The sequence below is a fragment of the Richelia sinica FACHB-800 genome (assembly GCF_014698825.1).
GTDB lineage: Bacteria > Cyanobacteriota > Cyanobacteriia > Cyanobacteriales > Nostocaceae > FACHB-800.
Window position 1 is genome coordinate 1 of the sequence record NZ_JACJTT010000023.1, and the last position, 57,671, is coordinate 57,671.

Consider the following 57,671-nt stretch of genomic DNA (forward strand, 5'->3'; position numbering starts at 1 on the left):
ACTGTTATTCAAATGTCTTTTTACACTCAATATGTCTGTTTTTATTCTCAATTAGATGTTTTCTCTCCGTAATTTCCCTCTGTGACAGTTAGGGGGCGGAAGGTGGGTTATAATCGATTTGGCTTTGAGCCATCTGTGAACTATGAAATTGCATCTCCCTTTCCAGTACCAGAAGATGTGTTTATGGTTAAACCTCTATCAGGTTATAGCAAACATCATAGAGGTAAAGTTATTTATCCAGCAGCCTTTAACAACGTTTGACGGTTATGAAAATTCCGATGAATTCTGAATCGTCAACATCACTAATTATGCGTAAGTAAAGGTATTTGAGTTAGGTAATTTCTGGGTAAGTCCTGATTTATTTAATAAAAACTGAGTTTAGTTTAAGGATATTTTTGAAGTCAATCAACGAAAGAACAGGCTTTCTAGTCTAGACAAGAATAAGAGTTTCAGCTTATCCAGAAATGACGTTAATAAAGATATTTACCCTGAGTTCAAAAATCTTCAATGATTACAAAAATGAAATTTTGAGAGATGTTATTACCTAGAATATATAGGGTGTAAATTTACCATGGGTGGTGATATATGATTATTTATCTCACCTTGATCAGGAGCAAATTCTAATTGAATTTCTTCAATGTGTTCTTGAGCAAATACAATACAAATTGTAATTTTTAGTTGGCCTTTTTGCCAACCTTGGCTACCTACCTTTAATAATTGACAAGAATTGATGGTTTCAAACCGGAATTCTTTTGTGTATAAATAAGTCTCTCCAACAGAAAAGATACCTAAAGTATTAGCCATGATTCCTTGGCTTTGATTTTCAGCATTATATATTTGCTGGTTTAACTTATCTTTAATTTGCCGCTTTAATATTTCCTTTAATCTACTGATGATAAATGTATCTTTGCCAATAAGTAAAACATCATTATCTGAGTCTAATGGTATAAATAGGTGGTTCATATCAGTATCAATGAATGTTAATTCTTAGGTTTCAGTGCAATTGACCTGAATAATTGCCTTAGTTAAAAGAGTATAAGATTTTGACGTGATGAAATATAGTGCAAATACGCAATATAAGTAATTTATTTTACAAATGTCTTTTTGTGAATACATAAAAAGAGGAATTATCTCGAATATTTAATTAAAATGCCTCAAAAATAGAAAATGTTGTTGAGGTTGAATCTATTAAACTGGGGACATTAAAATGACTGTATTGCGACAAAGATTATTTTGCGAAACTAGTGATCATCAATATCAAAATTAAGTATTTTCATGCTAAAATACTAATAAATTTATACTTCATAACGCAATTATATTGGTATTGGCGAGATTAAAAACATTAAATGCGGAGCATTTACAACGCTGGGTACAAGAGGCGAAAATTCAATCTGTAACAGGAAATGTTCTAGATAGGATTCCACCTTTAGCTATGGTGAATCCTCGCTTATTTGGAGTATATATCTGCTGTCAAGGTGAAAAAACTTACAGTGCAGGAGATACAGGTTGTATATTTCCCTTGATGAGTACCATTAAGCCATTTGCATTACTTTATCTATTGGAGCATTTTGGAACAGAAAAAGTGTTGCGATGGGTTGGAGTGGAACCGTCAGCAGCACCTTTTAATTCTTTGGAACAGCTAGTTAGTGATGGTGGATACCCTCGTAACCCAATGATTAATAGTGGTGCTATTACCCTAGCTGATAAATTTCCTGGAGAAGATGGGTATTCTCGCTCTAGCCTTTTCTATACATGGTTAAATAATTTATCTGGCTCCGAACTACGATTAGACGCATATATACTAGATTCGGTTCGCTGTAATACTTCTAATAAAAATCAGGCGATCGCTCATTATCTACATCAAGTTGGACGCATTAATGATGTGCATCTATCTATTGATACATATGAGCAAATATGTTGTCTAGTAGGAAAAGTGAAGGACTTAGCGAAACTGGGAAAATTACTAGCTTGTGAAAGCGATGCAATCAGTTCTCAGCATCGAAGAATTGTTAATGCTGTGATGTTGACTTGTGGGTTATATGAGGCTTCTGCTGAATTTGCAGTCAAAGTTGGTTTACCAATGAAATCAGGGATAGGTGGTGGATTAGTAGCGATCGCACCAAATCAAGGAGCGATCGCCTGTTATAGTCCTGCATTAGATAGTGTGGGTAATCCTGTAGCTGGACTAGCATTTATGGAAACTCTATCTCAACAACTACAGTTAACTATCTTTACTTAATCACAACCAGACACAAGAATTTAGTCATTTCTTGAAAGCGCTACGATGTTGAAAGTATCTTCCTAATTCTTTCAATTCCGTTAATCCTGTTTTCTTCTGTTCCACCTCTGGAGTACGTAATGGAGTAGGTTCTACCTCTACTTCTGGAGTAGGTGAGGGAGTGGGTTCTACCTCTACTTCTGGAGTAGGTGAGGGAGTAGGTTCTATCTCTACCTCTGGAGTAGGTGATGGGGTAGGTTCTATCTCTACTTCTGGAGTAGGTGATGGGGTAGGTTCTATCTCTACCTCTGGAGTTGGTGACGGGGTTAGAGGTTCAGTAGCTTCTTTTTCAGGTAATTGTGGAACTTCCGTTTTTGGAATTGGCTTTTCTTCAATTGTAGGTAAAGATTCTACAGGAGGAGTCTGGGTTCTGTAATCTGGGTCTACAATACCTCTGACTTGATCAACAGTTAGTTCTCCTCTGACAATTTTTGATAGGGTATCTTTCCCTTGCGGATTGTAAGTTATTAATCTGACTGTTGTATTAAAGGCATTTTTGACAGGGATACCTTGATTGTCAAGAAACTCCAGTTTTACCCAGTTTTTACCAGGTTTAAAGCCTTTAAGATAAATGGGTTGCCAACGGTCTAAAACAAAGTTTTCACCATTAATTGTGCAACGAATCCGCCAATCACTAAATTGATCCCCTGCCTGATTTGGCGATTTTATATGTAAAGGTGCATTAGTTAAGTAAAAATCTAACAGAATGGGTTCTGCACCGTAACTTTCCTGAGGGCGACTGTAGGTCAGTAAAGGTAAAGTGCTATCAGGGTGGTTGTCATCCGTTTGAGTAAAAATGTGAAATGTGCTTTGGGCATAAGCACCCTCATTTTTAAAGCTTTCATGCCAAGGACGAACAGCGAAGACACGTATAGTATGTGTACCAGGTGTTAAGTCTGATATTGTTAATTCTTCATTAACATCATATACATTTTTAAATGGCTCATTATCTAACATTACGTGTAGATAAGAGCCTAATTGCCATTGGAAATCCTTATAGAGAGGTAAGTCTTGAACTTTTAACCTTATCGCTACAGTATTATCTTGGATAATTTCATCATGATGAGGTGTAACTATTGTTACTTGTGGCTGATAAGACTCTAAGAAAGAACGAAGTTCTTGAATAACTTCTGGGGGTGCTGTTTCCGAAAAATTACCAGCAATTTGAGAGTTTTGGGGTGCTGTTACTTGATTACTAAATATTAATTCTTGGCTTCCCGGCTTGTCGACACAACTACTTAAACTCAAGACCAGCAAAAACGTCATTACCCATTTCAAAAGCGGGAAACCTCCACTGAGAAGTTTCTCGAAAGCTGTTTTGCGCTCAGAGGCCATGCTTTCCACCCTGTCTAGATTTAAGTCAACTTTCTGATAACTGAAAGAATATTGTGGCTTAAACATTAGCTGACGAACCATAGCCCAAATGAGAAATTTTCATTGAGAATGGGACAGGTAAATTTTTTAGCTAAAGACTTGACAAAAAGTCACTTATTCCCCGCATTAAGGACTACAAACCTAAGGTTCTCCTTTGTAAAAAAGTAACTAGTCACGAATATCTAGTTCATGACCATAAATTTTACGAATTGTTATTCTTTGTAAATTAAATGAAGAATCTATTGACTTTTTTGCAATTGCTTTCAAGTTAAAAGGCAGATTAGACAACAAATTTGGGGATTTTGAATTATTGTTAAAATGTCTCCAACAAAGTACAAGTACAGACTCTATAATTCAACAGAAACAACTATCCAAACAGTCTCTTTCCCCAGACTCTAAAAAATACCTAGAGACGCGGAGCAAGATTAACTGTATGGTAATCATGATTCCTCATTCCTGATTAAGAGAGGAGGTCGAATGACAATCAGTCCTCCGGAGCGAGAGGAAAAAAAGGCAAGAGTGATTGTTGACAATGATCCAGTTCCCACCTCCTTTGAGCGTTGGGCACAGCCAGGACATTTCGACAGAACCTTAGCTAGAGGTCCAAAAACCACAACCTGGATTTGGAACCTGCACGCCCTCGCCCACGATTTCGATACACATACAAGCGATTTAGAAGATATCTCCCGTAAAATCTTCGCCGCGCACTTTGGCCACCTGGCTGTAGTGTCTATCTGGTTAAGCGGGATGATATTCCATGGCGCTAAGTTCTCCAACTACGAGGCTTGGTTAAGCGATCCTTTAAACGTTAAACCTAGTGCTCAAGTAGTTTGGCCAATCGTAGGACAAGACATTTTAAATGGTGATGTTGGTGGTGGCTTCCACGGCATTCAAATCACCTCTGGCTTGTTCCAAGTATGGCGTGGCTGGGGTATTACCAACTCCTTCCAACTTTATTGCACTGCGATTGGTGGCTTGGTATTAGCAGGCTTATTCCTATTCGCTGGTTGGTTCCATTACCACAAACGCGCTCCCAAACTGGAGTGGTTCCAGAATGTGGAGTCGATGTTGAATCACCACCTGCAAGTATTGCTAGGTTGCGGTTCTTTGGGATGGGCTGGTCACTTAATCCACGTATCTGCACCAATCAACAAGTTGCTGGATGCAGGTGTTGCGATTAAGGACATCCCCTTGCCCCATGAGTTCATCTTGAATAAGGACTTGTTAACAGAGCTATATCCCAGCTTTGCTAACGGTTTGACTCCTTTCTTCACCTTGAACTGGGGACAATATGCTGACTTCCTGACCTTCAAAGGCGGTTTAAACCCAGTAACAGGCGGTCTGTGGTTGACTGATATTTCTCACCACCACCTAGCGATCGCTGTTCTGTTCATCATCGCCGGTCACCAATACCGTACTAACTGGGGTATTGGTCACAGCATCAAGGAAATTCTCGAAAACCACAAGGGCCCATTCACCGGTGAAGGTCACAAAGGTCTCTACGAAAACCTGACCACATCTTGGCACGCTCAATTGGCTACTAACCTGGCCTTCTTGGGTTCCTTGACCATCATCATCGCGCACCACATGTACGCGATGCCTCCATACCCCTATTTGGCAACTGATTACGCTACTCAGTTGTGTATCTTCACTCACCATATTTGGATCGGTGGATTCTTAATTGTGGGTGGTGCTGCTCACGCAGCAATCTTCATGGTGCGTGATTATGATCCCGTCGTTAACCAAAACAACGTGTTGGATCGCGTCATCCGCCATCGTGATGCTATTATTTCTCACCTGAACTGGGTTAGTATTTTCCTTGGCTTCCACAGCTTCGGACTATACATCCACAACGACACCATGCGTGCCTTGGGCCGTCCCCAAGACATGTTCTCTGATACTGCGATTCAATTGCAACCAGTGTTTGCTCAATGGGTACAAAACCTGCACACACTGGCTCCCGGTGGCACAGCCCCCAACGCTTTAGAACCCGTTAGCTACGTATTTGGCGGCGGTGTTCTGGCTGTAGGCGGAAAAGTGGCAGCAGCAGCTATTCCTTTAGGTACAGCTGACTTCCTGATTCACCATATCCACGCCTTCACCATTCACGTCACCGTTCTCATCCTGCTGAAAGGTGTACTGTTTGCCCGTAGTTCTCGTCTGATTCCAGACAAAGCTAACTTGGGCTTCCGCTTCCCCTGCGACGGTCCAGGCCGTGGTGGTACCTGCCAAGTTTCTGGTTGGGACCATGTATTCTTAGGTCTGTTCTGGATGTACAACTCTCTGTCAATTGTAATTTTCCACTTCAGCTGGAAAATGCAGTCTGATGTCTGGGGTACAGTAGATGCAGATGGTGTGGTATCTCACATCACTGGTGGTAACTTCGCTCAAAGCGCAATTACCATCAACGGCTGGTTGCGTGACTTCCTGTGGGCGCAAGCTTCACAAGTAATCAACTCCTACGGAAGTGCGCTGTCTGCTTACGGACTCATGTTCTTAGGCGCTCACTTCGTATGGGCATTCAGCTTGATGTTCCTGTTCAGTGGTCGCGGCTACTGGCAAGAACTGATTGAGTCCATCGTTTGGGCACATAATAAACTGAAAGTAGCACCAGCAATTCAGCCTCGCGCTTTAAGTATTACTCAAGGTCGGGCTGTAGGTGTAGCTCACTACCTATTAGGCGGAATTGCCACAACCTGGGCATTCTTCCACGCACATATTCTTTCAGTAGGGTAACAATTCAGCTGAGTTTTGGATTTTGGATGGACGCAAAAATCCAAAATCCAAAATCTAAAATTTTCGCTGATAGCTGATGGCTAAAGGTCAGAGGAATCATCAAACCTATGGCAACAAAATTTCCAAAATTTAGCCAGGATCTCGCACAGGACCCGACTACTCGTCGGATTTGGTATGCGATCGCTACAGGCAATGATTTTGAAAGCCACGATGGCATGACGGAAGAAAGTCTTTACCAAAAGATTTTCGCCACCCACTTCGGTCACTTGGCAATTATCTTCCTGTGGGCATCCAGCCTCCTGTTCCACGTAGCCTGGCAAGGTAACTTTGAACAGTGGATTAAAGATCCCCTCCATGTCCGTCCTATCGCCCATGCGATTTGGGACCCCCACTTCGGTAAACCAGCAATCGAAGCGTTTACCCAAGCTGGTGCAAGTAATCCTGTAAACATTGCTTACTCTGGTGTTTACCACTGGTGGTACACCATTGGGATGCGGACAAACCAAGAACTTTACATCGGTTCCTTAGGTCTACTCCTATTCGCCGCTCTGTTATTGTTCGCTGGCTGGTTGCACTTACAACCCAAATTCCGCCCCAGTCTTGCTTGGTTCAAGAGTGCTGAATCCCGCCTGAACCACCACTTAGCTGGTTTGTTCGGTGTTAGCTCTCTAGCTTGGGCAGGTCACTTGATCCACGTTGCTATCCCCGAAGCTCGCGGACAGCACGTAGGTTGGGATAACTTCTTAACCACCGCGCCCCACCCAGCAGGTTTAACCCCCTTCTTCACTGGTAACTGGAACGTTTACGCTCAGAACCCTGATACCGCTGGTCACATCTTCGGTACATCCCAAGGTGCTGGTACAGCTATTCTCACCTTCTTGGGCGGCTTCCATCCTCAAACAGAAGCTCTGTGGTTGACTGACATCGCTCACCACCACCTAGCGATCGCTGTACTCTTCATTGTTGCTGGTCACATGTACCGTACCAACTTCGGTATCGGTCACAGCATCAAAGAAATGATGAATGCCAAAACTTTCTTTGGCAAACCCGTTGAAGGCCCCTTCAACCTGCCTCACCAAGGCATTTATGACACCTACAACAACTCTCTGCACTTCCAACTAGGTTGGCACTTGGCTTGCTTAGGTGTTGTTACCTCCTTGGTAGCACAGCACATGTACTCCCTGCCATCCTATGCGTTCATCGCTAAGGATTACACTACACAGGCAGCGTTGTACACCCACCACCAATACATCGCCATCTTCTTGATGGTTGGTGCTTTCGCTCACGGCGCTATCTTCCTAGTTCGTGACTACGACCCTGAACAAAACAAGGGCAACGTACTCGACCGGATGCTACAGCACAAAGAAGCATTGATTTCTCACCTCAGCTGGGTATCTCTCTTCTTAGGCTTCCACACCTTAGGCTTGTACGTTCACAACGACGTAGTAGTTGCTTTCGGTACTCCTGAAAAGCAAATCTTGATTGAACCTGTATTCGCTCAGTTCATTCAAGCTGCTCACGGTAAGGTACTCTACGGCTTAGACACCTTGTTGTCTAACCCCGACAGCGTAGCTTACACCGCCTACCCCAACTACGCTAACGTTTGGTTGTCTGGCTGGTTGGATGCTATTAACTCTGGCACCAACTCCCTCTTCTTAACAATTGGCCCTGGCGACTTCTTGGTACACCATGCGATCGCTCTAGGTCTACACACCACCACCCTCATCCTAGTCAAAGGTGCTTTGGATGCTCGTGGTTCTAAGCTGATGCCCGATAAAAAGGACTTCGGCTATGCCTTCCCCTGCGACGGTCCTGGTCGTGGCGGTACTTGCGATATCTCCGCTTGGGACGCTTTCTACCTGGCTCTGTTCTGGGCATTGAACACAGTAGGTTGGTTAACCTTCTACTGGCACTGGAAACACCTGGGTATTTGGCAAGGTAACGTTGCTCAGTTCAACGAAAACTCCACTTACCTGATGGGCTGGTTCCGTGATTACCTCTGGGCTAACTCTGCTCAGTTAATCAACGGTTACAACCCCTACGGCATGAACAACCTGTCTGTCTGGGCTTGGATGTTCCTCTTCGGACACCTAGTTTGGGCTACTGGTTTCATGTTCCTCATCTCTTGGCGCGGTTACTGGCAAGAGTTGATCGAAACCTTGGTTTGGGCACATGAACGTACTCCTCTAGCGAACCTGGTTCGTTGGAAAGACAAGCCTGTTGCTCTCTCCATCGTTCAAGCTCGTTTGGTTGGTCTAGCTCACTTCACCGTTGGCTACTTCGTAACCTACGCAGCGTTCCTCATTGCTTCTACTGCTGGTAAGTTCGGTTGATCCTAACTGCTAGTTTTAGGTAAGTAACAAAAAAATCCCCTACCGCAAGGTGGGGGGTTTTTTTATGGGCGGGCAAGATGCCCACACCACAAAAGTTATATCAATTACAAGAAATATACAAATGGAATTTTCTGTTTGGAGAATGGGAAATATGGATTATGGGCGGGCAAGATGCCCACCCCACAATAAACATAGAACAATAAAGAACTATCAATATAGTTATGGAAGAAGCAAGGTTAAAAATTTACCAGAGGACATTACCTCATTGGGAGTTGGATGGATCAACTTATTTTATTACTTTTAATACTTGGGAAAAGTTAGAACTTACTCCAGAGGCTAGGAGGGTAGTTTTTAATTCTTGTCTATTTTTTAATAATAAAAGATATAAGATATTTGTTTTTGTTGTGATGAGAGATCATGTCCATCTACTGATGCAGCCTTTACTAAAGTCTGAAAATGAGTATTGGCCACTCAGTAGTATTATGAATAGTATCAAAAGTTATAGTGCTAAACAAATTCCCAAGGTGATGAAACATATAGGAACTGTTTGGCAAGATGAGCGATATGACAGAATTGTCAGAAATGAAGATGAGTTTCAAGCATATTGGCAATATATCAGACAAAATCCTGTAGAAGCAGGTCTGTCAACAATTCCAGAAGATTACCCTTATTTTTGGCAAAGTTAAGAATAACCTCAATAATTACACATCCTCTCTTGTGGGGTGGGCATCTTGCCCGCCCTTGGCCATAAATGACAAGATTAGGCTAATTTAAGTGTTAGCACAATTTATACTGTAATAATTGGGAGTGAGAGGCGGTTATGACTGAAAGCACAAATCAAGCAAATGCTGGAGTTAATAGAGAAGAAGCTAAAAGTATTCTCAAGAGATTTTTTGAGAATGAAAATTATAGGGTTTTAGCTGTTAACGGAAAATGGGGTATTGGAAAAACCCATCTAGTACAAACTTTTTTAGAGGAACATCACAAAAACTATTATTTGTATGCTTCTGTTTTTGGTATTTCTTCAATTGAACAATTAAAAGCAAGGTTAATAGCTAATAATCAATCTTCTCAAGGAAAAACTGAGTCAATTGTTAGTTCTGCTAATAAATCTATTAATAAATTTATATTTAATATTTTTGAGTGGTTCAAGCGTATTTCGCAAAAATTAGAGAAAACTCCAAAACTAGACTTAAAATTATCAGAAAAATTCTCAATTCCAATAACAGGATCATTAATGTCTATCGCTGGTGATTTAGCACTTGAGATACTTTTTAATTTAAACGTTAGAGAAAATTCAATTATATGTATTGATGACCTTGAAAGAAAATCTAAACTACCACTAGATGAAATACTTGGGTTTGTTGAGTATTTAGCCCAGGAGTTAAAATGCAAAGTTGTTCTAATTTATAATGAAGATAATTTAGCAGAAATAGATAAAAAGGCATTACAGGATTATCGAGAAAAGGTAATTGATAGAGAATTTAAGCTTGATCCAACAGTAGAAGAAAATTTAGTTGTAGGACTGAAAGACATTCATAATTTAGAACATCGTGATTTAGAAGTATTTAACGAAGTATTTATAAAGGCTGGTACAAATAATATTCGGGTTATCAAAAAAACTGGATGGCTTATTAAGGAACTTATTCCCTTAATGAAGAATTGGGAGGATAGTTTACGTCATCAAATTATAAGAAATTGTATTATTATAAATCTGGCAAAAATTGACACAGATTTTTGTAAGCATTTTTCTATTACAATAGATACTATATTATCTTTAATAGACTCTAGATATGCAGATAAAAATAATGACAATTCTGAAAATAGAACAGTAGCTATTAATTTACTCTCTTGGCTGGGTTATAATATTATAAGTCTTGATAAAGAAATAATTCAGTTAGTAGAAACATCATTATACATCTCTGATACTTTTATTAAAAAAGGTGAGTTTCTCAATCAAAGAGAACTGAAAGATCAAATTATTCAAAAACTTTATAATATTGAAGGACTATTTTATATTTCATTTGCAGATAATGAACAAGAAATAGTTCATAAAATTGAAGGTTTCATTAAAGAGCATCATCTAGATTTGAGTATTTCCGAATTTGAACGAATTGAGAAATTGGCAGCAATGATAATGATGAAGTTGGATATCTCTTCTTATGAACGTTCGTTGTTAGAAAAATTGCTAAAAGAACATTTAGAAAGATATTATTATGATGATTTTAATTCTTTGAGAGTTAAGTTACATAAATATCCTGATTTGGAAATATGTTTGCAAGAAAAAAAGAATCATTATCAGCAAACTCTAAATATTAGTACAGCTTTAAGTGAAATAATTAGAGTTAATAACCAGCTATCATCCCTTAAATTGGAAGCAGCTAATGAATTTATCAATAATTGCACTGTTGATGAATTCTCTAAATGGCTTCAGAACGGTGATTCTGATTTATACTTAATGGTTAAAAAATTGCTGAGGATGGATTTACCTGCATCCAAAAATTTAGAACAAGCTATTCGTAGATTAGCTGCCAAAAGTGACCTAAATAAAAATAGAGCTAAGTATCTTTACAATATAGATATATATATAGATATAGATATAGATAATCCTTCTAATAGTGATGATGCAAATTAATTATTGATAAATCTATTTATTCAGCTTGTAGAATAGGGGCGGGCAAGATGCCCGCACCACAAGAGTTTCATTATTCAAGCCTGTACACCATTAGGACGAAATCTGCTGTAATTACACTGCCTGGGCTGCTGAAGATTCAGATCATATCAAGGCTTTTCACAAAGTGTAGGTGAAATCCTTTACCAACATACCAGGAACAAAACTACCACCTAATTGCCGACTATCGTATGTACCAACTTCCGGGATGAATTCTTGAAAGTTGGTCAAATCAACTAAATTATCTTCACCCCAGAAGCGATAGAGGCTTTCATCGAACCGTAGGTTTTCGATGGGAGCAACTATTTCACCGTTTTCTACCCAAAAGCAAGCGTAGCGGGTCATACCTGTGATTCTACCACTGGGGCGATCGCTCCAATTTAAATAATGTAAATTCGAGACGTATAACCCTGTATCTAAATTCGGTAAAATCTGCTCAAAGGCTAAATTTCCTGAGGCGATTTCTGGCGCACGTAAGCTTTCATAACTATTAGCACCATTGGCGATTTTTCCATATTCTTTGGCTGTGCGAGAATTGATGAGAGTGTTAACTAAATTGCCTTGGTCAATTAAGATTAGTTCTGGTGCGGCAATTTCCCCTAATTCGTTAAATCTTGGCACTAAACCTTTAGTGAAATTCTCTTTTAAATTAAATTTAGGTGAAAGATTTTTTTCTTGCCGTGATAATACAGCTAAAGCACTATTGCCTTGTTGAATATCAGCTTCACTAATTGCACCCCAAGACAGCATTGCCAATAAATCAGCGACCGCAGCAGGTGCAAAATAAGTTTTGTATTGTCCCCTGGGTATTTTTTTGGGTGGGAGAGACAGCATTTCTAATTGTTTTTTCCCATCTTTAATTTTGCCAAGATAAGCTGATTCATCCCACTCGTTACCCGCAAAAGTACCTTTTACTGCTTGTCCTGAAGGAATAAATAATGAATAATCTAAATTAAAGGAATCAGTAGCAAACCAATGTAGCTGGCCATTGGAATCTCCATAGGCTCTAACGACAACTCCACCTGCGTAAATACCAGTGAAATCTAAATCAGCTACTGATTCTAAAATTCGCTCAACTACGGTTTCTGTAGTTAATAAGTTGCCTGTATTAATTTCTCGACTGGTATGATTGCCTGAAGGTAAAACTAGATAGGGGTCTATGGGTAATAAAGGTATTTCGGCGCGTAATTCTTGTAAAGCTGTATATGCTAAATTTCCATCAACTTCCCAGTTACCTGTAAAAGGAAACTGACTGAAAATCCGGCGTTGTTCCGCCATTAAAGTTAATTCAATCCATCCATCTGCGACAAAACCAGTTTGTCTAACTTTGGCATGATTAAAGCGAGTAAATTGACTCCGCTCGCTTTTAAGTCTCACGGTGAATTGTTCATCTTCTGCTTTTTTCATCAGCAGAGTTTCTACTAGTTGATTAAAACTGGTTTCTAAAGCAGAGATTTCGTCAATCATCATAATTTTTATTGCCAAAGTTGATTTTATCAATTGACTTTAAGCACCACCGCCAAAAACTTCTACATTCGCAAATACACAAACTGGTGAACCATGTCCGACTGTAATGGCTTGGTTGGGTTCACCTTTGCCACAGTAAGGAGTGCCGTAAATTTGCCAGCTATGAACATCTCCAACTTGAATTAAGCTGTGCCAAAATTCTGGTGTGGTGGCGCGATAATTGGGATTACGAAGAGTTTTGGTAATTTTACCGTTTTCAATTAATTTAGCGTACTCACAGCCAAACTGAAATTTATAACGGCGATCGTCAATAGACCAAGAACGGTTAGACTCCATATATACGCCGTGTTCTATATTGGAAATCATGTCATTAAAGGTAGCGGTTCCTGGTTCTAAATTTAAGTTGGCCATACGGTCAATTGCTGGACGATTCCAAGAACAAGCACGGGCACAAGCTACTCCCGGTAAACCTGCTCTCTCTTGACTTTCTAAACTACCTAAACCCCTTTGTAGTACACCTTCTTTGATTAAATATTCTTTGGTGGCCACAGCACCAGTATCATCAAACCCATAGCTGGCAAATTCACCTTCAACGGTGGGGTCAAAGGTAATATTCATGAGTGATGAACCATATTTTAGGTTGCCAAAGTCTTCTTTGCTGACAAAACTGCCGCCGGCATAGTTGCGTTCATCTCCTAAAATGCGGTCAATTTCTAAAGGATGTCCCACACTTTCATGAATTTGAAGCATCATTTGGTCGGGGGCTAAAACCAAGGTGGTGCGAGTATTTGGGCATTCTTCGGCTGTTAGTAATTCTAAGGCTTGTTCACCTACTTGCTCTACTTGATGCCATAAATTATCTTGTCTAAATAGTTCCCATCCCCCTTGATAGGAATTAGCATGAGGGCCATTTTGAGTCCGCTGTTGTACTATGGAACCATCTTGAGCCGTGACTCCAAAATGAGTGACTAGAGCAATAATTTTTTGATATACCTGTGAACCATTACTGCTGACAAACCAAGTTTCTTTTTCACTGGTATTGGTACTAGCTGTAGTTTGAACGATTTTGTCATTCAGTTTCAGTTTGTGAGAAATGCGAATGAGTAAGTCATTGATTTCTCCTGTACTCAGTGCATCTAATGGTTCCAGAAAGGGTGAATTAAATTCACCGACTACTTTGGGACGCTGATTTTGACTAAAGGGATAAATCCACCATTTACTAGCAGCTATTGCTTGTTTATAGGCGATTTCTGCGGCTGTTTGCAGTCCCGGCAGTGTGAGGGAATTGGTGGCAGCATAACCTAAACAACCGTTGACCATGACTTCTAACATGGCTCCCATTGTCATTGATTTACCGTTACTTTCGGGTAAACCATCACGAACATAGTTAGTAGTAGCTGTTTCCTTAACTGCCCGAATACCAACCCAGTCAGCCGGAATATTCAGGTGAGAAATTGCAGTTGTTAGTTCTTTCCACATAGAATCAATTAAAAATTGAGACTTTATATTATGTTTTTCACGCAGAGACGCAGAGGCACAGAGAGAATTTTTAAATCGTTTATCTGTGCCAACGTGTACCTTCACGGCTATCAATTAAGGTGATTCCTTGTGCTTGCAATTCATCCCGAATTCGGTCTGATTCAGCAAAATTCTTGGCTTTTCTGGCTTCCTGGCGCTTTTGAATTAATTCCTCAATTGCTGCATCACTAATTCCATTTACGGTTGGAGTTTCTACTGTAGGCGTTGCAGTTAAGCCTAACACATCTGCTAAAATTACCAAGGTTTGCCATGTCTTCAGTAATTCATCTGCTGAGGTTTCTGTTTTCCCTTCATGTACTAAAATGTTTTTCTCCCGACGTAGTTCTTTCGCTAATTCAAATATTGTTGCTAAACCACCAGGAAAATTAAAGTCATCATTGACAGCTTCCTGAAAACGCTCAACAAATGAGTTTTCAATGTGGGAGGGATGGGGAATAAGTGAAGATGCTTCCCAACCCAATTTTTGACCATATTCATGGCCAAACAGTAAACCCTCTTTCAGGGTATGCCAACCGTTGGTTGCTGCTAATATAGCTTCATCGGTAAAATCTATAGGCTTGCGATAATGGGCCATCAAGACGAATAACCTTACTGCCATGGGGTCAACATCACGGTCTAGTAGTTCGCGAATGGTGATAAAGTTGCCCAAGGATTTGGACATTTTCTCCCCGTCTACCTTCACCATACCGTTATGTAGCCAGAAATTAGCTAAGGGTTTACCTGTGACGGCTTCTGATTGAGCAATTTCGTTTTCGTGGTGAGGGAAAATTAAGTCAGCACCACCAGCATGAATATCAATGGTATCACCCAGGCGATCGCGCACCATAGCCGAGCATTCAATATGCCATCCTGGACGACCTTTACCCCAACGGGACTCCCAAGCAGGTTCTCCTGGTTTCGCAGCTTTCCACAAGGCAAAATCAAAGGGGTCTTTTTTCTTTTGATATTCTGGGTCTTCTACATTTACCCTTTCACTCGCACCAGCTTGCATATCATCCAACTTACGACCGGATAATTTGCCATAATCAGCAAAATTCCGCACCGCATAATAAACATCACCCTCCGATGGATAAGCAAAGCCCTTGTGTTCTAAATCATGAATTAATCTTTGAATACCATTCATCGTGTGGGTAGCGCGGGGATACTCATCTGCTTCCTTAATCCCCAATCTTGCCATATCTTCAAAATACGCTTGGATGTAGCGTTCTGCTACCGCTTCCATCGTCGAATTTTCTTCCCGTGCGCGTTTGAGGATTTTATCATCAATATCGGTAAAATTCTGGACATAGCGCACTTGATAGCCAATGAATTGCAAATATCGACGCACCACATCCCAAACAATACACGCTCTGGCATGACCCAAATGGCAGTAATCGTACACTGTCACACCGCAATAGTACATCTTAACCTTTCCTGGTTCGACGGGGGAAAATTCTTCTTGACGGCGGGTGAGAGTATTGTAAATAGATAGGGTCATAACAGAGTAATGCTGCAATCTGACGATAAGCAATGATAACGTAAGTTGCGAGTGGGGAGATAGGTTGAGAGTAAAGAGTTTACTGTTACTTAACTCACAGCCATTAATCCACGACTGTATTTATAAGTGTAACGATATCCAACAACTGTTAGCCGACTATGGCAAGTAATAAAGTTAGTATATTTTGACTTACATACCGCTGACTTTATCTTTGCCTTATTAACATTGCTTTTTCAATGTCTTGCTTACTCAATATTTGGTAAACCTGACCGCGACAATAGTAAGCATCTGCGTATTCAGGATTAATCTTCAAAGCTTGGTTGCAATCTTCTATAGCACCAAAATAATTTTCTTGCCTAATTTTAGTCCATGCTCTGTTCAAATAACCAGGAAGATAATCAGGGCTAATTTCTAATATTTTATTAAAATCAACTAATGCAGATTGATAATTTTTAGCCTCTAGATTTTCTTTTCCTGCAATCATTAAATTTTCCACTAATTTTACCCGAATTTCCTGGACTTTATCTTCCCTTTCCGCTATTATGTATTGTTCATAAGCCAATAACCAATTCTTTTGTCTTTCAAAACCTCTAGCTCGATATCCGGCTTTCTTAACTTCATTGTTACTGTTCATCCAGCAACGTTCTTCTTCATCCAAACGACGTATCTTTCGCCATTCCTGTGCAGCTTCATCCCATTTATTTTCAACTTCTAAATATCTAATTTCACAGATTTTTTGGTTTTGCTGATACTTCTTACCAGCTTTCTGCCAACAATTAGCTGCTTCTAGCCATTTTTGAACTTTCTCAAACGCTTTGGCAGCATCTTCATACTTTTCTATATATTCCCATGCTTGTGCAGCATCTTGCCATTTTTCTATACATTCTAAATGTTTAATTTCACAACATCTCTGTTTTTGCAAGTTACCTATTTTCTGCCAACAATTAGCAGCATCCTGCCATTGTTCAACTTGCTGAAATAGTTGAGCCGCTACTTGCCAATTTGCTAATTCTACAAAAATATTTGCCGCTTCTTTATAACTACCTTCTTTTTGTAGTAATTTAGCTCTAGATTCTTTCTCTTTGATTTGATCTCCGGATTTTTTAAAACACTCAATCGCTTGTAAATAAAACTCAGCAGTTAAATAATATTCCCCTCTTTGCTGCCAGTCTTTCTGTTGAGAACCAACTCTATTTTCTAAAACGGTTTGTATATCTTTTTGTTCCCAATGTGCCTTTAATTCTCCGTCTTGCCAAAATTGAGAAATTTCTGCTTCCCAAATATTTAAAATTCGTCGAGCGCGAGTTATAGCCACATACAACAAGTTAAACTCTAATATCAGCGCAGGTTTTTCATTTTCCTTTAATCTGGCAGGTGTATTTAAAGCAGTGTGCCATAATTCTGAACGATATTGGAAAAAATTCACCAAGAATACAGTATCAAATTCCAGACCTTTCGCTTCTTCAATTGTAAATATTAAACTTGATTTTAATACTACCCTTAAATGTTCCTTGTCTTCATCCGTTCTCACTAAAATTGCATCACCTGGATGCAGTTGATTGAGGTAGGTTTGTATTTCATTTAAAGAAGCTTTCACAATGCGAGCTTTTTCACCATAATTACTCACAGGTTGAGAAATATTTCTTGGTAAAGACTTAAATAATAAATGATAACGTATTTTCAAAACTTGATTAGCTAAATTAACAAGTTCACCTACACTACGGAAATTATTCTTTAGTTCCTTTTCCTCAGGTATTGTTAGTTGGTGATTATGAAATATATTTGTCAAATTTTTCCAATCAAAACCACTGGGACTAATCATTTGATGTAAATCACCAGCAAAGTAAAGATTAGCTTGATGTGTCGTTAATTGAATTAAAGTTTCTAACTGTAAAGTTGCTAAGTCTTGAACTTCATCACAAACGATTAAATGATAAAGTTTCAGATTTCTCTGCACAATCAATCTCAGTGCTTGTCTAGTTAAATCTATTTCATCAAATCTTTTATCTTGTCTTAATTTATTTTGATACTGATTAAATAATCTATAAATAGTTATACGATGCTCACCGGCAATAATATTTTGGCATTTATGACTTAAGTTATTATATTCCTCTTGATTTAGACAACCTACTTGTAAATTTAACTGCAACCCTTTAATGATGCTACGAATTTGATCCCAAACCAATGCAGATGGATATTTTTTAATTTCTCTTTGACGTATATACCATTGTTCAAAAACTTGAAAGTCTACTTCATCTTCTGGTGAATAATTTTGACCATGTTCTCGGAGTATATCTAAGCATAGTTGCCTGAAGGTTTTAAAATGGAAAATATGATCAATTTCTGGATTATGACTACCAACTAATTTATAAAACTGTTCTCTAACATTATTCACCAATAAAGGATTGTAAGCGACATAAAGTCTTTGACTATGATGGGGATTTTGCTGATAATCATGCAAAAGCCGATATAAAGCTACAGTTGTTTTGCCAGTTCCCGCACTACCTTTGAGGAGGATATTATTTCTTGATGTAGCAAGTCTATATTCTTCTGCTGTAATTTTGATAGGTAAATCTGCATCCTGATTAATAATTGCTTGATACCATTCTGTTGGTGATTCTACAACTTGCCATTGAATATTACCGAGCAATTCGTCTTTATAGATGAAATTGGGATTATAATCTTCTTCTTCAAGTTGACTAAATTCGATTCGATTTCTTTCTTCTATGGATAAATCAATCCAATTAGATTCAATATTACCTACTGCTTCAATAGTTTCTGCATATAACCACTCTGCATCTGGTGTTCTGACTCTCGCAGCTGTTTGATTCAGATGATCATGATCACAAATATCTTGAACAGCAATATAAACTTCTATCTCTCCTGTTTCCGGTCGTCTAGATTTGTTGTAAGTGAAAATGAGACGACTCCCGCGATTAATTCTTGCTTCCCAAACTCGCTTACTTACTCCCTGAAGTCGTTTAACTCGCAACCCACCAGTAAATTGTCGTTGTTTCAACTTGTTAATACAATCCCATGTTTCTAACTGAAGTCTATCACTAGTAGTATTTTTACGTAGAAATTCTACGACATCTGGATGCAGAACGACGGAAACCATAGTGTTTGAGGAGCTTGGGTAGATGGGTGGTATCGAAATATAGTATATATAATTGATACCAGATTCATCTGCATCTGCCTAAATATAAACAAGATTCTTTAAATTAATCTCTGCTAAATCAGCAATGCCAAGTAGTCAAAATCAGGCTACCATTCAAAATAGACGAAAAGCCTACTGTATAACTATGCCATCAGCAGTTATTTCTGAATCTCAAGCAATGGATGCACCCAAACACGGTTTACCAGTCACAATTATTACGGGGTTTTTGGGTAGCGGTAAAACAACTTTACTTAATCATATTTTGACTAATCAGCAAGGTGTCAAAACTGCTGTTTTAGTAAATGAATTTGGCGAAATTGGCATCGATAATGAATTAGTAGTTTCTACCGAAGATAACATGGTGGAACTAAGCAATGGTTGTATCTGCTGCACTATTAATAATGATTTAATTGATGCTGTTTATCAAGTTTTAGAACGGGAAGAGAGACTAGATTATCTAGTTGTAGAAACCACAGGTTTAGCCGATCCCCTTCCCGTAGCTATGACATTTTTGGGAACAGAATTAAAAGATTTAACTCGCCTAGATTCCATTATTACTGTAGTAGATGCTGCCAATTATAGCTTGGATTTGTTTAACTCCCAAGCCGCTTTAAGTCAAATCACTTATGGCGATGTTATTCTGTTGAATAAAACAGATTTAGTTGATGAAGCTACTGCCAAAGATTTGGAACGAAAAATTAATGATATTAAAGAAGGTGCGAGAATCATTCGTACAAATCGTTCTCAAGTACCTTTACCATTAATTCTCAGTGTTGGTCTGTTTGAATCTGATAAATATTTTGATCAGACAACAGATAAACATGATCATCACCATCACCACAATCATGATCATGACCACGACCATGATCACTCAACCTGTGGTCACGACCATCATGACCATTCTCACTGTGACCATGACCATGACCATGACCACCATCACCATCATCATTCTCATCACCTAGAAAATGATGGTTTTATTTCCATCTCTTTCCAAAGTGATCAACCTTTTGCCATTAGAAAGTTTCAATATTTCTTAGATAATCAACTACCTACCAATGTTTTCCGCGCTAAGGGAATTATGTGGTTTGATGAAAGTCCACAACGTCACATTTTCCATTTGTGTGGTAAACGCTTCACCATTGACGATGATGAGTGGAAAGGTGAAAAGAAAAATCAATTGGTATTAATTGGTCAAAATCTTGATCAAGAAACCCTACTTCAGCAGTTAGAAAACTGTCTTTGTATTCCTTCTACCAGTCGAGGTAAAGGTTTTGGCAAGTAGTGATTAATTCAGTGGTGAGTATGGGTGGGGTCTTCCTACCCTTACACTGTTAAAGAAAGAATATTGACCACTGAAAATTAACAAATTATGCGTGTCATCATCCAACGAGTGAAATCATCTCAAGTAACTGTGAATGGAGAAGTTATCGGTGAAATTGGCCAGGGTTTAAATTTGCTGGTGGGTATTTCTGACCAGGATACTGACACTGAACTTGATTGGATGGTAAGAAAGTGTTTAGAACTGCGTCTGTTTCCAGATGAAAATGGGGAGGACAGGTGGCAAAAATCTGTTTTAGAAATTGGTGGTGAGTTGCTAGTAGTCAGTCAATTCACTCTTTATGGTGACTGTCGTAAAGGTCGTCGTCCTTCTTTTGACCGTTCTGCTGCACCTAAATTAGCAGAAGATTTGTACGATCGCTTTGTAGCTAAATTGAGAAATAGTGGTTTGCGTGTAGAAACTGGTAAATTTGGGGCGATGATGCAAGTATCAATTGAAAATGATGGCCCTGTAACCTTGATTTTGGATAGGGAAGCAGATTAGGGCACATAAAAGAGCAGAAAATAATATATCTTTACATTTTTCCTTTAGCTCAATGTCTAATGTCCAAATGATGAGAAAATATTAAACAATACATTACAAAATTTTAACTTCATTCATCATGGCAAAAATTCAGTTTTCTAGAGGTATTGACGAGGATGTCATCCCAGATGTACGTTTGACGCGGGCGCGTAATGGACAAAGTGGTACCGCAACCTTTATTTTCACCAATCCGAAAATTTTGGGACAAGACACCAACGAAGAAATTACTGGTATGTACTTAATTGATGAAGAAGGTGAAATCGTTATTCGCGAAGTCAAAGCTAAATTCATCAATGGTAGACCAGAATCATTAGAAGCAGTGTACCTGATGAAATCTGACGATGAATGGGATCGCTTTATGCGCTTTATGGAGCGTTATGCTCAAGAGTACGGTTTAGGTTTTAGTAAGTCAAAATCATAATCTAGTCATCAGTCAGTGGTCAGTAGCATCGACACACAACTGACAACTGACACAAAACTAATATGTCTAAACAGCCACACCCAGACTCATCAGCTATAAAAATTAGTTGTGCGGTTATGACTGTGAGTGATACCCGCAACACAGAAACAGATAAAAGTGGTCACTTGATTCAGGAATTACTGGTAGCAGCTAATCATCTTGTGGCAGCATATAAAATTCTGCCTGATGAACCTAGTCAAATCAAAGCAGAAATAGAATTCTTGGCTCAAAATGCAAATATAGATGCAGTTATTGTCAATGGTGGTACAGGTATTGCTCCCAGAGATACCACATATGATGCAATTGAACAGCTTTTAGACAAGACTTTGCCAGGATTTGGCGAACTATTCCGATTTTTAAGTTATCAAGAAATTGGTTCACGAGCGATCGCATCTCGTGCTGTAGCTGGTACATATAAAAATAAGCTTATCTTCTCTCTCCCTGGTTCTAGCAATGCTGTGCGTCTAGGAATGGAAAAGCTAATTTTACCGGAACTAGTTCATTTAGTGAATCAGGTAACAGGTGACAGGTGACAGGTGACAGATAAGAGTAAGAGACTTCTGTTCGCGCAGCGTGCCGTAGGCATACTCCTGAACTCCTGACCTCCTGCAACTTCTGCAACTTCTGCAACTCCTGCAACTCCTGAACTTCTGAACTTCTCACCTCCTGACCTCCCAAAGAAAAACCCCCAGTTTCCTGGAGGTTGATTTGTCTTCGATGATGTGTCAACAAAACTTACATTTTTATAGTTGTGATACAGATGAGGGCTAAAACTGCGGAGATAACGTAGAATGCAGCGACTACTTGCAGTTCTGTCCATCCAGATAATTCTAAATGGTGGTGTAAAGGGGCCATTTTCAACAGTCGTTTACCTTTGCCATCTGGCCCTTTTGTCGCTTTGTAATAGCTAACTTGTGCCATTACAGATAGGGTTTCGACAAAGAATATTCCACTTAAAATAAATAGGGCGACTAAGGTATTAGTTAGCAGTGCAACTGAGGCTAATGCACCACCTAAGGCTAAGGAACCTGTATCCCCCATAAATACGCGGGCTGGGTTGCGGTTATGAGCTAGAAATCCTAAACAACTACCGCTTAAAGCCGCACAAAAAATCATTAATTCCGGTGATGTGGGTGAAATTAATGCGCCTAATGCGAAGATAGCGATCGCTACTGTACCCGCAGCTAAACCATCGATCCCATCCGTTAAGTTAGTGGCGTTACTTTCCGCTACCAAAACGAAACCAGCTACAGGCCAAAATAAGAATCCTAAAGGTAAAGACAAACCCAACCAAGGCAAAGATATATTTGTTATATTAGTTTCACGGCTTGACATCAACCACAGGCAAAAGATAAGTGCAAATGCTATTTGCAAAGCTAGCTTCATTCTAGGTGATATGCCTTTATTGGACTTGCGGCGCAAAATTTGCCAGTCATCAATCCAACCAATCAAGCCATAACTGAGTGTTAAAGCAGATACAGCAACTACATCTTGAGCAAAGTTAGCAGCGATGCAAGCAACTACTACAGCTACAGGGATGAAAAAAATACCACCCATAGTGGGTGTACCTGCTTTTTTGAGATGGGCTTGAGGGCCATCCTCACGGATAATTTGCCCAGTTTTCAGTGCTTGTAGTAAAGGGATAACCCATTGACCTAAAACGGCTACACCCAAAGCACATAAAACCATGGGCAATGTTAATGAGGTAGCCTGCCAGGGTATCCTGTTACCCATCCAATCTAAAATCAAGGCGGCTGTAGTTAGCAATAGGGCTAACAGAGAGGCTAGCCCGATCCCAGAAATGTTTAATCCTTGGTCAGGTGATAATTTAGCGTCCACGAAAAATTTCCCTTCACTCCACACTTAATAAAACTGAACAAACGGGGCTGTTGATCAAACTTTGCCCCTGGCTTTCCTCACTTAATCTTCGTCTATCACAATATCGTCGTCATCATCATAATCAATATCGCCAATTCCGTCTTCTCCCCCTAAGAAATCAGCTATGACTTCCTCTTCATCATCGGAGAAATCTGGTTCATGAACGTCACGAGCGATGAGACGACCACTTGCTTGTAGCCAATCTAAAATTGAGGTCTCCTGCTTTAAGGGGATCACAGCAGCTCGTTGGTTGCGTGGTGCTTCACGAAGTGGAGAGTTTAACATATCTACGAAGACAAGAAAAGGTTTATGTAACTAGTCATTAAGAGTCTATCATTTGATACGGGCTAATTTAGTTCTACATTCAACTCTTTGGTTGCCCAATCCGAATTAAACAAGAATTTTAATTAAGTAGCCCAACGTCAAACAGGACGGCACTTTGAGTGACTTACGTATTTCCCCAACCAGAACATTAATATTTTCTTAATGCTGAGTAAATACTCATAGATTTGAGGTAAAGGCGATGATCGGAAAAGCTGCTCTCATGGATGCGATCGCAGGAACTAATCGCGGTTTACTAGCGACTGACCAACAAAAACAAGCTATTTTAGCAGCGATCGCTAATTTAGAAGACTACAATCCTACGCCACGTCCTATAGAAGCAAGTCACCTGCTAGAAGGTAATTGGCGTTTACTATACACCACCAGCAGAGCTTTGTTAAACCTAGATAGTTTGCCCTTATGTAAACTTGGTCAAATTTACCAATGTATTCGGGTAGAAACTAACAGCGTTTATAACATAGCTGAGATTTATGGTCTACCTTCCTTGGAAGGAATTGTCAGCGTTGCCGCTAAGTTTACCCCAGTTTCCGAAAAACGGGTCCAAGTGAAATTCCAACGTTCTATTGTTGGTTTACAACGATTGATTGGTTATCAATCACCAGCTAGTTTTATTCAACAAATAGAATCAGGAAAGAAATTTACTGGGCTTGACCTCCAGATTAACAGCGATCGCCAACAAGGCTGGTTAGATATTACATATATCGACCAGGATCTTAGAATTGGCAGAGGCAATGAAGGAAGTGTATTTGTACTGAGTAAAACATAAGTTAATCAAAAGTAACCGTTTGCGAACGACCTTATTGTATTACGGGTACTTTGTCAAGATGGTTGAATACATTTTTTCGGTATTCAGCATCAAGAAGCCAAGGAATCAAGGGAAGGCAAGGGAAGTAGATCAAAAATGGAGAAATCAATACTGTTGCTGATCATCTATGACTTGTCACCTCTCCTTACTCCACAACCTGACAAATAACTTAACAAAACCACAAGCACAGACCTTCAGGTTGTAGAGTGAAATCAATCAGCCCTAAATTCATTGGCAATTGATAACTCAAAGGGAAGATACAACATGGTTCAACGTGGTTCTAAAGTCCGTATTCTCCGCCCTGAGTCCTACTGGTTTCAGGATGTTGGTACAGTTGCTTCTATTGACCAAAGTGGCATCAAGTACCCTGTAATCGTCCGTTTTGACAAAGTTAACTACTCCGGGATCAACACCAATAACTTTGCCCTAGATGAGTTACTGGAAGTTGCTCCACCACCTGCTAAGGCAGCTAAAAAGTAGAAATTAGGATGGTACTGAGTGCTGAGTTTAAAACATCAAAATTTCTGATGGCATCAGTAAGTTTTTGGCGATCGCCTGAATACGCAAAACATAATAGTGTTGTTGCCAGGCGCATAGTGCCAATAAACTTGGTATGCTTGTTGGGTTCCTATCATTACATTGATAGGCAACAACTCTAAACTCAGCACCCAGTATCTATAAAGCTCTCAATGCCTGAACTGCCTGAAGTTGAAACAGTCCGGCAGGGTCTAAATCAACTGACCCTGAATCAAGGAATTACGGGTGGAGACGTGTTGCTAGCACGCACCGTCGCCTACCCGTTTTCTGTCGGCGAATTTGTCGCCAATCTCCAAGGCAGCGCCATTAAATCTTGGTATCGTCGCGGTAAATATCTTTTAGCTGAACTTTCTCCCCATCACGGTTGGCTAGGTGTACATTTGCGAATGACAGGTCAACTACTGTGGCTAAACTGCAATGAGCCTTTACACAAGCATACAAGGGTAAGATTGTTCTTTGGGGATCAGCAAGAATTGCGGTTTGTAGACCAGCGCACCTTTGGGCAAATGTGGTGGGTTCCCCCAGATGTGTCCGTTGAAAAAATTATGACTGGTTTAGCTAAACTAGCCGCAGACCCCTTTGCACCAGAATTCACCGTTGAATATTTAGCAACTAAACTGCAAAAGTCTCGTCGTCCTATTAAAACAGCGTTGTTAGATCAGTCTGTAGTCGCTGGTTTAGGTAATATTTATGCTGATGAGGCTTTATTTAAAAGCGGCATTTTACCAACCACCTCCTGTCCTGATTTAAAACCACAACAAATTGAAAAGTTGCGAACAGCCATAATTCAAGTTTTAGAAGCCAGTATTGCGGTGGGTGGAACTACCTTCAGTAATTTCCTGAATGTGAAGGGCGTAAATGGTAACTATGGTGGAGAAGCTTGGGTTTACAACCGGGCTGGGGAACCTTGCCGAGTCTGTGGAAATATCATCCAACGCATCAAGCTAGGTGGGCGTTCGAGTCATTTTTGCTCCCAGTGTCAACATTAGTTAAATTTAGTCTCATGATAGAAATACTCTCATAGTGACTTTGCTGCTTTCAGCCTTGGTGCAAGATACAATCCTGATAGAAGCGTTAACGAACTTGAGAGGACAAATCATGGCAGTAAAAAAGGGAGATATGGTTCGCGCTGTGCGTGAAAAGTTGGATAATAGTTTAGAAGCTAAAGCTAGTGACTCTCGTTTCCCTGCTTATTTGTTTGACACTAAGGGCGAAATTGTAGATATCAAAGGTGATTATGCCTTAGTGAAGTTCGGTAGAGTGCCAACACCAAACATTTGGTTAAAGTTGGAACAACTAGAACAGTTTAATTAAGCAATTAATTCATCAATGCCCTCAGACCAAAGTCTGGGGCTGAACCACAGAGGGATTATGGTTACTTCCAATCCTTTGGATGTGATGACATATTTAGCCTTACAAGCCACTGGTCTCCCCAGACAGCGCGTGATGGGGATGGCAGGGTTATGAGATGCAGCCAGATTGCAACCTTTATCACTTTAGACTTGGGCCTTTTACCTGAAGATGTGAAAGCGATGGTATTGGGTAGTCATGGTGATTTAATGGTTCCCTTACCTAAATATGCCAATGTTAATGGTATTCCCATCAAGGAGAATATCGTTTACCTGATGTTGTCATTGGTTTTCCCTGTCGCTTGGGATGTAGTGGCATTGAAAAAATTATCGAAATTAGTATTAGTGAAGCAGAAAAAGCGGCTTTACTCACATCAGCGGAGTCAGTTCGTCGCAATATAAACCAAGCACAGAAAATTTTAGATTCGCTGTAGTCAATTAGCAACTAGGAATAAATCTTCTTGTTGTGAATAACTGAGCCATCCTCACAACTTCCTCAAATTGTTGCTTTAAGTTAAGACTAGATCATAATCTGGTGCCATATATCTTCTCCACTCTATATCTATAGGTAGACGAAATTAACAGTAGAATGTCAACCTCATAAAATAGAGTAGAAACTAGATATTTTCTTTCTACGGGACTTTTTTCTGCTACAAGATCAGGGAAATATACCAAATACCCAAAAAAGCTTAATAACTAAATACTCCAGTGAACCATTAACACAATTCCAGAGTGTCTTCATGGATTGCTTTGGTCGTGTTTTATGATGTTTAATTTAAGTCACAAAAATACAGAATATTTCATTCAAATGAGGGACAAAATGGCATCAATCATCAAACTCTTGTTATGCGGTTATCTTGCTCGCTAAGTGTATACCTGATCTCTTCGGAAACTACTGTATAGAAATCACATTGAATAAATTTAATTATATGGATATAGAGCATAAATATAAAAAAGCTTTGCATTTTGGCTTGTTAATTACCTGTCCGAGAAATTATCCATTGGTCTTTGATTTTAACCATCAACCATTTAATTAACAATGTGAATAAGATGGATATTTTGATGAAAATTAATCAAGATTTAGCGATTACAGGACAAATTGATTCAGAACAATTACAACAAATCCTGGATAAAGGTTATAAATCTATCCTGAATTTGCGATTTGGTGATGAAATTGGTATTTGGGAGCATGAACAAGAAAAGATTGAATTGCTCGGCATAAATTATGTTAATTTTCCTACTAAAATAGAGGAATTAAATCAACAATCAGCCCTAGAAGTATTTAACATAATTAATAAATTACCTAAACCTGTAGTCATACATTGTGACAACTCCCTTCGTTCTGCGACTTTAGTATTGTTATATATCGCCACTAAACAGGGTATAGAGTTTGAACAAGCTCGGCAACATGGGATTAAATTAGGCTTAATATAGATAATCAACCCTAGGAGAAAGGGTGTAGGGTGTAGGTAGTAATGATTAAACTGAACTAGGGAAGGAAGTTAAAGCCGAGGATAGGAATGATCACCAATGCTTTATAACCTCACCCTATACCCTATACTCAAATCCAAAAGCTATGTTTCTGGTAACTGGAGCAACGGGAGGAATTGGTCGCCGAGTAGTGCGACTATTACGCCAACAAAAGAAACCTGTGCGGGTGTTTGTCCGTCTCACATCCCATTACAGCGAGTTGGAACACCGAGGCGCTGATATATTTATTGGTGATTTGCGAAGGGAAGATGATATCCAGAAAGCCTGCCAGGGAGCAAAATATATTATCAGCGCTCATGGTTCTAATGGAGATGCACTATCTCTCGATTACCGCGCTAATATTGAACTCATTGATCAGGCAAAAGAGCAGGGTGTAGAACACTTTATTTTCATATCTGTGCTGGGAGCAGACCGAGGATATGAAGATGGGCCTGTTTTTAAAGCCAAACGCGCGGTGGAACAATATCTGCAAAGTAGTGGCTTAAATTACACTATTTTACGTCCGGCTGGATTAGCATCAAACCTGCTACCGTTGGCGGAATTATTTCGAGAATCGGGGTTGTATCTGTTGATTGGCGATCCTAAACACCGGACTTCTATTGTGAGTACAGATGATTTAGCAAGGATGATAGTGGATTCTTTAATTATTCCTGATGCTCGTAACCAAATATTACCCGTGGGAGGCCCAGAAATTTTATTGGGAGAGCATATTCCCCAAATTTTTAGCCGCATTTTTAACAAAGAACCAATAGTCATTAATGCTCCTTTATTAGCTGTAGATGGGTTACGTGGTGTTTTGGGTTTATTCAGTTCTCAAATACCAACAGCTTTAGGAAACTACCGAACTTTGTTAGCTAATGAGTTTTTCTGTACACCTGAAGAAACTACCAATTTAGAAAGAATCTTTAACTTTCAATTGGAACCATTAGAAAAATTTTTGCGCCGCTATCTAGCAATTTAATTCTTGGTCGGTTGTCAATATCAGCAATCAAGATTTAAGGGTGTAGAGGAAGGAAGAAATTTTCTGCTATTGATTTTTGATGTCGAATTGATTTGCTTTGATATTGGCAACTGTGAGATATTATTACAAATTTTCTCTGGGGGATTTTTAAAACATACTATTTATTGTATGTGCAGTCTCAAATCCTCTCTGAAAAATCATCAAATTTCCTATTTTTGTGGTCAGGGTCAATTCAAAATCTAAAACTTATTTACATCTCACACCTGCACTATTAACACAGTATGAAATATTCCCTGGCTGCAAATGCTGCTCAAGCGCGTCAAACAAAAGAGAGATTTGCTAAACCTGAAGAACAATTATCTTTCGAGTTGGGTAAGGCCGTACAGGATTTACCACCGATCTATACTAGATTATTGGCAGGTACAATTAGTGTGATAGTATTTGGAGCGATTGCTTGGGCCCATGTCTCAGAAATAGATGAAGTGGCAACGGCCCCTGGAGAGTTGATTGCTTCTAATCAAGTTAGACCTGTCACATCCTTGGGTGAAGGCTTCATTGTCAGTGTTAAAGTCAAAGAAGGCGATCGCGTCACCAAAGATCAGGTATTAGTAGAACGTGATCCCAACTTAAAATTAGTAGACGTAAACCGTCTAGCTAAGGCGAGTAAATTAATTGAAGATGATTTACAGCGGTTACAAGCAGAACGCACAGGTGGCAAGACTGCGGGAACCCAATTGCAAGACGAATTATTAAACTCTCGGTTGCTAGATTACAAAGCCAAACAAGCAGCGGCAGAAGCAGAAGCAAATCGCCAAAAATCAATTATTACTCAAACCCAGGTAAGATTAAAACGTCTGCAAGAAAATTTAGCGAATGCCAAAATTGTTCTTGCCAATACCCAAAACAACTTAATTAACGCGAAAAATGTCCGCACGCAAGTAGAAAGTAATTTAAATATTGCTCAAACAAGAGAAGCTAGTCTCCGCAACTTACTTCATCCTGGTGCTATTCCTAGAGTCGATTATTTAGAATCTCAGGAAAGATTGAATCGAGCTAATACTGATGTTATTCGCGCTCAAGATGAAATCACCAACTCCCAAAATCGTTTGACAGAAACACGAGATAAAGTAGCATCCTTACAAAAAGATATAGCTGCTCAAGTTCAAGAAATTCGCCAAGCAGAAGCAGCCTATCAAGCAGCTAAAAATCAAGCTATCCGTTTAACTTCTGAACGCCAAAGCGAGATTTTATCAGCAATTAACAAACGTAAAGAAGAATTAGCAAATATTGCTGGTCAACTAGAACAAGCCAGAAAACAAGAAGCTGGAGAAACTATCAAAGCACCATTTCCAGGCATCATTTATCGCATCAAAGCTACTAAAGGCCCTGTGCAAGCTGGGGAAGAATTGCTATCAATTCTACCAGAAGGAGAAGAAATGCTCTTAGAAGTAAAAGTTCTCAATCGGGATATTGGTTTTATTCGTCAGGGAATGAAGGCAAAAGTGAAAATGGCAACTTTCCCTTTCCAAGAATTTGGTGCAATTGATGGTGAAGTTGTACAAATTAGTCCTAATGCCATTGTGGAAAAAGAATTGGGTTTAGTGTTTCCAACGAGAATCAGATTAAAGAAACACTCCATTAATGTCAGAGGTCAAGAAGTAGAATTTACGCCTGGTATGGCTGCCAATGCAGAAATTGTCACCCGACAAAAATCAGTTTTAACCTTTATTATTGAACCAATTACTCGCAGATTTAGCGAGGCATTTTCTGTGAGATAATTTTTCTGTTTTAAATTCAAGGGTGCATCACTACTGACAATTTTTTTAAGTTAGATTCTCAGGTAATTTTTGATTTCCTGAACAATGACATCTACATCCTGTGATATATCAATGTAGATAGCTTCTTCTGCGGTTGGTGCTTCCAGGACATCAAACTGGCTTTGTAAAAGATTGGCTTTCATGAAATGGTCAATGCGATCGCACAATCTCTGCTCAATCAACTCATAACTACCTTGGAGATACACTAACTTTACCCGTGGATCATTACAGTAGAGAATCTGACGATACCTAGCTTTGAGTGCGGAACAAGCAAGGATCACACTTTCGTCTGCTTGTAGACACTGGGCAATCCTTTCTCCCATTGTTTGTAACCAAGGTATGCGATCTGTATCAGTCAGTGCTTCTCCCCGACTCATTTTTTCCTTAGCTACGGCTGAGTGAAATGAGTCTGCATCATGAAATTCCCATCCCGTTGCGGCAGCAAATGCTTGACCAACAGTGGTTTTACCTGTTCCTGCAACTCCCATAATAATTACAATCATATTTCTTGATAGAAATGATGACAGAGATTCAGGTAGACCGAGTTTTTTCAACAATCAAGTAGAATGCCGATAATAGTGCTGGGAGTCGCTCTAAAAGAATTTTTGTGAAAGTTAAAACTCATTGACTTCACAAAATACATCAAAGGAATATACCCTTTATTACTAACATCCTGCCAGCCAATTATTGGCGTAAATTATTTTTCGTTAAAAGGTACTTTTTTATAGTTTTAGAAAGCTAAATTAATTAGCAAACACACATCCAAGCAAGTTTTGTCATTAATTTGTCAACAGGCAAAAATTTGGTAGATGCGAAGTTTTAATCACTATCTAACTTTGCAACTTAAATTCCTGCTCAGTTCCTGTATAATTAGGCATCCAACCTTCCACAGTCGTAAAGTAACGCACTACTTTAAAATGTAAGGATACAGCAGGACTGCACCAATGCTCAATTCCCGCGGGAATATGTAGATAATCTTGTCCTTGAATTAACAACTGCACCTGTCTTCCATCAGGTTGAACAAAACCGTAAATCATCTCCCCTGCTAATAAATAAACTGCTTCTGGTGCAGTGTGGGTATGGTAGCGGTTATAGGTAGCTATCCAGGTTTCTAATTGGGGTGAACCAGGGTGTACATTCAGCAAATCGCACCACAGATAACCATTATCTTGCTGGAGGAACTCAAACACACTGCTATGCAGTCCGACAATATAACGTTTCTCCGACTCTGTAATCACATCTTGCTCTAGCAGTTCTGGAAACAAGAGAGAGGTTCCTGGGTCATAATGTTTCAATTTAATCCCCATTGGCTCCAGTTCAGCCACTATCTCACTCAAATCCCTTTGGATACTGCCATCATCCAGTAGTAAATTTGCCATAACAACATAGTAAAATATCTGTTAAGAAGAGTATACTTTAAATTTAAATAAAAAGCCACTATTGCCGATAGACAAAGTGGTGTTTTTCAATATACAGATAGATTTTCCAAAATAATTTGCTACAGGACAAAAAATAGAAAAAAGCTGGTCAGAGATAGGAATCTTGCTATCTGACTTCCCCCTAGTTTCTTGAAAAGTGCATAAAATCTCCAGACCCGAACCTATTGAGTAATTGTCAGACATTCATGAAGACAAAAACTGGAGAAAACAATGTTTAACAAGAGTAATCACAACGAAACTTTAGCAAAACAAGCTGTTGTGGCTTTTTCCTTACTCGGTATTGTTTTAACTACTACTATAGCTCAAGCTAGTAACGCAATTGTGGTAAAAGGCACAAATTGCCACCCCGGTTCTCCCGTGGGATTGTGTTGCCCTAATGATGGTAGTTCAAGTGGCCCATATTGTCCTGAACGTCGGATTAGTCTCTAAACTCAAATTACCAGAATTATTTTCACCCAAAAACACAAAAAAGCTCGCACCAGCGAGCTTTTTTGAGATGAAATAGCTGGCAATTACTTCACATTTTGATGGTAAGAAGTGTAGTAAACCTTATCCCCTGTATCTGGAACAAAATGGCAACTGATAGCAGAACGCCATAAAGACTTCCAAATTGGTTCTTCAGACCGATGATAGTAATCACCCAAAATAGGTTTAATGGCTTCCGTTGCTTTCAACAAATTGTAGTGAGGAATATTCAAAAAGATGTGATGAGCAACGTGAGTACCAATATCGTGATGGATGTGGTTAACTATGCCATAATCACGATCAATAGTGGAAATTGCACCTTTGAGGAAAGTCCAATTATCACCACGATACCAAGGTAAATCTTGCTCTGTATGGTGTAAAAAAGTCACCAAATCTAACCAAATCACAAATACGATGTAGGGAGCAGCATAGTATTTCAGTAACCACATCCAACCCCATTGATAGGTGAGAAAACCTAGCAAACCTACAAAACCAATCCAAAGGGTAGTGCTAGTGATGATATCCCATTTTTCTGAAGGCTTAAACAGGGGACTTCTGGGGTCAAAATGTGAACCACTTTTACCAGGAGTGCGTTGAAACAAATAGATAGGATAAGCTAGTGGCAGGAAGAGATAATATCGAACTACTTTTTGTAAAAAAGGTAATTCTTGATATTTAGATTCACTTAAAGGATACCAGCTTTCATCATTTTCCAAGCTACCTGTATTTTTGTGGTGAGTTCTGTGGCTAATTCTCCAACCGTGATAGGGAACGAGAATAGGAATGTGGGAAAGATGACCGACTAAATCATTCAGCCATTTATGCTTAGAAAAAGATTGGTGCCCACAGTCATGACCAACTACAAATAAAGCCCAAAACATGGTTCCTTGCAGTACCCAGAAAATTGGCCAGAAGTACCAAGAGTCTAAATAATGGGCAACTGCATATAGCAAACCAATAATGAAAATGTCCCGAAAAAAGTAATACAGTGATTTGATCACACTGGGCTGAAAACATTCAGCAGGAATAGCAGCTTTTAAATCCTGAAGAGTAAAAGGCAGTTTATCCTGCCCCAGAGATGATTCAACGCTGTTGTTCTGGTTTAACTGAACTGAGTCTAATTGCACTGGATTTGTGATGAAATGTAATCGTAACTGAATTTTGAGGTAATCAATATCCCCACAGGGATGAAAAGATTTAGAAACTTTTATTGATAATTGAATTGTTTAAACACAGGTGATATTGGCACTTTTTCATCACAAGTATATGAAATTAAATGCCAATATTTTAGGAAAGAATGACTAAATGAATCTGACTTTCCTATTTACCTGCATAATATTCATCAAAAGTCTTATAACCAACACCTGTGTAATAGAGTTGGCAGTTATCAGTAATGTCCTTCATTAATTGCCAAGAAAACTGACACTCATCATGGAGATAAGGTTGCCAATTTTGCTTAATGCTGTCGTAAGCTAGCCGCAAATTATAGGAAGGAATAGCTGTGGAAATATGATGAGGGACATGAACATTAATATCGTGACAAAGAATTTCTATCCAACGAGGATAATCACAATGAATTGTTCCTGATAGCTGTGCTAAAGCTGCATTCCACTTGTCAGCAGGAGAAAAGGGAACATCAGCAGCAGTATGGTGAACAATTGTGAATGTACTCATCCAGAAATGATAAACCATCCAGGGGATAAACCAGTATTTAATAAATCCCCAAACTCCAGTTGTAATAATCAAAGTTGGAAAAACTACTGCTGCAAAAATCAGCACTACAGCAACAGAAAGTTTCACACTTGCTTGGTCTTTGGGTTTAAATTTGCGTGCATCAAAATGTACTACAGCCCAATGACCAATGGAACCTATCCACCATAGACGTTTCCGCATAAAGAATTCAAACGCAGATTGTCTATTTTTACCCCAACTTGCAAACACCTCTGGTCTGATGGGATGCCAAGCATTATCTTCTTCCAGTTTGTTGGTATGTTTATGGTGATGGTTATGTCCAATTCGCCAACTATGAAAGGGATAAATTAAGGGCATCATAAATATATGCCCTACTAAATCATTTACCCAACGACGGTTAGCAAATGAGCGATGACCACAATCATGTCCAATAACAAAAAAGCCTGTTAATGCAGTTCCTGTAAAAATCCAAGCTATAGGTAAAAGAAACCAAGGAGAAATGGCCAAAAAATAATAGCCTAACGCAGCCATTGACAAACTAAGTATGATAGTTGTCCAAGCTTTGCGGCTATTTTTCTGAAAACATTCCTTGGGCAGACTTTTGATAATATGTTTTAGTTTGATTTGGTCTTTACCAAGGTCTGTGGAGACCAGAGTTTTCTGGCTTTTAATTGCTGATGTAGTCATGAATACCTGAAAAAACAACAAACTGTACTACCAAGTCACTAAAAATAGCAGCCTGCCGTAAAGTTTTGTAAAATCAATCTTTGGCATTATAGCAACATAAGCGACTAAATTGCATTTACAAATCCCTATTGCCAGCTATTTTCAGATTTAGTGGAAAGATATTTTGAGGTAGGGGAAAATTTGAAAATATATTGCATATAAACAGTCAATAGTCCAAAGCCAAGGATAATAAATTGACTGTTAGACTATTGGCTATGCAACTATCGAGGATGAAATTAGGATTTTCTTTCTGCTAGTTTGACATTTGTGGCTAGACCTAACAGTTGTAGTAATTGAATTGTCATCCAAGTGATATCAATCTCCCACCATTCTAAGCCATGACGGGCTGAATATTGAAAAGCATGGTGATTGTTATGCCAACCTTCACCAAAAACTAGGAGAGCAACCCACCAACAATTAGTGGATTTATCACCAGAGTCATGAGTGCGGTAGCCGAATTTATGGGTAGCACTGTTCACTAACCAAGTGCAGTGATAAACCCAAACGATGCGGGCAAAAATACCCCACACCACAAATGACCAGCCACCCAAAAGTAACAAAATTATACCCAAAGCTATTTGGATAAATATGAAATATTTTTGTAAAAACTGATAAACTGGGTCTTCTGCAATATCTTTTGTAAACCGGGGAATTTGAGAGTGAGCGGGAGACTGATAAATCAGCCAACCAATGTGACTCCACCAAAAACCTTTATTAGAATCATGGGGGTCGTTTTCAGTATCAGAATGTAAATGATGGATGCGATGTGTACCTACCCACTCGATCGGGCCGCCTTGACAGGCGAGTGTACCACATAGCACCAGGAAATACTCCAACCATTTAGGAGTTTGAAAACTGCGATGGGTGACAAGACGGTGAAAGCCTAAGGTAATACCTAAACCACCACTGACCCAGTATAGGAATAATCCGACACCAACTGCTGTCCAGCTAAAGTTACTAGGTAGAAAGGCAAATAAAGCTCCGATGTGCAGTCCAATGAAAAACAGGGTATTTACCCAGTTAATTTGAGGTTTAGTTGAGGTAGCAATTGTCATGCAGTAACCTGAATAGGAATGGTTCAGCCTAATCTGCGTGATCCGTGAATCCGCATTTTTAGTAATGTTTTAATTTATTGAGGAAATAATGAACAGCTTGGAACAGCTGCGGCAAGCAGAACAGGCACTATTAGAGATTTTTTCTGGTATTGACGCTCAGGTCAAGCATAATCTTCAACGAGTGCTAGATGCCTTTCGTCATCATCGAGTAGGTGCACACCATTTTGCAGGTGTAAGCGGTTATGGGCACGATGATTTAGGTCGAGAAACTTTAGATAAAGTATTTGCAGAGGTAATGGGTGCCGAAGCTGCGGTGGTGCGAGTGCAGTTTGTTTCGGGAACTCACGCGATCGCCTGTGCGCTGTATGGAGTGCTTCGTCCTGGAGATGAAATGTTAGCAGTAGTCGGTTCTCCCTACGATACGTTGGAAGAGGTAATTGGCTTGCGAGGACAAGGCCAAGGTTCCCTAATTGATTTTGGCATAAAATACCGGCAATTAGAACTAACTGCCGCAGGAAAAGTCGATTGGCAAGGTTTAAGCACCGCTATTAATGAAAATACTCGCTTAGTTTTAATCCAGCGTTCCTGTGGCTATTCTTGGCGCTCTAGCCTATCCATTGCCGAAATTGAAAAAATAGTCCACTTAGTCAAACAGCAAAATCCCAACACAGTCTGTTTTGTCGATAATTGCTACGGTGAGTTTATTGAAACCCAAGAACCCACCCATGTAGGGGTTGACTTAATGGCCGGGTCATTAATTAAAAATCCTGGTGGTACATTAGTCACGGCAGGAGGCTACGTAGCCGGACGAGCAGATTTAGTAGAAGCAGCAGCCTGTCGCCTCACTGCACCAGGGATTGGTAGTGCGGGGGGTGCCACCTTTGACCAAAATCGTCTGTTATTTCAAGGCTTATTTTTAGCACCACAAATGGTCGGTGAAGCAGTCAAGGGCACTTACTTAACAGGTTATGTATTTGACAAACTGGGATATCCTGTCAACCCTGCACCCCTAGCGCCACGAGGGGATGTGATTCAAGCGATTAAATTGGGTTCTGCCAAAAAGTTGATTGCCTTCTGTAAAGCGATACAACAGTATTCGCCTATTGGTTCTTATTTAGACCCCGTTCCCGATGAAATGCCGGGATATGAAAGCCAGGTAGTGATGGCTGGGGGGACGTTTATTGAGGGGAGTACCTTGGAGTTATCAGCGGACGGGCCATTACGTGAGCCTTATATTGTGTATTGTCAGGGGGGTACACATTGGACTCATGTATCTATTGCTTTGCAAGCTGCTATTGAGGCTGTAGGGGAGACATGAGGTAAGATTTTTATCACGCAGAGGCGCAGAGGCGCAGAGAGAATGATTGAGAATGAGATTTCGGGAGTTATCGTTGATGTGGCTTACAAGGTTCACACTACTTTGGGGCCTGGTTTGTTGGAGTCGGTATACGAAACGGTGATGGATGTTGAGTTAAGAAGGCGAAAATTGGAGGTGAAAAGACAGGTCATCATTCCCATCATTTATGAGGGTGTGGTTTTGGAGGAGGGTTTCCGTGCTGATTTGATAGTTGAAGACAAAGTGATTGTCGAACTAAAATCAGTGGAAACTGTCCATCCTGTACATCAAAAGCAACTATTAACCTATCTACGCCTTGCCGATAAGAAAATCGGACTACTAATCAACTTTAACGTCCCACTCATCAAAGACGGCATCACACGCATCGTTAACAAACTCTAAAAACTCTCCGCGCCTCTGCGCCTCTGCGTGAGCTATCATTCCGGTAACTTATACTGCCCCACGATCCGCTTTGCAAACTCCGGTACGTGCGCTTCCAACTTCTCAGGATGATTCCGCTTCACATACAGATAATTCCTGGCAAAATGTGAATCTATAGAAAATCGCCCATATTCCAAACCCTTCGGCCCGATTTTATCAATCACCACTCCCATTAATTGCGCTACCCACATTGGTAATGTCACCGCATCGTCGTATGCTTTTATCCCTTGTTGTACAGCAGGTTTACGGTTTCCTTGAGACATCACAGGCTGGGTTTCGATTTGGTCTTTCACCAATTCCAACATTTCTTTTCCGGTATCATTTCTGACTACTATCCATTGCCAGGGGTAGGGTGCGCCCATATACCCAACAACTAAATCAGCTAAGGAGTTGACATAATCAAAGCAACTCATACAGGATGGAGCAAAGATATCTTTGAGAACGTTGGTTTTCAAGCCGAAGAAAGGTACTTTTTCTTCGGAACCATCTTCGTGTTTGAAGTGTACCCGGAAGTCTTGCATAAATTCATAGCTGACAACTGTTTCCGGGGAACGGCTGGTAGTTTCTAAGAATTTTTGCAGTCCAGCACGGGTAACGTTATCTACGCATGGTGTGCCAAGTACGTAGAGTTTTTCTAAGCCGAGTTTTTTTTCTACAGCCCTTAGTGCTTGGATTTGGCAACCTACACCGATGACTAATAACCGCTTCATCCCTGATTGTTCGATTTGTTCTAATACTGATAAGTTGGGAGATAGGGTAGGTTTATTTACTTTAGCAGCTAGTATTTCTTCTGGGGTACGGGCGATGATGGGCATGGGTTGAAAGCGGTCTTCCTTGGTATTTTGGACACAGACTACGCCTTCCACTAAGCCACGGTTGAGCATTTCTATGGCTATGGTGCTAACTATACCTGTCCATTGTGCGCCTTCGATAGGCTGTAGTTTCCGTGCAGCCATCATTTCTTGATGCACACCAAAGTATAGTTCGTTTTCGTCTTCTAGGTTGCGGGAACGTGTATGAGTTTGAGTTTCTAGGGTGTCTATTTGTTGGGTGATGAAGGCGCAAGCTTCTTTAACGTAGTGGATATAGTAGGTGTCACATAGTCCGCATTCGCTACAAAGTTCTTTAGCGGGACGACGGCTTCCAGGTTTGAGGGCTTTGGCTTTCTTGTGTTTGCTGGAATCTATGGAGGTCATATATTTTGTTTATTTTTGTCCAATATCGCTTTTATTACGATACCGTTAGGGGTTCTGAAGTGGGTGTTTTAAGTTGGACAAGAGTTTTTGTATCAAAGTACAAATATGTAAATCAAGACCAACAGCATTATTTTTTATACACGCCAAATAATATAACTTGTATAATTATGTCTTAAAGTTCACAAACTAATTGTAAAAAAGGCACATCTATTGTGGGTAATTCTGATACTAAATGGTCTGCTGATGGTAAAGAAATTCCTTTTGTAGAACAGCATACAAAAACAAAACATCTACTTACCGAACAATATGTAACTGATTTAATTTATACGCTGTACGGTAGTGGGCAACGTGGAGTTACAAATTTCACTATTATTGATGGTTTTTGTGGTGGAGGTATTTACAATGATAAAGACTCAGATAATATCTGGTTTGGTTCTCCTATTCGTTTGATTAAAGCTGTTCAAGAAGGTTATTTCAAATCAAAAAGAACTTATCCTTTAAATGTTAAGTTTATATTTATAGATAAGAAAAAAGACCATTTAACATGTTTAAAAAATATTGCTATGTCTCAGGGAGAATTGGACAATTTATCAGACGAAAAACAGCATATTTTTAAGACAGAATTTGGTGATTTGATAATAGAGTGTGAATTTATTAATGATGAATTTGAAAATAAAGTAAACTATTGTGTTTTGCAATCTGAAAACAGGAAGGGGCATTCTTTGTTTATTCTTGATCCCTATGGTTGGTCTGATGTTTCGATGGAGAGTTTTAGAAAAATCAATAGTCTAAAAAAATCAGAAATAATTTATACCTTTATGGTTGATTTTATCAAAAGATTTTTTTATGATCCAAAATGGCAAGCAAGAGAAACTTTTACAAAAGTATTAGAAACAGATGGTTATTTTAATCTTGATCATTTTCAAATGCTAGATACTTTTGGAGAACAAGCAGAATTTAGAAATGATTTTATGAAATTATTAAGGGATAAAGGTAATGCAAGCAAAATCATTACATTTGCTATGATGCCTAATAATAATGATAGAGTATTATATTACTTATTTCATATTTGTAGTCATTTAAGAGCCTTAGAGGTAATGAAAGATGGAAGTTGGAAGTTTAATAATTTAAACTATCAATATCACTATGATATTTATGGATTTGGGTTTAAAGCCGCTTTGTTTTATGAAGATAATCAATTAGAGTTAAAATTGGATATTAACCAAGATAGTCAACAATCTTGTATAACTAGATTAAGCAAGGATTTAGATAAAATTATACAAAATTCTCCAGATGGAATTACCTTTAAAGAATTATGTAATAAAACAATGGAACTCAATCCAGCAACTAGACAACAATATTTTGAATATCTCAATTTATTAAGAGATGCTAAAGAAATAGAAGTAATTAGGAAGGGTAAAAAAACAGATAGTACAAATTTACAAAATGAAGATATAATTAGAAGACCATCACAACGTACCTTATTTAATTTACTTAATTACATATCATAAATTATTTTATACACAAAGATCAAAATATTATAATTCAATTATGATTACTGGAACTGAAAAAATAATAAATCCTCTGCAAAAGAGTGCATTAAACAAGAAAGGCTTATGTGACTATGTGATTAATATTGCTTCCGGTTGTTTGCATGGATGTACATTTTGCTACGTTCCTTCAACACCAAGTATTAGAACTCAACAAAAAAAATTACATCAAAAAGGTGTGGAAAATCCTCAGCTAGACTGGGGTAAGTATTTATTCATGAGGGAAGAAGTTCCTGGAAAATTAGATCAAATATTAAAAAGAAAAAGAAAGTGGGAAGAAACACCTTCTGGTAAAGGAGTAATTTTGCTTTGCTCTGGAACAGATCCATACCAAAATAAAAAAACAGCAGAAATTACTCGTAAAACATTAGAAGTTCTAATTGAACATAAGAAAAAAGTAAGAATTTTAACTCGTGGACTGTTATGGCAAAATGATTTGGACATTTTGACTCATCCAAACATATCTCTAGGGATGAGTATTCCTTGTATAGATGATGAATTACTAAAAAGAATTGAACCACAAGCGCCTTTATCATCTGATAGATACAAAGCATTGCAAAAAGGGTATGAAGCCAAATGTCGTTTATATGTAGCTATGGCTCCAACTCCTCCTATGATGACTTTAGAAAATTTTAAGTTTAATTTAGAACAATTTATGAAAATTAACCCAGAAGTAATCTTTTGGGAACCCATTAATGCTAGAGGAACAAATGGTAAAAGAATGTTATCCGCAGGATTAGAGTTTGCAAAATCAATTATGAGTAGGCAATCTTGGGCAGATACCTTTATTCAACAATGGAATGATATTGAAATAGCTGCTCAACAGGTAGGATGCGTGGATAAACTACACATTTGGCCAGATCCTTCTTTAAAAGGTTTTGTTAGTAAAGAAAAAATTGATAATTGGTTATATAGACCAACTATAGAGAAATGGAATAGCAACTAGACAAAGATAGCCCATCAGTATGGAATACTATTTATAGTACATGCTCGATTCCTCTCCGCGCCTCTGCGTCTCTGCGTGAGGCAAAAATAAATGTAGTTTAACATACGCTTATTAAACAATACATCAAGCAATATCTAGGTTTAGGGAACTAAACTAATTAATCGGAGAGAGTGCGTTAGCGTAGCTTACCGAAGGTATCGCTCACTAAAAATAATACTATAAAATAAACTATATCAACAAAGTCTCCATATCCAAATTAGTAGAGAATTTAATGTAATAATTGAACGAGATGCTGATGGTTACTTTGTCGCATCTGTACCTAGTATTCCTGGTTGTCACACCCAAGCGAAATTTTTAGATGAACTCATGGAACCTATTCGAGAAGCAATAGAACTATGTTTAGAAGTAGATGAAAATCAAATATAATCTTTGGAATATTTAGGCGTGCTATACTGGGAACACTAGGATATTAATAATATAAAAAACATACTAAATGCAAGCAGATAAATATCCCTTTGCTCAAGAATTGATTACTGATATTGACGGTAATATCAGAAAAGTAGTTATGGATTTTCAAGAATACCTACGGTTGCTAGAAGCACTGGAAGATGAAGGACTTATTCTAGCAATGAAAGAAGTAGAAAATGAAACCCCATTAAATTTTAATGAAGCATTAGCAGAATTAGAACAAGAGTGAATACCTAATATCTACCCAGTTTTATTAAAGACTTGAAACCACTCAAAAGTACACCTTACTATGAGTCTATTAAGAGATTTGCTTTTGAAGAAGTAATTGAAATATCAACTCTTGAAGAAATAACCAATCTCAAAAAGCTTCAAGGATATGATAACGCTTATCGAATTCGCATAGGTGATTATCGTCTTGGTGTTATTTTTGATGGTGAAACATTAATTTTTGAAAGAGTTTTACACCGTAAAGAAATATATCGCTATTTTCCTAAATAGAGAATTGTGAAATAGCTATCAACTACATCCTGAATAAATCTCTTTCTTCCTTTGCGTCTACTATTACGAGATCGCCTACCAGCGATTGCGTGAGACAAAATAATATTTACTTCATCCCCACAATAGCTAACAGACATTTATCAGGTTTTCTAAAATCCCACCCAAATTAAACATCCTTCTTCCCAAAAGCTGAATTCTATTCTTTCCCCAAGTTTCATATATACTTACGCTACTCACTCAACATTTTTAAAAATTTTCTTATCTCTGTTTATGCTTCTTCAACATAAAACTTAATTTTTTGTCATAGGTGTCTATTCCAAATTTAGGAAACTTTCTTGCAGATATGACAGTCCTTAAAGAAAAGGACAAACACAGAGTTATAAAGTTATAACTCTGACAGGGACTGCAAAAGCAGTGCAATTCTGAAGGTAAATAGCAATAATGACTAATTGATGAGATACCAAGACTATGAATAATATTGCATCCAAATCTTTAATTATGGGGACAAGTATACTTTTATTGTCCCTATTTTCTTGTTTAAATGTTCAAGCACAAAAGACAAAAAATACAATTGAACTGAAAGTTTATAGTCAAAATGAGCGCAAACAAAACTGTCCAGATAAAGTGATAGTAACTGAAGTTCCTCGTCCTTATCAAGAGGGTGGATTTGCTAGTGATGGTTCGGTAAATTTAAGTGAATTTGCCAATAATATTACTATTAGTAATCGCAATAGTTTTAGCACTACATGGGTAGGAACATTAAAGCCTAAGTATAGTAAGTGTTTGGCATCTGCTGGTATTTCCAAAGTAGATGGTCAAGAATACACTGGGAATACCAACTATTTGCGATTGCATTTTTGGCAAGGCAAAGTTTACTTTCTGCTGGATTTAGCAGGTGGTTCTGATCCTAATCAATATCCCTTGATTGTTGTGAAACAAGGGATAAAAAAAGGTAATCCTGTGTGGACTTGGGGTGGAACTGATTAAAAACTCATTTGTTCTTCTTCCTTGGCACTGGGACTATTTCTGAGTGATAGTTGAGTGAATAGATAATACGAATCAACCATGAATTCCAATTCCTCAACAGGTGCAGCATTCATTACTACTGGAACCCTCACTGGTGCTGGTATCTCTTCGGCTGTTGGGGGCATTGGACTAGCGGGAAGCTTTGGTGCGGTGGGAATAGGCACAACTACTTTCATGGCTGCGGGTAGTCTAGCTGGTGCGGCTGTATACGGTGCTGTGAAAGGTATAACAGAGGGAGATGCAGCATCTGTTGTTGCGATCGCAGTAGGTGCTTTTGGTGGTGTTGGATGTGCTAGTTTTGTTGGTAGTATCGGGTTTGTAGCACCAAAAGTTGGTTTAGCGTTTGGTATTGGGACAGTACCAATGGCGGGAATAGGTGCGATGGTGGGACTTGCTGCTTATGGTATTTCTAAGCTGCTAGATGAATCACAGTTTATGGAAACTCCCATGCAGGTGTTTGAACGTATGGAAGCAAAGGTTTTAGATAGGGAATACTACAGTGCGGCATTAATGGAATTATTGGATGAAGATATTGAGCAAAAATTTGTGGCTTTGGCAGTTGAGGAGGAGTTAGAGAATCTGAAGGCTAAACTAAATATTGATGCTGTTGCCCAGGTTTTAACAAACCCTGTCAAAGTTAAATCTTCCCCTTCCATTCAAACAGAAACCCTATCTTTGACTAATCAAATTTCTCGCAGATGGCAATGTATTAAAACTATTAAGGCCCACAGGGGTCAAGTGAATGCCCTGGCTATTCATCCCAATGGTAAAACATTTATTAGCGGTAGTGATGATAGAGAAGTACGTTTATGGGATATCACCAATGGAAAATGGCTATATACCTTCTCTGGTCAAGCGGCCGCAGTGTTAGCTGTGGCGATTAGTCCTGATGGTAAGCAAATAATTAGTGGTAGTGTAGACCGAACTATTAGTAGTTGGCAATTAGAGTCGAAACAATTTCACCGGACGTTTTTTTATTTAAATTCTCCCTATAGCCACAACAGTTTTGTGAATGGATTAGCATATAGTGATGATGGCAAAATTATTGCTAGTGCCAGCACAGACCACACCATTAGGCTATGGAAAAGCCAAACTGGTCAAGTGAAACAAAATCTCACTGGACATAGTGAAGCCGTTTTAGCTGTGGTTATTAGCCCTGATGGTCGAGTTCTAGCTAGTGCGGGTCAAGATAAAACTGTAAGAGTTTGGAATTTACCAACGGGTAAACAGCAGTGGATTTTTACGGAACATACTGACACTGTTCACGCTTTAGCCATTACCTCCAATGGTCAAACTTTGATTAGTGGCAGCGCAGATACCAACATTAAAGTGTGGAATTTGACGACAGGTAAATTAGACCAGACTCTAATTGGACATTCAGCTGCGGTTTTGTCTGTAGCTATTCACCCAAACGGTGAGATGCTGGCTAGTGCTAGTCAAGACGGTGTGATTAAAGTTTGGAATTTATATAGAGGTGAGGTGATGGAAACTTTAACAGGTTTCAGTCCTCTAGCTTTTAGTCCCGATGGTAAAGTTTTGATTTGTAGCGGTGTAAGCGGAACCATTAAGATTTGGAGAGCATTACAACAGGATGGTTTACCTTTAACTGGGGAATGGTGGGAAATTTTAGGAGTGGAACCAAACGCGACTTTTGAGGATGTGAAACAGGCTTATCGCCGATTAGCAAGATTATATCACCCAGATATTAATAATTCAGCTAATGCCAAAGCTGTGATTCAAGCAGTTAATCATGCTTATCAGGTGTTTCAGGAACAATTTAAGTCTTCTTGATATGCTGAAGTTAGGAGATGTGTGAGAAACACAGACAAGAGGTAACAGGTCTAGATCATTATCGATTTTGATTAGCCTTTATTCAGTAGGAAGAATCACGTAATATCTATCTGTGGGTATATTGACATTAGTCACTAATTGGCTGTTAGTGTTGCATATTTAGAAAAAACATTATAAATTGTAAACTGATAGGGGAATAAATTAATTAGTAATTTTCATCACTAAATTCAATTACGGTAGATTAATTTTTAGGTAGTTTAAACTACTACCTGACAGGGTGAAAGAAATATATTGTTGTCAATATTATGCCAGTTCCCATCTCAATTTATGGAACAAAGTCGCTTTCAACAGCAAAATCAGATTGATCATGACAATCTGGTTCATAATTATGCAAAATTCACGTTTATCGATACAAAATCATTGATAAACAATTAATTGATATTTAAGAGAGAAAAATAATCTTTGTTATGATGGGCAACATCATAAATAAAGGCGCATCTACCGCCAATACACCATTATTTTCAGGAGTTATTATGGCGATGGAATTAAATGAATTAGACACAAATAAAAATATAGAAACGGCAGCTTGGCAGGCATTGGAAAATTCTATTCTTTATTACCGTGGTCGTCCTGTTGGGACTGTGGCTGCTTATGATGCTTCTGTGGAAGCGCTTAATTATGATCAATGCTTTATTAGAGATTTTGTTTCTTCAGCTTTGCTGTTTTTAATTAAAGGTAGATTTGATATAGTCAAAAATTTTTTAGAAGAAACATTAAAATTACAACCAAAAGAAAGGGCATTAGATGCTTACAAACCTGGACGAGGTTTAATTCCTGCCAGTTTTAAAGTAGTAATTGTTGATGGTGAAGAATATTTAGAGGCTGATTTTGGTGAACATGCGATCGCTAGAGTTACGCCAGTGGATTCTTGTCTTTGGTGGCTAATTTTACTACGAGCTTATGTAATTGCTACTAAAGATTTCTCCCTAGCCTATCAACCTGAATTCCAAACAGGAATTAGGTTAATCATGGATATTTGTTTAGCAAATCGCTTTGATATGTATCCAACGTTACTTGTTCCTGATGGGGCATGTATGATTGATAGACGCATGGGAATTTATGGTCATCCCTTAGAAATTCAAGTCCTATTTTTTGCGGCTTTACGTGCAGCAAGAGAGTTACTCGTGTGTAAAGGCAATCAAGATATAGTCAATGCTATTGATAATAGATTGCCCCTATTATGTGGACATATTCGTCAGCATTATTGGATAGATATTAATCGTCTGAATGCAATTTATCGTTTTAAAGGTGAAGAATACGGTAAAACTGCTGTCAATTTATTTAATATTTATGCTGATTCCTTACCTTATTACAAATTAGATAAATGGCTACCCCGAACAGGTGGTTATTTAGTAGGAAATGTAGGGCCATCACAGATGGATACTCGTTTCTTTACTTTGGGTAATTTAATGGCTGTCATTTCTGGGTTATCTACAGAAGAACAGTCTGAGAAAATCATGGTTTTAATTCAGGAAAGATGGGATGATTTAGTAGCAGATATGCCAATGAAAATCTGCTATCCTGCCCTAGAAGGTGAAGAGTATCGATTAGTCACAGGTTGTGATCCGAAAAATATTCCTTGGTCATATCACAATGCTGGTAGTTGGCCAGTGTTGATGTGGATGTTAGCAGCAGCAGCGATTAAAACCAAGAAAAAATATTTAGTAGAAAAAGCTATAGGCATTGCTTTACCAAAAGTATCTGATGATGAGTGGCCAGAATATTATGATGGTAAACAGGGTAGACTGATTGGTAAACAAGCTCGGAAGTATCAAACCTGGACTATAGCAGGTTTCTTGTTGGCAAAAGAATTAACTCTTCATCCTGAGTATTTACCATTAGTAAGTTTTGAAAAACTGCCAGCAGATTTGGTTTCTCAAGCTTGTGAACTGGAACTCAGTAGCGTAGATTCATGAATATATAGGGGGTGGCAGTGCTAAAAGTCTTTGGGTGTTTCAGTTTTAGTTAATGTCCTCACCGTCTTGTCTATGGCTATAAATTCAGTTCCATGCGAAGAGGGGTCTTTAAACCCCTCGCTAGCTATCTAATATCAAGCTTTTAAGCCTCTTGTATTCCCTGTATAGATTGAGAGTGAAGACGGTGGAATATATCCCACCTATAAAAAACTAAAACTGGGGAAATTTAAAAACCTATTTCCCATGTTGAATTAAATGCAGAAATATAGCTTGATTATTCATCAACCACCATAGCGGTTACGATAATAAGCCAAAATTTCCTTGGTGTATTGTCTAGTTGTTAAATCAGTTTCTGGTGGCCAAGTAATGGTTAAACCACTAACTTGGCTTTGATAGTAATCAAAGTGTGTGGAGGTTTGGGGGATTAAATCCACTTTTACCCCTTCTACTTGACGCAAGTGAGCAGCTATTTCCCGATATACAGCCAAAGGTAAACCGACAAATTCAATTTTTTCTTGAATTTCCATTCTCTACAACTCCAAACACATCTTAGAGTGGTGTAACCATGGAAATATCGTTATTAGCGGCAGCTGTGGTTGATGGCTTAGATTTGTCATCCTTAATAGCAGGTGGTTCTCCTACAGTTCTAGCAACTTCAATTCCATATTGCTCTAAGATTACCACTGGCTCTGAACCTGTGTTCATTTGAATGCGTTTAATTAAAACACCATTGACCAATCTTTGTCCGGCTTGGACGTAACGGCTTGTTGGTTCATCTGGTACTTTAATGATTGCCTGGGGTTCTTTACCTATTAATACTACACCACTAACAAATACGGCTCTCGCTCCATCTGGTTGTGCTGGTGGGGGCAATACAGGGGCTAAGGTTGTATTAGGAACTACTTGGGGTAGATTTTTGGGACGGACAGAGATTTGTGTGGGCTTGGGTTTAGGCTTGACTAGAGTTGTAGGTGCTTTTGCTAGTTTTGTTGTTTTCTGAGGAACTTTGGCAGGAATGGCCACTGGTAAAGGAGGCAGTTTTGGTACTACTTTGTTATTTGTAGGAGTGAAAGAAGGTGAATCTGCGGGAGTAACAATTTGGGCAAAGGGATCATTTCTGCCCTGTTTGATGGTTTTTACATAGGGGCCAGCATTAGTAGGCGTGATCAAACTTGCCACTACTGGAACAGCAGGTGCGGTAGTTTGTTGACCTGCTACTACAGGGTTACTAAAGGATGGAGGATTGGCAGCTTGGGACTTAGCTGTTGTTTGGGGAGTTGGTGTAGGACTAGGTGTAGAACTAGCTGTGTTAGAGGCTTGTTCTGTGTCTCCTATTGTGCATCCAGCGATAGCTAGAGCTACAATTCCAGTGGCTGTAATTTGTAATGTTCTACCCATTAGCTGTACTCAAAAGCTATAGGAAATTTACTGATGGACATCGACTTACCTGAAATTTTCATTACAGGTGTAGTCTGTTTCCGTTATAACCTACATTTTGCCATTTCCAGAGTTATTTTTAACACTGCTAGTCCAAGAGACTGAGTTGCCATCTTTTGAGGTGATCAATCTTCTGGTGTACCCATCAGTTTTTTCAATAAGTCCAACCCTTTCTTCACTCGTCGAGAAACGGTGACTACACTGATGCCTAAATGTTCTGCAACTTGTTTTTGTGTTAAATCATACAAAAATACACACTCTAAGACTTCACGGGTGCGCTGTTCTAGTTGCACTAGTGCTTGTTGCAAACGAATTTGGTCTTCTTGAGCTAGTTGGAAACTGCGATAGTGGGGGTCTGGGACTAATTCACCTAAACAAGTTGCCCCTTCTTCTCCATCTTGAATAGGAACATCTAAACTTAAGGGGGCGCGGTTAATCCAAGCTAATTTAATTTCCTGCCACTCACTCAGGGATATATCTAGGGCGCTTGCTAATTCGGCATCACTGGGTTGGCGGTTATATTTTTCTCGCCAAGAACGGGAAACTCCGATCGCTTGCTGTTGTAGTGCTAACCACCGTCGGGGAATGCGTACAGTCACACCTTTATCGCGGAGGTAGTGTTGAATTTCACCACGAATATAAGGAATGGCGTAAGAACTAAAAGCATGTCCTTTGGAGAGTTCAAATCTTTCGATCGCTCTGATTAAGCCTAGACAGCCGACTTGGACTAAATCTTCATAGCTTTCATGGCATTGATTAATCCAGTAATAAGCTTCTTTTCTGACTAATCCAAAGTTGATGTTTACCAATTGATTACGGACTACTTCGGAGCGAGTTTTTTGATATTCCCGCAGTAAGTCGTAAATTTCTTGTTTTAGTTCAGTGGTGGCGGTAGTAGGCATAGCACCTTGATATTCCAGCAAGTAGTTGATGCTTTAAATCGCGATTCAAGAGCTATGTGATTGTTTTTGTCGCTTTTACCTAGCGGGCGATCGCTTCTAGAAAGACCTTCTTGTCTTCACTAGCACTGTTGCGGCTCTATCCACAGGTCAGTTGACAATCTAGAGCAATTGAGATCAGCGATTTATAGTTCCTGATTATTTATTGAGTCTGGGGATGTTTTGTAGCTGGGTGAACTGCTACTTTAGAATCAAAATATACAATTAGCCACCAAGGAGAAAACCGCAATTGTACCTAATTTAACATAATTACTTATGATATTTACTTATATTGCGTTGGAAGTAGTTTTTATAAAGAAGGTAAAAAAAAATAAACAGTAATAACACCCAATTCCATTTAAAGACTTAGGGTTAAGAGTTTTATAGCCGTAGACAAGGCAGTTAGGACATTAACTACAGCTAAAACTGAGATACCCAAAGGCTTTTAGCACTGTCACCGTTCGGCTGACGCGGTAGTTGAGCGTTGTCGAAACTCACTGTGAAGCCTGTCACCATTTTGGTGTGAGGAGAAAAAGTTCACACCTGATCCATAGTTGTTATCCCCATAAAAAAACTGTCCCTATGGAAAAGGACAGTTGGGTTAACTATGGAAATGATACTTCAGCTTCACAGAATCTTAATTCGTCTTGATGAAGACAGATTAGGCACGACCTGGTTCTACCCGACCGTAGAAAAGACCACGAATTTTCACTTCTTTAGGTTCACCAGCACCCAAATCAGTATCAGATGGCTGTTCACTCTCGAAGGTTCCAGCTATTTCACCTGTAGTGTTATCTACTTTTGCTACTTGTAAGGAAATCTTACCCTTCAAAATTTCTGCCCGCTTCAAGTTAGCACGCAATAAATCTTCATCATCAGCCTGTGCGGGTAGTGCAACAGCATTATCATAACCACTCACAACACCACGACCTTTGGGGTCTAGGAAGGCAGCACCACGGTATGAAGGTACTTTAAAGTTTCCTTCAAAGTCGGTGGAAGTATTGATGCTATTTAAACTGGGTTGTGTTTGAGCTACTAAATTTTTGATGGTAAAGAGGAAAGGTACTCGCTCACCACCAGGAAGTTGGACAGTGATAGCTTGGAAGTCTAGACCATCGGTTTCTACAAAGGTCAAGCTATTATCTGGATTAATTTTCAGATCGCCTTGTACTTGGTCAATTGTAGATGTATAGCGAGTCAATAATTTACCCGCAACAAATTCAGCTTCTTGGCGTTTGTTAGCAGGTTCTTCTTTGACAAAGAAGTTGGTTGGCTCTAAGCACAGTTCTTTAATGCTATAGGATTTGCTGCTATCCAAAGGAATAGAACCACGGCTAGTTTCTGCCAATTGAGGACACTTGTTTGCTAAACCAGTGCCGCGAATTTGTTCATAGGTGAGTACATCTCTACTGCTAGAAGCGGGAGCATCACTACAAGCGGTGATGAAACCCAAGCATAAAGCCAGGAAAGCAACAATTAAAGCGCGATACCTCATGGTCAACCTCAATGTCGGAAATTAATAGCGTTGTCAAATTGCTCTACTAAACGAACTTAAACAGTTTCCTGTCTAGAGTCTGGAGTTTAAATTCTCGACTAGGCAACACAATACATCCAGAAAGGAGATGAGTTACTAGAACGTGAGAAGCCAGCAGTTTGGCTGTTGGTGGCATTTAGTAGCTTTTGAGCAAATGAATGGTCTCCTAGCTGCATCATTGCAAACTGTGAGTGACGCGAAGTTAGGTGGGGCTTCGCGCTGCACTTTTACCCTTGGTAAAAGCCGCATAACCCAGTTCATTTTGTATTATGTATGTATTGCCACTACATACACGTAGTTGTTAAACTAGGGAAATCAGCCAGATCATACGATTTTTTTTCACTTAAAATCAAAGCACTCTAATGGCAAAATCCCAGTCAAAACTCATTTCTTAGCTGGAATAGAGGTGATTATCTACGATAAGCCCCGTTATGAAATTCCCAAACACGTTTGAGGCAAAGGTTTTAGGGATTTTACAGGGTGAGGGTAGGGAATAGGAGTTGACAAGAGAGAATTTTTTCCGGAACGGCCTTTTGGGGTGAATAACAATTTTGGATTTGGAAGTTGAGATGGCATCTTGACTAAGGGACTCTTGCAGTGGGTGCACACCACAAGTTCTCCTGCGTGCTTTTAAAGATTGATGAGAGACGGTAAAAGATGGGTTAATTGTCTATTTTTTCCGGTATCGTATTAGTTTTATGGAGCAAAAAGTGCATGAGCAACGACCAAAACTTGCCATCAGCGGATCTGCCTAGTAAACTGCAAGCGATCGCTAGTTCTGTTCAAGATGCCGCCCAAGCTTGTCAAGGTGACATCATAGCTATTTTGTCACTACTACGGCAGTTGGAGCGTTTACACCGAGAAATTCGCGATGGAGTCTTTCAAGAAAACCTACCAGATAATCGTCAAAGACTCTATTCGTTACTGAGGGATATAGAGTCTGAGGGTGGTTGGCCTTATATTGAACGGATGAAATTACAAGCTTTTTTAAATAATCTCCTCACGGAAGAGAGTGAGAAGAATGATTTAACCAGTCATAACCATCATAATTTACGACCGGATGACTCTTTAGGATGGTGAGGTGGAGATGGGGGAAGGATGCCTTCACAAAGCAAGCGATCGCTCTCCTCAACTTTTCGATTATGCTGGAGATAATTATTGACCCAGCTACAACCACGCACCAACAAATCATCAAGATTGAAGTTCCACAACATGATTGTGTTGTCATCACTAGCTGATGCCAATGTTTGACCATTAGGGCTAAAGCTAATGTTTAAGACTGGGAGACGATGACCGGTGAGGGTGTGAATTAATTTACCCTCACGGCTCCAAATTTTCACACTTTTGTCCCTACTGGCAGTGGCTAGAAGTTCACCATTAGGGCTAAAGGTTATAGCATTGACGTTATCGCTATATCCCTGCAACCAGGTTTTGACTAAAGTTCCATCCCTACGCCATAATTTCACAGTGTTATTCCAGCTAGCAGAAGCAATTAGCTGGTCTTGGGGAGTAAAACCCACGGCCATGACCCAGTGGGGATGGGGTGAAAAGCTTTTGAATAATTGTCCATCCCGTTGCCAGAGTTTGATAGTCTGGTCATCACTCCCAGAGGCTAAAAGTTGACCATCGGGACTGAAACTGAGACTATTTACCCATCCTTGATGTCCTTCTAAAGTTTTGAGTAGCTGACCGCGACGGTTCCAAAGTTTGATAGTTTTATCTTGGCTAGCGGAAGCTAATAATTCTCCATCGGGGCTAAAGACGATACTAGTAATGCTGCCACTATGGCCAGTTAGGGTTTTGAGAAAACTGCCATCCCTGCGCCAAAGTTTGATAGTTTTGTCGTAGCTGCCAGAGGCTAAGAGTTTACCTTTGGGGTCAAAACTGAGACTGGAAACTTTATCTGTATGTCCGGTTAATGTTTTGGAGAGTTGAGTGTCTTGCTGCCAAAGTTTAATGGTGCGATCGCTACTCCCAGAAGCTAAAATTTCACCATCAGGACTCCAAGCTAAACTCAGGACGTGATCTGTGTGTCCTCGTAAAACCGTTGTGCTGGGAGGGTTAAGACTCCAGAGTTTCACACTTTGATCATCGCTAGCAGAAGCTAAAAGTTGTTGGTCAGGACTAAAAGCTATATTATGAATGCGATCGCTATGTCCTGGCCAAGTTTTCAGTAAAGTTCCATCCACATTCCACAAATTCATCTTCCCATCACTGCTAGTAGCCAATTTTTGACCATCACCACTAAAACGAACACTGGCAACAGCACTTTGATGGTTCAGAACAGTTTTTTCAACCATCTTCTCACCGCCTTTTTCTTTCCACTCCCATAACTTCACAGTTTTGTCATCACTAGCAGAAGCCAGAAAGTCTCCTTGGGGACTAAATGCTACAGAAGTTACCCTCTGTTGATGTGCGGTGAGAGTAGTGAGTAGAGTTCCATCCCGATGCCAAATTTTTACTGTCTTGTCATCACTAACAGAAGCTAGAACATCACCTTTGGGACTAAAGGCCAGGTCATTAACTCCACCTTGATGTCCAGTGAGAGTTTTCAGTAATGTACCCTCTTGACTCCACAATTGGATAGTTCCATCTTGACTACCAGTGGCAAATAACTGGCCATCGGGGCTGAAATTGACCTTGTACACCCCTATTGTCTCCGTCAGGACAGTTTGATGGGGTAAAGAGTTAAACTTGCCTGTATCGGCATTTTTGCGCCACAGTCGTACAGTTTTATCTAAGCCAGTAGAAACTAAAGTTTGACCATCGGGACTGAAACAGATACTAGTAACAGCATCAGTATGACCTGTCAGGGTTTGTTGTAAGGAACCTTGAGCACTCCAAAGTTTAATAGTTCTATCTAGACTCACGGAAGCCAGTAGTTGACCATCAGGACTAAAGGTGACATCCCATACTGGTTTGTTGTGTCCTGAGATGCGATTAACTTCTATCACCCCATAGACCGCTTGCTGCATAGCTGTGACAACTTGCATTCTCGTTGCTGGTTGGACTCCATCAGCCTGTTGTAGTTGTCGCCAAGCCTGTAAACTGGCTAATAAGGCATCAAAATTTTGATGAGCAGCAGATAAATTTTGACTTTGAGTTGCCACAGCACTAATTTTGGCGTTGATTTCTGTCGGTTCATTGGGTTGATTTGTCAAAAAATCCACATATTTTTGACCATAACCTTGCCACCACAACGCCCCTATTATTCCTGCCATCATTGCCATCATCACACCTGCAACTCTCGTTTCTTGCAGTCGTTGTGTTAAAGCTAAATTTAACTGTTCTTGGCTAAGTTGTTGAGCAAATTCAGCTTGGTCTTTTTCAAATTTAATTTTTGCTAATTCTGCAATAATGCCGTAGTTATTTTTGTGGCGGATTAATTCAACTAAATAATCATGTACCAATTGATAACTGTAGTCTATTTCTTCTTGCCATTTTAAAATTAAGCCTGATTCTACTAAGATGCTAATAATTAATTCCCAAACAGAAGATGTAAAAGACTCATGAATCTGTAACTCCTTGATTAACTGATCTGTAGTTTTAATTGGTCTTCTGCCTTTTTCGTCAGTTAATGCAAACAGTAAATGCCAAGTTATTTGTTCATTTTCTGATCCACAATCTTGAATAACGGATTCTAACCAACGCTCAACTAATTTTTCCCAGCCGCCACAGGTTTCATATTCTTCTTGCGTAGTAATATTTTCAGCTTGTAATTGAGCGCCAACTATTTGTAATTCAATGGGATGGATTAATTCTGTATCTCCAGCTAAATCATTAACCAATTGCCATATCAACTCAGGATTGATATCGTAATGAGTGTCTTTGGTTAATTGATAAATCACACTAACTGCATCTTGTTTAGAAAAATATCCTAGATAATAACGAATATCTTTGTCAAAAACATTGGTATTAATAACACTTAAATTATAAGATGACTGAGATTTATCCTGGCTTAATCTTTCTAATTCCAGCAGGCAATGTAAATAATCTTCCCGCAAAGACAAAATAATTTTTACAAAAGGTAAATTTAAACATTGACATAAGAATTGATAAAATTCGTATCGTCTTTCAGAACATTGAGTATGAAAAAAAAATTCTTCAAATTGGTCAAAAATTAAAATGACAATATACTTTCGTTCTACGGCTAACTGAATTTGCTCGATTAATATATTAGGCGTAATTGCTTGTTCAGGCGCTAAGGTTGCTTCTCCTAATACCTGATGGAGATTTTGAGCAACATTCACAACCCAATCAGTGTAAATAGAAATAGCAATAGCTAAAGGAATTCTTTCACCAATAATTTTGTCTTGTAAGGTAGGAATTAAACCAGCTTTGAGTAAGGAGCTTTTACCTACTCCTGAAGGCCCGTGAATCACTGTCAGTTTATAATCTGCACGGGTAATTCTATTAATTAAATGATTAATATCTTGCTGTCTACCAGAAGCAGTAATTTCTGGAGGAACTGCTGCTAAACTTGGGTCGATTTGATGACGTTGGGGTTGTAATTGACTTGCACCGATGAAAGCACGAAAACCATATTGATGTTCTATTTGGATTTTTTCTTGCTTAAGTATAAAAGCTTCTGCGTAATCACCCAATTGCTCGAAGTAGAGCGATCGCAATTCCTCTACAATTTCTAAATATAAAATTGGGTCATAATGTAGCTCACAGAGCATCTTGGCCCATTCCAAATGATTAACAGCTTCTTCCCACTCACCCAAATAACGCTGAGTTTTACCAAGTAGTAAAAAGTACCAGCTTTTCCGTTGTCTGGAAACTCCTGTAGCTGTTTCTGATATATCAATAACTTTATGGGCTAATTCAGATGCCAATTGCCAATGATAATTAGCCACAGCCACCGCAGCTAAAAAACCATACATTTGGGCAATGGCAACATCATCAGTAACTTGATTTAACTCTAAAGATTGTGTAACTAATTTCTCTAAATCTTGCCAAGCTTTTAAGCGATAAAGCATTTCACATACAGGCAAGATAAACTGAGAAATTAACTCTTGTTGATCACTATTTTGGACACAAATTAAACCTTGCTGAAAACAGGATAAAGCATCTTGCCAATATTTATGATTATCCCGGCGATGAATTTCTCCTAGCCGCCGATAACATAAACCCAGATGAAATAAAACAATTGCTTTTTTTAATAGTATGCCAGCATTATCTGTTGTACTTCCTTGTTTCCATAAAGCTAGGCTAATTTGATAATGAGAGATAGCTGAGGCAACTTGGTCATGAAGATAATCATCATATCCAAGTAAAAATTCTAAACTACCTTCTAAATCAGCATCTAATTTAATTTGATATAATTTCCATAAATCAGTACGAGCCGCTTCTATTTCCCGGCGATTTTGACAATGAATATCAACATCAACAAGATGAGTTTCTAAAAACTTGGAAGCATCAGCAGCTAAAAGTTGATTAAATAAACATTCTGTGGCTTCTCGAATTAAACTGAGTAAATCATCTGCCTCCATTTCCACTTTAATCGTCGTTACAGCCCAACTTTTAAAATCGGGTGCTAAACGAGCCAACAAAGATAGGGTATGGTCTGGCAACCACAATACTATAGGCAAGGGAAAAGTAGCAGCGTAATTATCTCCTGCTTGATTCAGTTGCAGCAAAACATTTTCTAAGGCAATTACCGACTCTAAACCAAACACCATCACCGCAGAAATTGCCTTTTCCATTGCTAATTCTGGATGATGAATAAATAGTTCATTAACTAAAGTATGACGAAGAGAATGTGTGTGATGAGGTAGAAAAACAAACCGAATATGCAGATGTTCACTAATATTTTGTAATTGCTGCAATACTCGTTCACGCAGATGACCATAGTTACACCTGACCAAAATCAGCGTAAACTGACCTTGAGAGAGAGTAAGCGATCGCATCAACCTCTGCAAAGCTGAAGAATTATCATTGACTATTCCCGTGGGAAATTCCTGTTTGGTCATATTCCCTGTGCTTTCCCAGACCTTCAGCTTAAATGAGGACTACTATATCTCTGTTTCTGCCAAGTCAAGACTTGTTCTGTCTCCGCTAATGCTGGACTAATACCAAACCACCTCCCCTGACTATCACGATATTCAAATAAATACATACTGCGTAATAAACTCTGATAGTCAGCTTCTCCATTCACACTTTGCTGCTGCACCACTTCAAACAGTAATTGCCATTGATACTCATCAATTGCTAACAGTAAATCATCGCGATAATCTTTAATTACTGCCTCTAAACAATCTCTAGAAAAGGGTGGGTCTTGTCTTTGCAAACAGCTATAAAGTAAACCCAATAAATTGCGAATATGTCCACCACTCACCCGGCACAATCTATCTAAGGTTGTGGGATGGTCAAATAATTTTGTCATTAAAGATAATCGCTCATTCCAAGGTACTTCTGGAAAAGCTCTCGCTAATAGTAACTGCCGTAATAACCACATACCTGGTTCATAATCACTCCCATCTCTTTGCCTCACCAACACCATGGGTAAAACCTTAGGAGCAATACCACCTCCTAATCGGTTTTTGAGGGTTTCATATTCATTAGAAAAAATCAATGCTAAAGGAATGGTATAAACCAGATGGCATTTTAATCTTCTTAACT

At 39.1% G+C, this 57,671-nt stretch carries 49 protein-coding genes and 1 pseudogene (1 of these 50 running past the window's edge); 30 read left to right on the top strand and 20 right to left on the bottom strand.

Annotated features, from left to right (window positions below; translation table 11 throughout):
- The first annotated feature begins 102 nt into the window (after positions 1-102).
- A complete protein-coding gene (locus H6G73_RS15670; protein WP_313948216.1) occupies positions 103-261 on the top strand; it encodes a hypothetical protein in 159 nt (52 codons plus the stop codon).
- A gap of 279 nt (positions 262-540) precedes the next feature.
- Here H6G73_RS15670 and H6G73_RS15675 read toward each other — a convergent pair whose 3' ends face one another.
- On the bottom strand, positions 541-963 hold the full coding sequence (locus H6G73_RS15675; protein ID WP_190606078.1) for a KGK domain-containing protein: 423 nt from the start codon (positions 961-963) through the stop codon (positions 541-543).
- A gap of 361 nt (positions 964-1,324) precedes the next feature.
- Here H6G73_RS15675 and glsA point away from each other — a divergent pair, with 361 nt between their 5' ends.
- Positions 1,325-2,239 (top strand): glutaminase A, encoded by a 915-nt coding sequence (gene glsA, locus H6G73_RS15680; RefSeq protein ID WP_190606080.1) that lies wholly within the window; start codon positions 1,325-1,327, stop codon positions 2,237-2,239.
- 24 nt (positions 2,240-2,263) lie between these two features.
- Here the strand turns inward: glsA and H6G73_RS15685 are convergent, their stop codons facing one another.
- Complete coding sequence (locus tag H6G73_RS15685) at positions 2,264-3,694, bottom strand: hypothetical protein (RefSeq protein ID WP_190606082.1); 1,431 nt, start codon at positions 3,692-3,694, stop codon at positions 2,264-2,266.
- Positions 3,695-4,129: 435 nt separating this feature from the next.
- Here H6G73_RS15685 and psaA point away from each other — a divergent pair, with 435 nt between their 5' ends.
- The 4 genes from psaA to H6G73_RS15705 all read left to right on the top strand — a co-directional run bounded on the left by psaA (position 4,130) and on the right by H6G73_RS15705 (position 11,356).
- Positions 4,130-6,388 (top strand): photosystem I core protein PsaA, encoded by a 2,259-nt coding sequence (psaA, locus tag H6G73_RS15690; RefSeq protein WP_190606083.1) that lies wholly within the window; start codon positions 4,130-4,132, stop codon positions 6,386-6,388.
- 107 nt (positions 6,389-6,495) lie between these two features.
- On the top strand, positions 6,496-8,721 hold the full coding sequence (gene psaB / locus H6G73_RS15695) for a photosystem I core protein PsaB (RefSeq protein ID WP_190606085.1): 2,226 nt from the start codon (positions 6,496-6,498) through the stop codon (positions 8,719-8,721).
- Positions 8,722-8,942: 221 nt separating this feature from the next.
- Positions 8,943-9,407 carry an REP-associated tyrosine transposase gene (locus H6G73_RS15700; protein ID WP_190606087.1) on the top strand — a complete coding sequence of 155 codons (465 nt, stop codon included), beginning with the start codon at positions 8,943-8,945 and terminating at the stop codon, positions 9,405-9,407.
- Positions 9,408-9,541: 134 nt separating this feature from the next.
- Positions 9,542-11,356: a P-loop NTPase fold protein gene (locus tag H6G73_RS15705; RefSeq protein WP_190606089.1), complete on the top strand. Its 1,815-nt coding sequence runs from the start codon at positions 9,542-9,544 to the stop codon at positions 11,354-11,356.
- Between the two features lie 156 nt (positions 11,357-11,512).
- Here the strand turns inward: H6G73_RS15705 and H6G73_RS15710 are convergent, their stop codons facing one another.
- From H6G73_RS15710 to H6G73_RS15725, 4 genes are all read right to left on the bottom strand, one after another.
- Entirely contained in the window at positions 11,513-12,862 is a 1,350-nt protein-coding gene (locus tag H6G73_RS15710; RefSeq protein WP_190606091.1) for a TldD/PmbA family protein, read from the bottom strand.
- Positions 12,863-12,898: 36 nt separating this feature from the next.
- On the bottom strand, positions 12,899-14,338 hold the full coding sequence (locus tag H6G73_RS15715; protein ID WP_190606093.1) for a TldD/PmbA family protein: 1,440 nt from the start codon (positions 14,336-14,338) through the stop codon (positions 12,899-12,901).
- 79 nt (positions 14,339-14,417) lie between these two features.
- Positions 14,418-15,875: a cysteine--tRNA ligase gene (gene cysS / locus H6G73_RS15720; protein WP_190606095.1), complete on the bottom strand. Its 1,458-nt coding sequence runs from the start codon at positions 15,873-15,875 to the stop codon at positions 14,418-14,420.
- A 205-nt stretch (positions 15,876-16,080) separates the two neighbouring features.
- Positions 16,081-18,993: a UvrD-helicase domain-containing protein gene (locus H6G73_RS15725; protein WP_190606096.1), complete on the bottom strand. Its 2,913-nt coding sequence runs from the start codon at positions 18,991-18,993 to the stop codon at positions 16,081-16,083.
- A gap of 184 nt (positions 18,994-19,177) precedes the next feature.
- Here H6G73_RS15725 and H6G73_RS15730 point away from each other — a divergent pair, with 184 nt between their 5' ends.
- From H6G73_RS15730 to H6G73_RS15745, 4 genes are all read left to right on the top strand, one after another.
- The gene (locus H6G73_RS15730) at positions 19,178-20,314 is read left to right on the top strand and encodes a CobW family GTP-binding protein (protein WP_190606208.1); all 1,137 of its coding nucleotides are present in this window, start codon (positions 19,178-19,180) and stop codon (positions 20,312-20,314) included.
- A gap of 87 nt (positions 20,315-20,401) precedes the next feature.
- Positions 20,402-20,854 (top strand): D-aminoacyl-tRNA deacylase, encoded by a 453-nt coding sequence (gene dtd, locus H6G73_RS15735; protein WP_190606098.1) that lies wholly within the window; start codon positions 20,402-20,404, stop codon positions 20,852-20,854.
- A gap of 118 nt (positions 20,855-20,972) precedes the next feature.
- Positions 20,973-21,314: a photosystem II reaction center protein Psb28 gene (gene psb28 / locus H6G73_RS15740; protein ID WP_190606099.1), complete on the top strand. Its 342-nt coding sequence runs from the start codon at positions 20,973-20,975 to the stop codon at positions 21,312-21,314.
- Positions 21,315-21,376: 62 nt separating this feature from the next.
- Positions 21,377-21,886 (top strand): MogA/MoaB family molybdenum cofactor biosynthesis protein, encoded by a 510-nt coding sequence (locus H6G73_RS15745; RefSeq protein ID WP_190606101.1) that lies wholly within the window; start codon positions 21,377-21,379, stop codon positions 21,884-21,886.
- A gap of 202 nt (positions 21,887-22,088) precedes the next feature.
- Here the strand turns inward: H6G73_RS15745 and mraY are convergent, their stop codons facing one another.
- Both mraY and H6G73_RS15755 read right to left on the bottom strand, forming a co-directional pair.
- Complete coding sequence (gene mraY / locus H6G73_RS15750; RefSeq protein ID WP_190606103.1) at positions 22,089-23,192, bottom strand: phospho-N-acetylmuramoyl-pentapeptide-transferase; 1,104 nt, start codon at positions 23,190-23,192, stop codon at positions 22,089-22,091.
- Between the two features lie 81 nt (positions 23,193-23,273).
- Positions 23,274-23,516, bottom strand: coding sequence for a DUF3134 domain-containing protein (locus H6G73_RS15755; RefSeq protein ID WP_190606106.1), 243 nt, complete (start codon positions 23,514-23,516; stop codon positions 23,274-23,276).
- 238 nt (positions 23,517-23,754) lie between these two features.
- Here H6G73_RS15755 and H6G73_RS15760 point away from each other — a divergent pair, with 238 nt between their 5' ends.
- The 8 genes and pseudogenes from H6G73_RS15760 (at position 23,755) to H6G73_RS15795 (ending at position 30,494) form a co-directional block, all read left to right on the top strand.
- On the top strand, positions 23,755-24,339 hold the full coding sequence (locus tag H6G73_RS15760) for a PAP/fibrillin family protein (protein ID WP_190606108.1): 585 nt from the start codon (positions 23,755-23,757) through the stop codon (positions 24,337-24,339).
- Positions 24,340-24,642: 303 nt separating this feature from the next.
- Complete coding sequence (locus tag H6G73_RS15765) at positions 24,643-24,858, top strand: photosystem I reaction center subunit IV (RefSeq protein ID WP_190606110.1); 216 nt, start codon at positions 24,643-24,645, stop codon at positions 24,856-24,858.
- Positions 24,859-25,067: 209 nt separating this feature from the next.
- Positions 25,068-25,904 carry a DNA-formamidopyrimidine glycosylase gene (locus H6G73_RS15770; RefSeq protein WP_190606111.1) on the top strand — a complete coding sequence of 279 codons (837 nt, stop codon included), beginning with the start codon at positions 25,068-25,070 and terminating at the stop codon, positions 25,902-25,904.
- A 109-nt stretch (positions 25,905-26,013) separates the two neighbouring features.
- Positions 26,014-26,229: an NAD(P)H-quinone oxidoreductase subunit O gene (ndhO, locus tag H6G73_RS15775; protein WP_190606113.1), complete on the top strand. Its 216-nt coding sequence runs from the start codon at positions 26,014-26,016 to the stop codon at positions 26,227-26,229.
- 57 nt (positions 26,230-26,286) lie between these two features.
- Positions 26,287-26,698 (top strand): annotated as a pseudogene (locus H6G73_RS15780) (hypothetical protein); the annotation flags it as partial.
- A gap of 616 nt (positions 26,699-27,314) precedes the next feature.
- Positions 27,315-27,698 (top strand): beta-lactamase hydrolase domain-containing protein, encoded by a 384-nt coding sequence (locus H6G73_RS15785; protein ID WP_190606115.1) that lies wholly within the window; start codon positions 27,315-27,317, stop codon positions 27,696-27,698.
- A gap of 142 nt (positions 27,699-27,840) precedes the next feature.
- Positions 27,841-28,716, top strand: coding sequence for an SDR family oxidoreductase (locus H6G73_RS15790; protein ID WP_190606117.1), 876 nt, complete (start codon positions 27,841-27,843; stop codon positions 28,714-28,716).
- A 281-nt stretch (positions 28,717-28,997) separates the two neighbouring features.
- Positions 28,998-30,494, top strand: coding sequence for an HlyD family efflux transporter periplasmic adaptor subunit (locus H6G73_RS15795; RefSeq protein ID WP_190606119.1), 1,497 nt, complete (start codon positions 28,998-29,000; stop codon positions 30,492-30,494).
- Between the two features lie 50 nt (positions 30,495-30,544).
- Here H6G73_RS15795 and H6G73_RS15800 read toward each other — a convergent pair whose 3' ends face one another.
- Together H6G73_RS15800 and H6G73_RS15805 are read right to left on the bottom strand one after the other, a co-directional pair.
- Positions 30,545-31,036: a gluconokinase gene (locus tag H6G73_RS15800; protein ID WP_190606120.1), complete on the bottom strand. Its 492-nt coding sequence runs from the start codon at positions 31,034-31,036 to the stop codon at positions 30,545-30,547.
- Positions 31,037-31,363: 327 nt separating this feature from the next.
- The gene (locus H6G73_RS15805) at positions 31,364-31,912 is read right to left on the bottom strand and encodes an acireductone dioxygenase (protein ID WP_190606123.1); all 549 of its coding nucleotides are present in this window, start codon (positions 31,910-31,912) and stop codon (positions 31,364-31,366) included.
- Positions 31,913-32,182: 270 nt separating this feature from the next.
- Between H6G73_RS15805 and H6G73_RS15810 the strand changes: the two genes are divergently transcribed.
- Positions 32,183-32,401 (top strand): hypothetical protein, encoded by a 219-nt coding sequence (locus tag H6G73_RS15810; protein WP_190606125.1) that lies wholly within the window; start codon positions 32,183-32,185, stop codon positions 32,399-32,401.
- Positions 32,402-32,484: 83 nt separating this feature from the next.
- On the opposite strand, the gene H6G73_RS15815 is transcribed toward H6G73_RS15810, so the two are convergent.
- The 3 genes from H6G73_RS15815 to H6G73_RS15825 form a co-directional block, all read right to left on the bottom strand.
- Positions 32,485-33,564: a fatty acid desaturase gene (locus H6G73_RS15815; RefSeq protein ID WP_190606127.1), complete on the bottom strand. Its 1,080-nt coding sequence runs from the start codon at positions 33,562-33,564 to the stop codon at positions 32,485-32,487.
- 193 nt (positions 33,565-33,757) lie between these two features.
- The gene (locus H6G73_RS15820; protein WP_190606129.1) at positions 33,758-34,816 is read right to left on the bottom strand and encodes a fatty acid desaturase; all 1,059 of its coding nucleotides are present in this window, start codon (positions 34,814-34,816) and stop codon (positions 33,758-33,760) included.
- Positions 34,817-35,091: 275 nt separating this feature from the next.
- Positions 35,092-35,910 (bottom strand): acyl-CoA desaturase, encoded by an 819-nt coding sequence (locus H6G73_RS15825; RefSeq protein ID WP_190606130.1) that lies wholly within the window; start codon positions 35,908-35,910, stop codon positions 35,092-35,094.
- An 88-nt stretch (positions 35,911-35,998) separates the two neighbouring features.
- Between H6G73_RS15825 and H6G73_RS15830 the strand changes: the two genes are divergently transcribed.
- Together H6G73_RS15830 and H6G73_RS15835 are read left to right on the top strand one after the other, a co-directional pair.
- A complete protein-coding gene (locus H6G73_RS15830; RefSeq protein WP_190606132.1) occupies positions 35,999-37,228 on the top strand; it encodes a methionine gamma-lyase family protein in 1,230 nt (409 codons plus the stop codon).
- A 42-nt stretch (positions 37,229-37,270) separates the two neighbouring features.
- A complete protein-coding gene (locus H6G73_RS15835; protein ID WP_190606134.1) occupies positions 37,271-37,648 on the top strand; it encodes a GxxExxY protein in 378 nt (125 codons plus the stop codon).
- 35 nt (positions 37,649-37,683) lie between these two features.
- On the opposite strand, the gene H6G73_RS15840 is transcribed toward H6G73_RS15835, so the two are convergent.
- Positions 37,684-38,883 carry a Coenzyme F420 hydrogenase/dehydrogenase, beta subunit C-terminal domain gene (locus H6G73_RS15840; protein ID WP_190606136.1) on the bottom strand — a complete coding sequence of 400 codons (1,200 nt, stop codon included), beginning with the start codon at positions 38,881-38,883 and terminating at the stop codon, positions 37,684-37,686.
- 212 nt (positions 38,884-39,095) lie between these two features.
- Between H6G73_RS15840 and tcmP the strand changes: the two genes are divergently transcribed.
- The 8 genes from tcmP to H6G73_RS15880 all read left to right on the top strand — a co-directional run bounded on the left by tcmP (position 39,096) and on the right by H6G73_RS15880 (position 47,138).
- Entirely contained in the window at positions 39,096-40,394 is a 1,299-nt protein-coding gene (tcmP, locus tag H6G73_RS15845) for a three-Cys-motif partner protein TcmP (protein WP_190606138.1), read from the top strand.
- Positions 40,395-40,434: 40 nt separating this feature from the next.
- Positions 40,435-41,379, top strand: coding sequence for an SPL family radical SAM protein (locus tag H6G73_RS15850; protein WP_199317748.1), 945 nt, complete (start codon positions 40,435-40,437; stop codon positions 41,377-41,379).
- A gap of 255 nt (positions 41,380-41,634) precedes the next feature.
- Positions 41,635-41,805, top strand: coding sequence for a type II toxin-antitoxin system HicB family antitoxin (locus H6G73_RS15855; protein ID WP_190606212.1), 171 nt, complete (start codon positions 41,635-41,637; stop codon positions 41,803-41,805).
- Positions 41,806-41,872: 67 nt separating this feature from the next.
- Positions 41,873-42,076, top strand: coding sequence for a hypothetical protein (locus H6G73_RS15860; protein WP_190606140.1), 204 nt, complete (start codon positions 41,873-41,875; stop codon positions 42,074-42,076).
- A 23-nt stretch (positions 42,077-42,099) separates the two neighbouring features.
- A complete protein-coding gene (locus H6G73_RS15865; RefSeq protein WP_190606213.1) occupies positions 42,100-42,345 on the top strand; it encodes a type II toxin-antitoxin system RelE/ParE family toxin in 246 nt (81 codons plus the stop codon).
- A 468-nt stretch (positions 42,346-42,813) separates the two neighbouring features.
- Positions 42,814-43,332, top strand: coding sequence for a hypothetical protein (locus tag H6G73_RS15870; protein ID WP_190606142.1), 519 nt, complete (start codon positions 42,814-42,816; stop codon positions 43,330-43,332).
- A 78-nt stretch (positions 43,333-43,410) separates the two neighbouring features.
- Positions 43,411-45,162 (top strand): WD40 domain-containing protein, encoded by a 1,752-nt coding sequence (locus tag H6G73_RS15875; RefSeq protein ID WP_190606150.1) that lies wholly within the window; start codon positions 43,411-43,413, stop codon positions 45,160-45,162.
- A 539-nt stretch (positions 45,163-45,701) separates the two neighbouring features.
- Positions 45,702-47,138 (top strand): glycoside hydrolase 100 family protein, encoded by a 1,437-nt coding sequence (locus tag H6G73_RS15880; protein ID WP_190606215.1) that lies wholly within the window; start codon positions 45,702-45,704, stop codon positions 47,136-47,138.
- Positions 47,139-47,419: 281 nt separating this feature from the next.
- Here the strand turns inward: H6G73_RS15880 and H6G73_RS15885 are convergent, their stop codons facing one another.
- The 4 genes from H6G73_RS15885 to psbO form a co-directional block, all read right to left on the bottom strand.
- On the bottom strand, positions 47,420-47,665 hold the full coding sequence (locus tag H6G73_RS15885; protein WP_190606152.1) for a hypothetical protein: 246 nt from the start codon (positions 47,663-47,665) through the stop codon (positions 47,420-47,422).
- A gap of 22 nt (positions 47,666-47,687) precedes the next feature.
- Positions 47,688-48,536 (bottom strand): hypothetical protein, encoded by an 849-nt coding sequence (locus H6G73_RS15890; protein ID WP_190606154.1) that lies wholly within the window; start codon positions 48,534-48,536, stop codon positions 47,688-47,690.
- A gap of 164 nt (positions 48,537-48,700) precedes the next feature.
- Positions 48,701-49,477, bottom strand: a complete 777-nt coding sequence (locus tag H6G73_RS15895) for an RNA polymerase sigma factor SigF (protein ID WP_190606156.1) — start codon at positions 49,475-49,477, stop codon at positions 48,701-48,703.
- 697 nt (positions 49,478-50,174) lie between these two features.
- On the bottom strand, positions 50,175-51,008 hold the full coding sequence (gene psbO / locus H6G73_RS15900) for a photosystem II manganese-stabilizing polypeptide (RefSeq protein ID WP_190606158.1): 834 nt from the start codon (positions 51,006-51,008) through the stop codon (positions 50,175-50,177).
- A gap of 753 nt (positions 51,009-51,761) precedes the next feature.
- Between psbO and H6G73_RS15905 the strand changes: the two genes are divergently transcribed.
- Positions 51,762-52,127: a hypothetical protein gene (locus H6G73_RS15905; RefSeq protein ID WP_190606160.1), complete on the top strand. Its 366-nt coding sequence runs from the start codon at positions 51,762-51,764 to the stop codon at positions 52,125-52,127.
- Here H6G73_RS15905 and H6G73_RS15910 read toward each other — a convergent pair.
- Together H6G73_RS15910 and H6G73_RS15915 are read right to left on the bottom strand one after the other, a co-directional pair.
- The gene (locus H6G73_RS15910) at positions 52,091-57,022 is read right to left on the bottom strand and encodes a WD40 domain-containing protein (protein ID WP_190606162.1); all 4,932 of its coding nucleotides are present in this window, start codon (positions 57,020-57,022) and stop codon (positions 52,091-52,093) included. The two genes, H6G73_RS15905 and H6G73_RS15910, sit on opposite strands and share 37 nt — an antisense overlap.
- A gap of 23 nt (positions 57,023-57,045) precedes the next feature.
- Positions 57,046-57,671: the 3' portion of an ATP-binding protein gene (locus H6G73_RS15915; RefSeq protein WP_190606164.1), read on the bottom strand. It continues 724 nt past the right edge of the window; only the last 626 of its 1,350 coding nucleotides appear in the window; its start codon lies beyond the right edge, outside the window; it ends in the stop codon at positions 57,046-57,048.

Coding starts and splice junctions, on each gene's coding strand:
- H6G73_RS15685 (WP_190606082.1), bottom strand. CDS start 3,694: ATGGTTCGTCAGCTAATGTTTAAGCCACAATATTCTTTCAGTTATCAG.
- H6G73_RS15905 (WP_190606160.1), top strand. CDS start 51,762: ATGAGCAACGACCAAAACTTGCCATCAGCGGATCTGCCTAGTAAACTG.
- H6G73_RS15765 (WP_190606110.1), top strand. CDS start 24,643: ATGGTTCAACGTGGTTCTAAAGTCCGTATTCTCCGCCCTGAGTCCTAC.
- H6G73_RS15880 (WP_190606215.1), top strand. CDS start 45,702: ATGGAATTAAATGAATTAGACACAAATAAAAATATAGAAACGGCAGCT.
- H6G73_RS15870 (WP_190606142.1), top strand. CDS start 42,814: ATGAATAATATTGCATCCAAATCTTTAATTATGGGGACAAGTATACTT.
- H6G73_RS15840 (WP_190606136.1), bottom strand. CDS start 38,883: ATGACCTCCATAGATTCCAGCAAACACAAGAAAGCCAAAGCCCTCAAA.
- psbO (WP_190606158.1), bottom strand. CDS start 51,008: ATGAGGTATCGCGCTTTAATTGTTGCTTTCCTGGCTTTATGCTTGGGT.
- H6G73_RS15675 (WP_190606078.1), bottom strand. CDS start 963: ATGAACCACCTATTTATACCATTAGACTCAGATAATGATGTTTTACTT.
- H6G73_RS15800 (WP_190606120.1), bottom strand. CDS start 31,036: ATGATTGTAATTATTATGGGAGTTGCAGGAACAGGTAAAACCACTGTT.
- H6G73_RS15890 (WP_190606154.1), bottom strand. CDS start 48,536: ATGGGTAGAACATTACAAATTACAGCCACTGGAATTGTAGCTCTAGCT.
- H6G73_RS15860 (WP_190606140.1), top strand. CDS start 41,873: ATGCAAGCAGATAAATATCCCTTTGCTCAAGAATTGATTACTGATATT.
- psb28 (WP_190606099.1), top strand. CDS start 20,973: ATGGCAAAAATTCAGTTTTCTAGAGGTATTGACGAGGATGTCATCCCA.
- H6G73_RS15705 (WP_190606089.1), top strand. CDS start 9,542: ATGACTGAAAGCACAAATCAAGCAAATGCTGGAGTTAATAGAGAAGAA.
- H6G73_RS15755 (WP_190606106.1), bottom strand. CDS start 23,516: ATGTTAAACTCTCCACTTCGTGAAGCACCACGCAACCAACGAGCTGCT.
- psaA (WP_190606083.1), top strand. CDS start 4,130: ATGACAATCAGTCCTCCGGAGCGAGAGGAAAAAAAGGCAAGAGTGATT.
- H6G73_RS15820 (WP_190606129.1), bottom strand. CDS start 34,816: ATGACTACATCAGCAATTAAAAGCCAGAAAACTCTGGTCTCCACAGAC.
- H6G73_RS15730 (WP_190606208.1), top strand. CDS start 19,178: ATGCCATCAGCAGTTATTTCTGAATCTCAAGCAATGGATGCACCCAAA.
- H6G73_RS15850 (WP_199317748.1), top strand. CDS start 40,435: ATGATTACTGGAACTGAAAAAATAATAAATCCTCTGCAAAAGAGTGCA.
- H6G73_RS15810 (WP_190606125.1), top strand. CDS start 32,183: ATGTTTAACAAGAGTAATCACAACGAAACTTTAGCAAAACAAGCTGTT.
- ndhO (WP_190606113.1), top strand. CDS start 26,014: ATGGCAGTAAAAAAGGGAGATATGGTTCGCGCTGTGCGTGAAAAGTTG.
- H6G73_RS15805 (WP_190606123.1), bottom strand. CDS start 31,912: ATGGCAAATTTACTACTGGATGATGGCAGTATCCAAAGGGATTTGAGT.
- H6G73_RS15895 (WP_190606156.1), bottom strand. CDS start 49,477: ATGCCTACTACCGCCACCACTGAACTAAAACAAGAAATTTACGACTTA.
- H6G73_RS15910 (WP_190606162.1), bottom strand. CDS start 57,022: ATGACCAAACAGGAATTTCCCACGGGAATAGTCAATGATAATTCTTCA.
- cysS (WP_190606095.1), bottom strand. CDS start 15,875: ATGACCCTATCTATTTACAATACTCTCACCCGCCGTCAAGAAGAATTT.
- psaB (WP_190606085.1), top strand. CDS start 6,496: ATGGCAACAAAATTTCCAAAATTTAGCCAGGATCTCGCACAGGACCCG.
- H6G73_RS15825 (WP_190606130.1), bottom strand. CDS start 35,910: ATGACAATTGCTACCTCAACTAAACCTCAAATTAACTGGGTAAATACC.
- H6G73_RS15795 (WP_190606119.1), top strand. CDS start 28,998: ATGAAATATTCCCTGGCTGCAAATGCTGCTCAAGCGCGTCAAACAAAA.
- H6G73_RS15785 (WP_190606115.1), top strand. CDS start 27,315: ATGGATATTTTGATGAAAATTAATCAAGATTTAGCGATTACAGGACAA.
- H6G73_RS15745 (WP_190606101.1), top strand. CDS start 21,377: ATGTCTAAACAGCCACACCCAGACTCATCAGCTATAAAAATTAGTTGT.
- dtd (WP_190606098.1), top strand. CDS start 20,402: ATGCGTGTCATCATCCAACGAGTGAAATCATCTCAAGTAACTGTGAAT.
- H6G73_RS15710 (WP_190606091.1), bottom strand. CDS start 12,862: ATGATGATTGACGAAATCTCTGCTTTAGAAACCAGTTTTAATCAACTA.
- H6G73_RS15770 (WP_190606111.1), top strand. CDS start 25,068: ATGCCTGAACTGCCTGAAGTTGAAACAGTCCGGCAGGGTCTAAATCAA.
- H6G73_RS15835 (WP_190606134.1), top strand. CDS start 37,271: ATGATTGAGAATGAGATTTCGGGAGTTATCGTTGATGTGGCTTACAAG.
- H6G73_RS15760 (WP_190606108.1), top strand. CDS start 23,755: ATGATCGGAAAAGCTGCTCTCATGGATGCGATCGCAGGAACTAATCGC.
- H6G73_RS15875 (WP_190606150.1), top strand. CDS start 43,411: ATGAATTCCAATTCCTCAACAGGTGCAGCATTCATTACTACTGGAACC.
- H6G73_RS15790 (WP_190606117.1), top strand. CDS start 27,841: ATGTTTCTGGTAACTGGAGCAACGGGAGGAATTGGTCGCCGAGTAGTG.
- H6G73_RS15725 (WP_190606096.1), bottom strand. CDS start 18,993: ATGGTTTCCGTCGTTCTGCATCCAGATGTCGTAGAATTTCTACGTAAA.
- H6G73_RS15830 (WP_190606132.1), top strand. CDS start 35,999: ATGAACAGCTTGGAACAGCTGCGGCAAGCAGAACAGGCACTATTAGAG.
- H6G73_RS15700 (WP_190606087.1), top strand. CDS start 8,943: ATGGAAGAAGCAAGGTTAAAAATTTACCAGAGGACATTACCTCATTGG.
- H6G73_RS15715 (WP_190606093.1), bottom strand. CDS start 14,338: ATGTGGAAAGAACTAACAACTGCAATTTCTCACCTGAATATTCCGGCT.
- H6G73_RS15885 (WP_190606152.1), bottom strand. CDS start 47,665: ATGGAAATTCAAGAAAAAATTGAATTTGTCGGTTTACCTTTGGCTGTA.